The sequence below is a fragment of the Ferrimonas balearica DSM 9799 genome (genome assembly GCF_000148645.1).
GTDB classification, from domain to species: domain Bacteria; phylum Pseudomonadota; class Gammaproteobacteria; order Enterobacterales; family Shewanellaceae; genus Ferrimonas; species Ferrimonas balearica.
Genome location: NC_014541.1, coordinates 1,428,594 through 1,486,264 on the forward strand (window position 1 = coordinate 1,428,594; position 57,671 = coordinate 1,486,264).

General features: G+C 60.9%; 44 protein-coding genes and 3 pseudogenes (2 of these 47 cut by a window edge). 26 read left to right on the forward strand and 21 right to left on the reverse strand.

Translation table 11 applies throughout. The annotated features are described in order from the left end of the window. On the forward strand, positions 1-50 hold the final stretch of the coding sequence (locus tag FBAL_RS06535; RefSeq protein WP_041251211.1) for a hypothetical protein. Its footprint begins 583 nt before the window's first position; 50 of the gene's 633 nt are visible here — the last part of the coding sequence; its start codon lies beyond the left edge, outside the window; its stop codon occupies positions 48-50. Positions 51-191: 141 nt separating this feature from the next. After that, positions 192-1,394 carry a hypothetical protein gene (locus tag FBAL_RS20195; RefSeq protein WP_013344793.1) on the forward strand — a complete coding sequence of 401 codons (1,203 nt, stop codon included), beginning with the start codon at positions 192-194 and terminating at the stop codon, positions 1,392-1,394. An 81-nt stretch (positions 1,395-1,475) separates the two neighbouring features. On the opposite strand, the pseudogene FBAL_RS20200 reads toward FBAL_RS20195, so the two are convergent. Together FBAL_RS20200 and FBAL_RS20205 are read right to left on the reverse strand one after the other, a co-directional pair. Continuing rightward, positions 1,476-1,580 (reverse strand): annotated as a pseudogene (locus FBAL_RS20200) (IS200/IS605 family transposase); the annotation flags it as partial. A 57-nt stretch (positions 1,581-1,637) separates the two neighbouring features. Beyond that, positions 1,638-1,772, reverse strand: a pseudogene (locus FBAL_RS20205) (IS5/IS1182 family transposase); the annotation flags it as partial. On the opposite strand from FBAL_RS20205, the pseudogene FBAL_RS06545 reads away from it, so the two are divergent. Continuing rightward, positions 1,767-2,192: pseudogene (locus FBAL_RS06545) on the forward strand (integrase core domain-containing protein); the annotation flags it as partial. The pseudogenes FBAL_RS20205 and FBAL_RS06545 overlap by 6 nt on opposite strands. Positions 2,193-2,437: 245 nt before the next feature. Here FBAL_RS06545 and FBAL_RS20210 read toward each other — a convergent pair. The 8 genes from FBAL_RS20210 to FBAL_RS06580 form a co-directional block, all read right to left on the reverse strand. Beyond that, positions 2,438-2,602, reverse strand: a complete 165-nt coding sequence (locus tag FBAL_RS20210) for a hypothetical protein (RefSeq protein WP_216086808.1) — start codon at positions 2,600-2,602, stop codon at positions 2,438-2,440. Between the two features lie 105 nt (positions 2,603-2,707). Further along, a complete protein-coding gene (locus tag FBAL_RS06550) occupies positions 2,708-3,217 on the reverse strand; it encodes a DUF3299 domain-containing protein (protein WP_013344794.1) in 510 nt (169 codons plus the stop codon). A gap of 7 nt (positions 3,218-3,224) precedes the next feature. Then, positions 3,225-4,475 (reverse strand): ABC transporter permease, encoded by a 1,251-nt coding sequence (locus tag FBAL_RS06555; RefSeq protein WP_013344795.1) that lies wholly within the window; start codon positions 4,473-4,475, stop codon positions 3,225-3,227. Further along, the gene (locus tag FBAL_RS06560; protein WP_013344796.1) at positions 4,469-5,158 is read right to left on the reverse strand and encodes an ABC transporter ATP-binding protein; all 690 of its coding nucleotides are present in this window, start codon (positions 5,156-5,158) and stop codon (positions 4,469-4,471) included. The genes FBAL_RS06555 and FBAL_RS06560 overlap by 7 nt, the downstream gene beginning before the upstream one ends. Before the next feature lie 3 nt (positions 5,159-5,161). After that, entirely contained in the window at positions 5,162-5,809 is a 648-nt protein-coding gene (locus FBAL_RS19530; RefSeq protein WP_013344797.1) for a ZrgA family zinc uptake protein, read from the reverse strand. A 34-nt stretch (positions 5,810-5,843) separates the two neighbouring features. Further along, entirely contained in the window at positions 5,844-6,149 is a 306-nt protein-coding gene (locus FBAL_RS06570) for a hypothetical protein (RefSeq protein ID WP_013344798.1), read from the reverse strand. Continuing rightward, positions 6,142-6,603 (reverse strand): thioredoxin-dependent thiol peroxidase, encoded by a 462-nt coding sequence (gene bcp, locus FBAL_RS06575; protein ID WP_013344799.1) that lies wholly within the window; start codon positions 6,601-6,603, stop codon positions 6,142-6,144. The genes FBAL_RS06570 and bcp overlap by 8 nt, the downstream gene beginning before the upstream one ends. A 21-nt stretch (positions 6,604-6,624) precedes the next feature. Further along, the gene (locus FBAL_RS06580) at positions 6,625-7,164 is read right to left on the reverse strand and encodes a glycine cleavage system transcriptional repressor (RefSeq protein WP_013344800.1); all 540 of its coding nucleotides are present in this window, start codon (positions 7,162-7,164) and stop codon (positions 6,625-6,627) included. Positions 7,165-7,332: 168 nt separating this feature from the next. Between FBAL_RS06580 and dapA the strand changes: the two genes are divergently transcribed. From dapA to FBAL_RS06610, 6 genes are all read left to right on the forward strand, one after another. Next, positions 7,333-8,211 carry a 4-hydroxy-tetrahydrodipicolinate synthase gene (dapA, locus tag FBAL_RS06585; RefSeq protein ID WP_013344801.1) on the forward strand — a complete coding sequence of 293 codons (879 nt, stop codon included), beginning with the start codon at positions 7,333-7,335 and terminating at the stop codon, positions 8,209-8,211. Between the two features lie 9 nt (positions 8,212-8,220). Then, positions 8,221-9,318: an outer membrane protein assembly factor BamC gene (gene bamC, locus FBAL_RS06590; protein ID WP_013344802.1), complete on the forward strand. Its 1,098-nt coding sequence runs from the start codon at positions 8,221-8,223 to the stop codon at positions 9,316-9,318. 201 nt (positions 9,319-9,519) lie between these two features. Then, positions 9,520-10,602: an efflux RND transporter periplasmic adaptor subunit gene (locus tag FBAL_RS06595; protein ID WP_013344803.1), complete on the forward strand. Its 1,083-nt coding sequence runs from the start codon at positions 9,520-9,522 to the stop codon at positions 10,600-10,602. Further along, on the forward strand, positions 10,602-13,703 hold the full coding sequence (locus FBAL_RS06600) for an efflux RND transporter permease subunit (protein ID WP_013344804.1): 3,102 nt from the start codon (positions 10,602-10,604) through the stop codon (positions 13,701-13,703). The genes FBAL_RS06595 and FBAL_RS06600 overlap by 1 nt, the downstream gene beginning before the upstream one ends. A 135-nt stretch (positions 13,704-13,838) precedes the next feature. Beyond that, a complete protein-coding gene (locus FBAL_RS06605; RefSeq protein ID WP_013344805.1) occupies positions 13,839-15,020 on the forward strand; it encodes a sugar transporter in 1,182 nt (393 codons plus the stop codon). Positions 15,021-15,113: 93 nt separating this feature from the next. Then, entirely contained in the window at positions 15,114-16,004 is an 891-nt protein-coding gene (locus FBAL_RS06610) for a hypothetical protein (protein WP_013344806.1), read from the forward strand. A 75-nt stretch (positions 16,005-16,079) separates the two neighbouring features. Here the strand turns inward: FBAL_RS06610 and FBAL_RS06615 are convergent, their stop codons facing one another. Together FBAL_RS06615 and bshA are read right to left on the reverse strand one after the other, a co-directional pair. Further along, the gene (locus FBAL_RS06615) at positions 16,080-18,278 is read right to left on the reverse strand and encodes a cation:dicarboxylate symporter family transporter (protein ID WP_013344807.1); all 2,199 of its coding nucleotides are present in this window, start codon (positions 18,276-18,278) and stop codon (positions 16,080-16,082) included. An 8-nt stretch (positions 18,279-18,286) separates the two neighbouring features. Continuing rightward, positions 18,287-19,426, reverse strand: coding sequence for an N-acetyl-alpha-D-glucosaminyl L-malate synthase BshA (bshA, locus tag FBAL_RS06620; protein ID WP_013344808.1), 1,140 nt, complete (start codon positions 19,424-19,426; stop codon positions 18,287-18,289). A gap of 291 nt (positions 19,427-19,717) precedes the next feature. Between bshA and FBAL_RS06625 the strand changes: the two genes are divergently transcribed. The 4 genes from FBAL_RS06625 to FBAL_RS06640 all read left to right on the forward strand — a co-directional run bounded on the left by FBAL_RS06625 (position 19,718) and on the right by FBAL_RS06640 (position 24,681). Continuing rightward, positions 19,718-20,794, forward strand: a complete 1,077-nt coding sequence (locus FBAL_RS06625; RefSeq protein WP_041251557.1) for an efflux RND transporter periplasmic adaptor subunit — start codon at positions 19,718-19,720, stop codon at positions 20,792-20,794. Continuing rightward, a complete protein-coding gene (locus FBAL_RS06630; protein WP_013344810.1) occupies positions 20,794-23,937 on the forward strand; it encodes an efflux RND transporter permease subunit in 3,144 nt (1,047 codons plus the stop codon). Before FBAL_RS06625 ends, FBAL_RS06630 begins: the two co-directional genes overlap by 1 nt. A gap of 130 nt (positions 23,938-24,067) precedes the next feature. Continuing rightward, positions 24,068-24,382 carry a Bor family protein gene (locus tag FBAL_RS06635; RefSeq protein WP_013344811.1) on the forward strand — a complete coding sequence of 105 codons (315 nt, stop codon included), beginning with the start codon at positions 24,068-24,070 and terminating at the stop codon, positions 24,380-24,382. Continuing rightward, on the forward strand, positions 24,379-24,681 hold the full coding sequence (locus FBAL_RS06640; protein ID WP_013344812.1) for a Bor family protein: 303 nt from the start codon (positions 24,379-24,381) through the stop codon (positions 24,679-24,681). Before FBAL_RS06635 ends, FBAL_RS06640 begins: the two co-directional genes overlap by 4 nt. A 66-nt stretch (positions 24,682-24,747) precedes the next feature. Here FBAL_RS06640 and FBAL_RS20215 read toward each other — a convergent pair whose 3' ends face one another. The 4 genes from FBAL_RS20215 to FBAL_RS06655 form a co-directional block, all read right to left on the reverse strand. Further along, positions 24,748-24,948 (reverse strand): hypothetical protein, encoded by a 201-nt coding sequence (locus tag FBAL_RS20215; protein ID WP_013344813.1) that lies wholly within the window; start codon positions 24,946-24,948, stop codon positions 24,748-24,750. A gap of 218 nt (positions 24,949-25,166) precedes the next feature. Continuing rightward, entirely contained in the window at positions 25,167-25,706 is a 540-nt protein-coding gene (locus FBAL_RS06645) for an outer membrane beta-barrel protein (RefSeq protein WP_013344814.1), read from the reverse strand. Positions 25,707-25,957: 251 nt separating this feature from the next. After that, positions 25,958-26,200 (reverse strand): DUF2897 family protein, encoded by a 243-nt coding sequence (locus FBAL_RS06650; RefSeq protein WP_013344815.1) that lies wholly within the window; start codon positions 26,198-26,200, stop codon positions 25,958-25,960. 23 nt (positions 26,201-26,223) lie between these two features. Beyond that, entirely contained in the window at positions 26,224-26,778 is a 555-nt protein-coding gene (locus FBAL_RS06655) for a cysteine hydrolase family protein (RefSeq protein WP_013344816.1), read from the reverse strand. Between the two features lie 362 nt (positions 26,779-27,140). Here FBAL_RS06655 and recC point away from each other — a divergent pair, with 362 nt between their 5' ends. The 4 genes from recC (at position 27,141) to FBAL_RS20220 (ending at position 36,774) form a co-directional block, all read left to right on the forward strand. Then, the gene (recC, locus tag FBAL_RS06660; RefSeq protein WP_013344817.1) at positions 27,141-30,620 is read left to right on the forward strand and encodes an exodeoxyribonuclease V subunit gamma; all 3,480 of its coding nucleotides are present in this window, start codon (positions 27,141-27,143) and stop codon (positions 30,618-30,620) included. Next, positions 30,610-34,266 (forward strand): exodeoxyribonuclease V subunit beta, encoded by a 3,657-nt coding sequence (recB, locus tag FBAL_RS06665; RefSeq protein ID WP_013344818.1) that lies wholly within the window; start codon positions 30,610-30,612, stop codon positions 34,264-34,266. The genes recC and recB overlap by 11 nt, the downstream gene beginning before the upstream one ends. Then, positions 34,259-36,289: an exodeoxyribonuclease V subunit alpha gene (gene recD / locus FBAL_RS06670; protein ID WP_013344819.1), complete on the forward strand. Its 2,031-nt coding sequence runs from the start codon at positions 34,259-34,261 to the stop codon at positions 36,287-36,289. The genes recB and recD overlap by 8 nt, the downstream gene beginning before the upstream one ends. Positions 36,290-36,591: 302 nt before the next feature. Then, the gene (locus tag FBAL_RS20220) at positions 36,592-36,774 is read left to right on the forward strand and encodes a hypothetical protein (RefSeq protein ID WP_148226710.1); all 183 of its coding nucleotides are present in this window, start codon (positions 36,592-36,594) and stop codon (positions 36,772-36,774) included. A gap of 83 nt (positions 36,775-36,857) precedes the next feature. Here FBAL_RS20220 and yjjG read toward each other — a convergent pair whose 3' ends face one another. Continuing rightward, positions 36,858-37,529 carry a pyrimidine 5'-nucleotidase gene (yjjG, locus tag FBAL_RS06675; RefSeq protein WP_013344820.1) on the reverse strand — a complete coding sequence of 224 codons (672 nt, stop codon included), beginning with the start codon at positions 37,527-37,529 and terminating at the stop codon, positions 36,858-36,860. Positions 37,530-37,821: 292 nt separating this feature from the next. Here yjjG and FBAL_RS06680 point away from each other — a divergent pair, with 292 nt between their 5' ends. Next, the gene (locus FBAL_RS06680; protein WP_013344821.1) at positions 37,822-42,234 is read left to right on the forward strand and encodes an SslE/AcfD family lipoprotein zinc metalloprotease; all 4,413 of its coding nucleotides are present in this window, start codon (positions 37,822-37,824) and stop codon (positions 42,232-42,234) included. 41 nt (positions 42,235-42,275) lie between these two features. Here the strand turns inward: FBAL_RS06680 and FBAL_RS06685 are convergent, their stop codons facing one another. After that, positions 42,276-42,629, reverse strand: a complete 354-nt coding sequence (locus FBAL_RS06685; protein ID WP_013344822.1) for a VOC family protein — start codon at positions 42,627-42,629, stop codon at positions 42,276-42,278. Between the two features lie 157 nt (positions 42,630-42,786). On the opposite strand from FBAL_RS06685, the gene FBAL_RS06690 reads away from it, so the two are divergent. The 7 genes from FBAL_RS06690 (at position 42,787) to FBAL_RS06720 (ending at position 52,367) form a co-directional block, all read left to right on the forward strand. Next, complete coding sequence (locus tag FBAL_RS06690; RefSeq protein WP_013344823.1) at positions 42,787-44,163, forward strand: efflux RND transporter periplasmic adaptor subunit; 1,377 nt, start codon at positions 42,787-42,789, stop codon at positions 44,161-44,163. Next, a complete protein-coding gene (locus FBAL_RS06695; protein WP_013344824.1) occupies positions 44,160-44,852 on the forward strand; it encodes an ABC transporter ATP-binding protein in 693 nt (230 codons plus the stop codon). Before FBAL_RS06690 ends, FBAL_RS06695 begins: the two co-directional genes overlap by 4 nt. Further along, a complete protein-coding gene (locus tag FBAL_RS06700; RefSeq protein WP_013344825.1) occupies positions 44,849-46,075 on the forward strand; it encodes an ABC transporter permease in 1,227 nt (408 codons plus the stop codon). Before FBAL_RS06695 ends, FBAL_RS06700 begins: the two co-directional genes overlap by 4 nt. A 604-nt stretch (positions 46,076-46,679) precedes the next feature. Continuing rightward, positions 46,680-48,707 carry a M3 family metallopeptidase gene (locus FBAL_RS06705; RefSeq protein WP_041251215.1) on the forward strand — a complete coding sequence of 676 codons (2,028 nt, stop codon included), beginning with the start codon at positions 46,680-46,682 and terminating at the stop codon, positions 48,705-48,707. Between the two features lie 228 nt (positions 48,708-48,935). Further along, positions 48,936-49,853 (forward strand): RHS repeat-associated core domain-containing protein, encoded by a 918-nt coding sequence (locus tag FBAL_RS19895; protein WP_013344827.1) that lies wholly within the window; start codon positions 48,936-48,938, stop codon positions 49,851-49,853. Positions 49,854-50,587: 734 nt separating this feature from the next. After that, the gene (locus FBAL_RS06715; protein WP_013344828.1) at positions 50,588-51,574 is read left to right on the forward strand and encodes a hypothetical protein; all 987 of its coding nucleotides are present in this window, start codon (positions 50,588-50,590) and stop codon (positions 51,572-51,574) included. 319 nt (positions 51,575-51,893) lie between these two features. After that, complete coding sequence (locus tag FBAL_RS06720) at positions 51,894-52,367, forward strand: hypothetical protein (RefSeq protein WP_013344829.1); 474 nt, start codon at positions 51,894-51,896, stop codon at positions 52,365-52,367. A gap of 10 nt (positions 52,368-52,377) precedes the next feature. Here the strand turns inward: FBAL_RS06720 and FBAL_RS06725 are convergent, their stop codons facing one another. After that, entirely contained in the window at positions 52,378-52,812 is a 435-nt protein-coding gene (locus FBAL_RS06725) for an MAPEG family protein (protein WP_216086809.1), read from the reverse strand. A gap of 100 nt (positions 52,813-52,912) precedes the next feature. Next, a complete protein-coding gene (gene guaD / locus FBAL_RS06730; protein WP_245544380.1) occupies positions 52,913-54,376 on the reverse strand; it encodes a guanine deaminase in 1,464 nt (487 codons plus the stop codon). Between the two features lie 241 nt (positions 54,377-54,617). Here guaD and FBAL_RS06735 point away from each other — a divergent pair, with 241 nt between their 5' ends. Beyond that, entirely contained in the window at positions 54,618-56,531 is a 1,914-nt protein-coding gene (locus FBAL_RS06735; RefSeq protein WP_013344832.1) for a BCCT family transporter, read from the forward strand. A gap of 60 nt (positions 56,532-56,591) precedes the next feature. Here FBAL_RS06735 and uvrB read toward each other — a convergent pair whose 3' ends face one another. Next, positions 56,592-57,671, reverse strand: partial view of an excinuclease ABC subunit UvrB gene (gene uvrB, locus FBAL_RS06740; protein WP_013344833.1) — the 3' portion only. Its footprint extends 909 nt past the window's final position; the window shows 1,080 of its 1,989 coding nt (coding positions 910-1,989); its start codon lies beyond the right edge, outside the window — the gene reads right to left on this strand; the stop codon is at positions 56,592-56,594.

Sequence of the window (57,671 nt, forward strand, 5' to 3'; positions counted from 1 at the left end):
CGGAAAATTACGGATTTAGAGATGATAACGGGACGGAAATTTCTTACTGATTGATAAATCAGGAATAGAAAGCGCTTATCTTTCCAGTTTGTCTCGGAGACGATGTATTTTCACTAACGAGGTATGACTGGTTATGATCGTTATCATGTTGTTGTCACAATACCTGAGTTATTGTTTTGGGAGCCACGTTTATGTACAAACTTAATCTGCAACGAGCATCAATAATAACACTTTACATTGCAACGCTGTTTTTTATAGTCGGTACAGGATCCGCTAATGCGGTCTATCGTGGCTCCACTCATACTGAAACGCACAACATCACTGTCGATGCATCTAAAACAACAGATAACTATAGAGAGTGGTTTTGGTTAGACTTACCTGCAGTAAGCTGTCTGCCTAATGATACGTTTAGGGACTGTGTCAAAGAGGAGTATTCGATGCTCCGTAATGATCTTCTGCTTTGGGCGAATGCGGCTTACATGCTTCCAGCAGCGAGCAACTGGAACCCAACTTGGTATATTAAAGGTGTCGGAATTCTGCCGCTTGCCGTATATAGTAACGATACGGATGAAATGTACCTGGCGGAATTTGGATGCAGTTTTCAGCATGAAGATAATCATCTTCATCGATGCATGTCTGGAAGAGGTGGAATAGTAGCGGATGTGCCCGACCACTTCCAGCACCTAAATCGACGAAGGGTCGGCTTAAGGCTTAGATTCTCAGACTTTGCTAAGCTTCCTAATGGTCAGTATACGGCTACGTTCAATGCACCATTTATGGACTGGCATGAGCGATTTCTTATTTTAAATGTTTCGGTTCGGATAAATGTTACGGTGATGCGTTCTGATGGGGATGATGCTGAGGAAGCGCCTGTCAAACTGCATGCTTTAGAGGGACAAGTTCTTCCCATTAACTTTGTTTCACTGGATACGGAGAACCAGTACGGAACGGGCAGCCTGGACTTTTGTCTGGAAGCTCCGGATTATTCAAATCTAACCATAAAAGTTGTCGGTCAGGACGTTTCGTATCCAGATTCTCTTGATTCAGAAAGTGCATATGGAGTCCGGACGCCAGGTGTTTTTGTATTGGCTAATCGCTCTGATTCGGTTCTGGATGCGGCAAACGCCATTATTCGATACAGAATTATCTCCAGAACGCTGGGATTGACCAATTCAGGGAACGAAAAGCAATACTGTGGCGAGTTGAATTATGGTTTTTGCTCTAACATACCGAAGCTCTATGACTTTTCACCACTCCCTGACTCGCCAGCCCCTGGAGGAGGAACGTGCAAGCGATTCGACATCTCTGTCGTCACCATGCCCTATAACATCTACCGGATACAAGCGGGAGACTACTCGTCATCGTTTTATTTGAATGTGGATGAAAGACCCTAGGCGTCGCAGGTGCAGAGATAGTAAAAAACCACCTGCATAGCAGGTGGCTTTCGATTAGCCCCCTAGAAGGGGGCTTTCCACTTAGGTGGGGAGATTCAGGCCTTGCTGCCTCTCCTCCTCCTGCCTTGAAGCTCTATTTTGGTGTCTCACATAGCGCCGAATGATTTCTTCGTTAGCACCCACTGAAGGCGTTGTTGATCAATTCGTTCTCGGGGAAGCCCGGCCCCAAGGGCTTTTCCGGGTTTAGTTGACCATCTGGCGGACAGGCATACCCAGTCCTATGACTTTGTTCATCGCCTTCACACCAGCCAACGCCTCACCGACCTGAGCATCATAATCACGAAGGCTCAGCTTCGGACTGATAAGCTGCTTGTAGCGACCGGCCGTAATTACCGCCTATTTAACGTGAACGACGATTACAAACGCGAAGGACTGGCGATTGAGGCGGGCTTGTCATTGCCGTCGCTTCGGGTGATCAGAGCACTGGAACAGCTATTTGAGTATCGCCCTAAACCGTTAATCTTACGCTGCGACAATGGTCCTGAGTTCATCAGTGCTGAATTTACCAACTGGGCCAAATCAAAAGGGATCCGGATTGAATATATCCAACCTGGCAATCCACAGCAGAACGCTTACATCGAACGCCACAACCAGACCATTCGTTACAGTTGGGTTAGCAAGCACCTGTTTGAATCCATCGAAGAGGTACAAGAACATGCCACCCGATGGCTCTGGTTTTATAATCATGAGCGGCCCCACAAGGCCAACAACGGCAGGCCACCATTGATGGCAGCCTAATCTCTACTTTTAACTGCGGTTAAAAATGGGAGGACTACCAGTTCTGTTCACCACCGCCATAGGCGGTGGTTTAGGGATGACAACAAAAAGCCCCGCTTATCGGAGGGCCTTTTTCGTGAATCGTTTATCTTTGATGACACAGCCTGTCGTGCTGACCGCCGTTATCGAATTACCCTTTTAGAGCCGTCGAGGCGGTGAACAAAAGCCTGATTCGGCTACAAATTTTGATGGTGGTCGCTTTTGTTTTACAGCCGATGCGTCAGCCCGTCGGCCAGGATGTGGTGATAGGCGCGCCATGCCAGAATGAATCCCGCGGCTGAGCGGGCCAATTGAACTGCCAGCATCATCCACAGGATGGTACCGAAGGGCAGATCCAGACTCAGCACCAAACCATACTGGGCCAGCGCCAACTTGTCGCCTTGATTCTTTGGGCTTAGCTAGAGTGCAAACCATCGCAATTCACCAGGATCGTCTTGTTGCGGATATGTCCTTAGTCTCGGCATTGTGTCTTCGCTTTATCCTTCATCGTAAGGCGTAGCGAGTGTGGCTTCCAGCGTATATCCGGCAGAGAACTCCTCCACCGAGAAACTGTTGGTATTCAGTTTGCCGGTAACCCAAATGGCGTCCCAGATGATGTCGAGGGGGATCCCCTCTTTATACTTCACGTAGACCAACTGGTTTGTCGGCGGCGGGGGGACATGAACGCAGGCGCCAAAATAGGGCACCAGAAGAAACTCGGTAACCTTGGTTTCATCGCCCTCTAGCGGCACGATAAAGCCGGGCAGACGTATGGTTTCGCCGTTCAGCTCCGGTACCACCGGGCCGGTGGACTGTACCCAGGGATCGCCACCGCCCATCAGCTCTTCCTCTGGGCCAAACGGCATACCAGCATGGGGGTTGGCGGGCATCAGCGGTTGGTTGCGCTCACTCTCCGGGCGCAGATCATCCCACTCCAATACCCGAACGTCTGCCATAACCTGGGTGGAAAACAGTAGGCTCAAGGCCAGGATAACGATGTTCTTCATGTGGTCCTCACAATCGTTGTGTCAGCCCGTCGGCCAGGGTGTGGCGATAGGCGCGCCAGGCCGGAATCAATCCCGCTGCCGAACCGGCCAGCTGCACGCCCAGCATCATCCATAGAATGGTGCCGGAGGGCAGATCCAGACTCAGCACCAAACCGTAATGGGCCAGGGCCAGTGGTGCAAGTGCTAAGATGACGGCCTGCGCCAGCAGGTAGCCCAGCAGGGTACCGACCAAAGCCAGTAGGGCCGCCTCGGCCCACAGTAGCAGGAAGATATGGCGTGGGCCGGCGCCCATGGCCCGTAGAATCGCCATCTCCCTCCGACGTTCATTCAGGCTGGCCAACAGGGTGGTCAACATGCCGGTTAACCCCACAGCCACGACGAAAGCTGCGACAATGGCGAGGGCCTTCTCAGCCTGGCTTAGCAGGGTCCAAAGCTCTGCCAGGGCCATTCCCGGCAGCACTGCAGAAAGTGGTTCACCCCGGTAGGTGTTGATCGCCCGCTGCACACCCAGCAACTGGAACTTGCTCTCCAGCCCCACCAGAAAAGCGGTGATGGTGTTTGGGGTAAGATCCATCTGCTTGACCTGGTCCACCTTAACGCCGTGGGTGCGGACACCCCCCTGCCAGCCCACATGGATCGCCTCAATGGCTTCCAGCGAGACGTGCAGGGTGCGGTCAACCGGCGTGCCCGTGGGGGCTAGAATGCCGACCACGGTAAAGGGCATATCGTCATGCAGCGAGAAGCTGGTGGAGCCGCCAGCACCGTGGGCCAACGCCAACTTGTCGCCCAGCTGGTAACCCAGTTTCTGCGCCACTTCGGCGCCCAGCACCACCTCGAACAGGTGGTCGAAGCGTTCGCCTTGGGCCAGAGTCAGGGCCTGCTTCTTGCCAAAACGGTAGTGGTCAAAGTAGGCCTGGTTGGTGCCGAGAACCCGATAGCCGCGATGGGAGTCACCCAGCGACAGCGGGATGGTCCAGGCGATACCCCGGGTATTGGACAGGCGCTCGTAGGTGTCCCAGCCGATGTTGTTGGTGGCGTTGCCCAGCCGGAATACCGAATAGAGCAGCAGGTTGATATTGCCGCTGCGGGCGCCCACCACCAGATCGGTGCCTGAGATGGTGTTGGCAAAGCTCTGTTTGGCTTGGCTGCGGACCAGCTCGACCCCGATAAACAGCGCCACTGCCACGGCGATCACGGTCAGTGTCAGCAGGACGCTGGTCAGGCGGTTGCGCAGACTTTGCAGCATCAGTTTTAGCATCGCGTGACCTCCGTGCCCTGTTCATCCACCTGCAGCTGGTATTGGGTATCCACACATTCGGCCAGGGCCGGGTCATGGCTGACCAGCAACAGGCTGGAACCCGCCGCCTGACACTGAGCGGTCAGCAACGCCATAAAGCGGTCACGGCTATCCGGGTCCAGTGCTGAGGTTGGCTCGTCGGCCAGAATCAACGCCGGCGACCCGATCAAGGCGCGGGCGACCGCCACACGCTGCTGCTGTCCGACGGACAGCTCGGTTACCGGGCGGCTGAGCACGGATTGTGGCAACTCCATGGCGTCCATCAGCCGACTCACCTCAGCTTCCGGGTCAGATACCCGCTGTCGGCGTTGCGGTGCAAACTTCAGCGGCAGCACGATATTGTCGTGGACGCTGAGGTAGGGCAGCAGGTTGAACTGCTGGAATACGATGCCCATGGATTCGGCCCGAAGTCGGTCGCGCTTGCCGGCGCTTAGCTGGGTCAGTTCGACGCCGGTCAATTGCAGGGTACCGTCGTCCGGCCTCAGTACCCCGGCGATCAGGTTGAGCAGAGTGGACTTGCCGCTGCCTGACACTCCCTTAAGCATGGCGCGCTCGCCCGCCTCCAGAGTCAGTTTGGGTAACCGCAACTGGCGACCGGACCCGGGCCAGCGATAATGCAGGTTGTGGATTTCAAGTTGGTGCATGGGTTACCACTGGACAGAGGGAGAGTTGGGAGTCAGCTCGGCGCCGCCACTGCCCTGTTCGGTCAGGCGCTGCAGCGTGAGACGGTGGATATCGGGGTAGTGCTTAAACAGGGGGACCTCGAGCGCCTTGATGGGGCCTTGGCAGGTCCAGAACCATTGCGCTTCCAGCTCCATATGGCCGCTGGCATCGGGATTGTCCAATCCTGCCGGTGGGGTGATTTCGACCCGGCTCGGCTCGCAGTCGGCGCCGCTGGAGAGAACAAAAAAGCGGTGGCCAGCGGTCAGTTGGCCCAGAACCTGCTGGACCAGAGCCCGCTCGTCGTCGTTTTGCGGTGCTCGTTCAAAGCCCCACAGGCTGTCGGTCGGCAGCGACAGCTCCACCATCACCTCGTTGCCTTCCTGGATCAGGGTCAGTTCTCCTTCACCATGCACGTGGGCGCCGTGTCCCGCACCGTGGTGCTGATGGTCATGGTCATGGTCATGGTCATGGTCCATGGCGCCCTTCAGATGGCTGTCGTGGGCGTGGCTATCGACGGCGGACTGGTCTGTGGCTGCGTGGTCATGGCCGTGGTCGTGATCGTCATGGGGGTGGCAGGCGGACAGGCTCAGCGTCGCGGTGATGGCGACGGCAGTCAGGGTCAGGGTTTTCATTGCGGGTTCTCCCGGGTCGGTTTGCGAAAAAGGGTTAACGGAGCAAAGCGAACGGGAGTGCAGGGGGGTCGCGGTTGCCGGTGAGGACCGGCGGAGGCGTGGGGCAAAGAGGGCTGGTGGCGGCCAGCGTCAGCACGGGGCTGGCGTTGGCCAGGGGCGTGGGCACCGCGCCGGGCAGTACATGCAGCCAGTGGTCAATCAGCTGGCCCTGGGCGCATAAGGCGCTGCCATCATGGTGATGCAGCGCCTCCGCCAATGCGTGGCTGGCAATCAGGGACAGACATAGGGTCCAGCCCAGTAGCAGCGTCGCGATCAGGCGCCGCACGCGACAATCAACCAAGCAGGTCCAGCACCACCTGGTGGTGGTCCTTGGTTTTGAACTTGTTGATGAACTGCTCAACGGTGCCATCCGGGCCAATCAGGAAGCTGAGGCGGTGGATGCCGTCGTATTCGCGGCCCATAAACTTCTTCAAGCCCCATACGCCAAAAGCGTCGGCGACGGCATGGTCTTCGTCGGACAACAGGGTGAAGTTGAGCTCATCACGCTCGGCAAACTTGGCCAGGCGCTTTACCGGGTCCGGGCTGATGCCCAGTACCACAACATTGTGGTCATCCAGCTGGGCTTTTACGTCGCGCAGGTTTTGGGCCTGCACGGTGCATCCCGGGGTCATCGCCTTGGGGTAGAAATAGACCAGCACTTTCTTGCCGGCGAAATCGGCCAGAGAGACGTCGTTATTGTTTTGGTCCTTCAGGGTGAACTGGGGGGCTTTGTCACCCGCTTGCAATGGTTGCATGGGCTCTCCTTATTGGGTCAGTCAGTCGGTTTGGGCGCCTTCCATACGGCGGAACCGGCAGGTCAGGTTCAGCTCTTCAGCCAAATCACTCAGATTGGCTTCCAGCGCATCCAGGTCCACTCGGGCGGTGGCATTGATGCGCACTTCCACCTGCTGCAGGCCAGAACCGTCCTCGCTTTGGCGGGCGTTGGAGCTGAAGCCCGCCAGATCCAGTTCGCGGTCGGCAAGGAACTGGGTGATCTGCTTCATGGTGCCGCGGCGGTCCTGACCCTCAAACTCCACCACCAGGCGCGAGGTAAAGTCGACGGCGGTGTGCTCGGAGGTGCGCTTGCAGATGGTCAGCAGTTCCCACTGCGCGGCGTGCATCGGCAGTTCGTTTTCCAATCGGGCAATGGCACTGTAGCTGCCGCCCACCAGCATAATCAGGGAAAACTCGTTGCCAAAGATGGCAACGCGGCTGTCGATGATGTCGCAGTCACAACTGGCAGTGAGGGTAGCCAGCTTATTGACGATGCCGGGACGGTCGGTGCCCATGGCGGTAACGGCCAGATACTGGGTCATGTTCGGTCCTATCTTGGTCGGGGCGACCGCAATGGCGGAAAAGTGAAGTGCCCCGGGTTCCACGTAAACGCGGCCATGCTAGCACAAAGGGTTTCGCCGGTCGCTCCCTTGTCTTCAACCAGGTGCAACAGTACCATAGCTTGCTCTGTAACGTAGGGAATAGACGGGATGTTTCGAGGCAGTATCGTCGCTCTGGTGACGCCGATGAACCAGGACGGCTCGGTGGATTTTTCCGCTTTGAGCACACTTGTGAACTTTCACATCGATAACGGTACCGACGCCATTGTGGCCGTGGGTACCACCGGCGAGTCTGCGACGCTTAACGTGTCTGAGCACGTCGCCGTGGTTAAAGCCGTAGTGGAACAGGCCGCAGGCCGGGTGCCGGTGATCGCCGGTGCCGGTGCCAACAGCACCGCTGAGGCCATCGCCCTGACCAAAGCCTGCGACGAGGTGGGCGCGGACGGCATGCTGAGCGTGACCCCGTACTACAACAAGCCGACCCAGGCGGGTCTGGTGGCACACTTCTCTGCCATTGCCGCGGCCACTGACAAGCCCATCATTCTGTACAACGTGCCGGGCCGAACCTGCTGCGACCTCAAACCGGAGGCTGTTGCGGAACTAAGCCGGGTAAAAAACATCGTAGGCATTAAGGAAGCCACCGGCGATCTGTCGCGGGTGACCCCGTTGCGTCAGTTGTGTGGTGACGACTTCCTGCTGCTGACCGGCGATGATCCGACCGCCATGGCCTTTATGCTGGCCGGTGGTGATGGCGTTATCTCGGTCACCAACAACGTACGTCCGGCCGAGTTTAAAGCCTTGTGCGATGCTGCACTCAGTGGCGATATCGTTAAGGCACGGGCCCTGGATGCCCAGCTGTATCCGCTCTATGGCGCCCTCTTTATTGAGGCCAACCCGATTCCGGTGAAGTGGGCAATGGAAGCCATTGGGGTAACAGAACGTACCGTGATGCGTTTGCCCCTGACCGAGCTGAGCGAGCAAGGAAAAGAAAAAGTGCGCGAGGCGCTGGCCGCCTCCGAGCCTGTTTGAGGGAAAGGAATGAAACACAATCGCTTAGCCATCGCCGCTTTGGCGCCGGTGCTTATCCTGGTGGGGTGCAGTACGCCACTGGAACGCCGTCAGGCCAGTGGTGGCTTTGACTATCTGGAGCAGCCCGCCCCGACGCCGCTGGTGGTGCCAGCGGGATTGGACGCGCCGCGCCTGAGCCGCGAATTTGATATCCCCAAACTGGGTGACAACGCTGAACGCGACGTGGTGGGGCCGCGCCTGGATGTGCGTCCACCGCTGCAGGTACTGCCGCTGGCACCGGGCACCCGTATTCAGGATGGCGTCGACAGCATCACGGTGTTGGTGGAAAGCAATCAGGACGATATCGACTTGGCCCAGGAGATCCACGACACCCTGCTGAAGTTCCTCGATGACAAGTCCATCAACGTGGCTCGTGATGACAGTGGCGTGATCGTCACCGACTGGATTGAGAACGAAGAGGTGATTGGCAAGTCCTGGTTCCGCGACAAGGTGTACCAGATCCGTCAACGTTACGAGTTCGATACCGTGGTGAAGGATCATGGTCGCAGTGGCTCCATCACCATCGAGTTGGTGGATCACGAAGAGGGGCTGGATGGTGTCGATGACAGCATTGTGCTGACCGATGCCGACCGTCGTCGCTACGCCATCGACATGCTCAACAACGCCATCGCCTACATGAACTTCGAGCGCCAGCAGCGCCAGGCCACTCAGGAACTGCTGAACGGCCGCGGCATCAAGACTGAGCTGGGCTTCGACAGCGACGAAAACACCGCCTTTGTGGCGGAAGCCAGCTTCGACCAGGTGTGGCGTCGTATGGACAAAGTGTTGCCGCTGCTCGGCTTCCAGGTGCGTGACCTGGACCAGCAACTGGCCACCTACTTTGTCGATTACGAGCCGGACGGTGGTTTCTGGGCGTCGCTCTGGGGTGACAACGATGAGCTGCCGCTGGAGGAGGGTCCGTATCAGATCCGTCTCGAGCCGATGGGCGAGCGCACCGCCATTACCCTGATGGACAACGAAGCCAATCCGCTGCCGACCGAAACGGTGACCCAGATGTATAACCGCTTCGCGGAACTGCTGCAGAAAGAGAGTCGCGACCTGCAGTAAATCCGCACAACCGGTCCAGCCAAAAAGCAGCCTCAGGGCTGCTTTTTTTGTGGCTGAACAGCGCCCTGGGTAGCGCAAATGTTGCGCCTTGGTGCGGCAAATGATCGTAGTTGTATTTGGAAATGGCTGGCTGGCACTTCTTTACATTCATTGACGAGGGCTTGGGGTACCATGCCGCCACTGAATTGGAGATCCGCCCCGATGATTAAGAAGTTCCTCGTCCCTGTTGTTGTGCTTGCGGCCGCTGGTGCCGCCTACCTGAACCTGGCCTCGGCTGGCGCTGATGCCGGTAAAAAGCCCGGCGCTCGCCCGGTTGAGGTGGAGACCGGCACGGTGGCAGCTTTGGAGCTGCCACAGCACCTGGCGCTGGTGGCCAACCTGGAAGCCTGGCAGGCGGTGACCATCGCCCCGGAAGTCTCCGGTCGACTGGTGGCCCTGATGGTGGACAGTGGTGACAAGGTCAAACAGGGCCAGGTACTGGCCCGTCTTGATGACCTGCAGCAGACCGCCCAGCGTGATGAGGCCCGGGCTTACCTGGCGGAGGCAAAACGTTTGCTGGCGGAACGTCGCCGCCTGGCGGATAAGGGCGCCATCTCGGCATCCGAGCTGGCGGCTCAGGAAGCGGAAGTGGCGATGGCAGACGCCCGCCTGGCCAGTGCTGAGGCGGAGTTGGCCAAGCGGACGCTGCGTGCCCCGTTCGATGGCGTGGTTGGTCTGGTCAGCCATGCCCCCGGTGCCCAGGTGGTCAGTGGTGAGGCCCTGATGACCCTGGATGAGCTGAATCGCCTGCGCCTGGATCTGGCGGTACCCCAGCGTTACCTCGCGGCCCTGCAGCCCGGCCAGCAGGTGAGTGCCCGCATCGACGCCTATCCGGAGCTGGGTTTTGACGGCACCCTGGTGGCGCTGGACAGCCGGGTGAACGCCAACGACATGACCGTGGCGGCCCGTTTTGCCTTCGACAACCGCGACGGCTACCTCAAACCGGGCATGCTCAGCCGCATCGATTTTGCCCTGCCGACCGAAGTGCGTCCGGTGATCCCGGTGCAGGCGATGGAGTACTCCGGCTCTGACCGTTTTGTCTACATCGTGGATGACAACAACGTGGCCCATCGCACCCTGATTGAGCCGGGTGTGCGCCAGGGCAATACCGTCGCGGTCGAGTCTGGCCTGGAAGTGGGCGCTCGCATCGTGGTGAAGGGGCTGGTCAGCATCAAGGATGGCAGCACCGTCCACGAAGTGGCGGCGGCGCCCGAGCGGGGTAACACGCAAGAGGTGGCTCGCTGATGCTGTTGTCTGACATCTCCATCAAGCGTCCGGTGATGGCCATCGTGCTGTCACTGCTGTTGACCCTGTTTGGCCTGGTGGCGTTTTCTCAACTCTCGGTGCGTGAGCTGCCGGACGTCGACGTCCCGGTGGTGTCGGTGACGGTCAACTATGAAGGGGCCTCGGCGGCGGTGATGGAAGACCAGATCACCAAGCCCATCGAAGACCAGCTGTCCGGGATCTCCGGCATCGATACCATCGAGTCCACCAGCCGAAACGGCTCCTCCCAGATCACCGTTAACTTTGATCTCGACTGGGACATCATGGAAGGCCTGTCCGACGTTCGCGATGCGGTCGCCCGCGCCCAGCGAAGCCTGCCGGATGATGCCGATGACCCGATGGTGCTCAAGTCCAACGTCAGTGGCGATGCGGTGTTGCGTTTGTCCCTGCGCAGTGCCGAGATGGACCGGATTGAACTGACGGACTTCGCCGAGCGTGTGCTGGTGGACCGTCTGTCGCTGGTGAGTGGTGTCAGTCAGGTCAGCCTGTATGGTGATCTGGAGCGGGTGGTGTACCTGGAACTGGACCCCAGTGCCATGGCCGGTCGGGGCATCTCGGTCAGCGCGGTGGAGACGGCACTGAACAACCAGAATCTCGAGCTGCCGGCGGGGCAGCTGCGTAACCGTGATCAGGTGATGTCGGTACGGCTGGAACGGGTGCTGAAGAATGTCGAGGACTTCAGCCGCGTGGTGGTGCGCTACGACGACGACGGCAGTCCGATCTACCTGTCGGACATCGCCCGCATCTACGACGGCGCCAAAACCGAAAACAGCATCTTTAAGAGCAATGGCCTCAACGCCCTTGGCTTTGCCATTGCCGCTCAGTCCGATGCTAACCCCATTAACGTGGCCAAAGGCGTACGGGCATTGATCGACCAGATCCAGCCGCAACTGCCACAAGGGATGGAGTTGGAGGTGGCCTATGACGCCACCATCTTTATCGAACGCTCCATCAATGAGGTGTACCAGACCCTGTTTGTTACCGCCGCGCTGGTGGTGGCCGTGCTTTACCTCTTCCTGGGGCAGGCCCGGGCCACCCTGATCCCGGCGGTGACGGTACCGGTCTCGCTGATTGCTGCCTTTATGGTGGCCCAGTTTGCCGGCTTCTCCCTCAACATCCTCACCCTGATGGCCCTGATCCTGGCCATCGGTTTGGTGGTGGATGATGCCATCGTGGTGGTGGAGAACATCTTTAAGCACCTGGAGCGGGGCAGTTCGCCTTTGGTGGCGGCCTACAACGGCACCCGTGAAGTGGGCTTTGCGGTTATCGCCACCACCGCTGTGCTGGTGATGATCTTCCTGCCCATCGCCTTTGCCGGTGGCATGGTGGGCAAATTCTTTACCGAGTTTTCGGTGACCCTGGCGGTGGCGGTGATCTTCTCCTCGCTGATCGCCCTGACGCTCACCCCGGTGATGGGGGCCAGCCTGCTGAAGGCCAATGTGAAGCCCAACCGTTTTAACGCCTGGGTGAATCGTCAGTTTGCCGCGCTGGAGAACGGCTACCGCCGCAGCCTCGAGCGCTCGCTGAGTTACAAGTGGGCCGGCCCGTCCATCATTGTGCTGGCGCTGGTGGCCGTGGCATTGCTGTTCCCCCGCATCAACACCGAGTTCGTCCCCACTGAAGACCGGGGCGTGCTGTTCGTGTTTGTGAAGGGCGCTGAGGGCACCGCGTTCGACCGCATGGTGAAAAACATGGAGGCTGTGGAGGCCCGTCTGCTGCCCCTGATGGAGGAAGATGGCCCGCTGCAGGCGATGAACCTGTCCACCCCGGCCTTTGGTAACCGCGGCGATCAGACCGGCTTCTTTGTGCTGCTGCTGAAGGACTGGGCGGTGCGGGAGCAGCACAGCAGCGAAATCCTGGCGCAGTTGCGCAAAGATCTCAGCGGCATCCCCGATGTGCGGGTGTTCCCGATGGGGCCGGGCTTTGGTGGCGGCAGCTCCGAGCCGGTGCAGTTTGTGCTGGGTGGGGCCGACTACGATGAACTGGACCGTTGGGCCCACGCCATCATTGACGCCACCGCCGCACGCCCGGAAGTGCGGGATCTGGACTCCGACTTCTCCCAGACCACGCCGGAGCTCTTGGCCCGGGTTGACCTGGAAGCCGCCGCGCGCGTCGGCATCAGTCCGCGGGACATCGCCCGCACTCTGGAAGCGGTATTGGGCGGCATCAGCCGCACCACCTTTGTGGACCGGGGTGAAGAGTATGACGTTTACCTGCGCGGTAATATCGACCGCTTCGATGACGCCTCCAAACTGTCCGGCATCTACATGACCACCCCGTCGGGTGAGCGGATCACCATGGCCAGCCTGGTGCAGTTCGAGGAGATTGGCTCCGCCAGTCGCCTGAAGCGATACCAGCGCACCAAGTCGGTGACCATTCAGGGCTATGTCGGTGAAGGCCACACCCTGGGTGAAGCGCTGAACCTGCTGGAGCAAACGGCCAAGGAGATGCTGCCAGCGGACATCACCATCGACTACAAAGGGGAGTCCAAGGACTACAAGGAGAACCAGGCTGACACCTTCCTGGTGTTCGCCCTGGCCCTGATGGTGGCCTATCTGGTGCTGGCGGCGCAGTTTGAGAGCTTTATCAACCCGATGGTGATCATGCTGACGGTGCCGATGGGTATCGTGGGCGCCCTGTTGGGGCTGCTGCTGACCGGCGAGAGCCTGAACCTGTACAGCCAGGTGGGGATGATCATGCTGATCGGGATGGTGACCAAAAACGGCATCCTGATTGTGGAGTTCGCCAACCAGCTGCGGGACAAGGGCGTCGCCTTCGAACAAGCGGTGGTGCAGGGGGCCAGTGCCCGTCTGCGCCCCATCCTGATGACCGCCTTCACCACCCTGTTTGGTGCCGTGCCGCTGTTGCTGGCCACCGGAGCGGGTGCGGAGAGCCGTTACGCCATCGGCGTAGTGATCTTCTTCGGTATGGCGCTGGCCACCGTCATCACTCTGTATCTGGTGCCGATGATGTACCGCCTGATGGCCAAGCGTACCCACTCTCCTGAGCATCGCACCCACGAACTGGAGACAGCGCTGGAAGCGGAAGGGCAACGGCTCTGAACGGCCCTGAACGCTGAGTAAAAACCCGACAAACTGGCCGCTGTGATCGCGGCCAGTTTTTGTTCATCTGCCCCCTCGCCAAGTGGCCCGTTTGGGCGTAGACTTGCCGCCCTTTTTCCCCTTGTGAGTTGTTCCATGCTGCAGCGCCTGACAGCGTGGGGGCCGGTGATCCTGCTGGCCCTCAGCGCCTTTGTGTTTAATACCTCTGAGTTTGTCCCGGTGGGCCTGCTTGCGGCGCTGGGTGAGAGCTTCAATATGACCGCGGTGGCCATCGGCCCAATGCTGACGGTCTATGCTGCGGTGGTGGCGTTGGCCTCACTGCCGGCGGTGCTGCTGTTTGCCCGTTTTGAGCGGCGCGACCTGTTGTTGGGCCTGATGGGCCTGTTTGTCGTCAGTCATGTGGTGACGGCCTGGGCACCGAGTTACCCCATTTTGCTTTCCGGTCGCATCGGCATCGCGCTGTCCCATGCGCTGTTCTGGGCCATCACCCCGGCCATGGTGGTGCGGCTGGCCCCGCAGGGGCAGGGCGCCAAGGCGCTGGGCCTGTTGGCCACCGGTACGGTACTGGCACTGGTGCTGGGCATCCCGTTGGGGCGGATTGTGGGCCAGTTGCTGGGCTGGCGCATCACCTTTGCCCTGATCGGCGGCGTCACCCTGTTGTTGATGCTGGGCCTCTGGCGGGGTTTGCCACGTCTGCCGGCGGAGCGCGGTGGCAGCTGGCGCAGCTTGCCCGGTCTGCTGCGTAACCGTGCACTGATGTGGCTGTACGGCCTGACCACCGTGCTGGTCACCGCCCACTACGCCGTTTACACCTACCTGGAGCCGCTGTTGCAACAGCACTTTGGCTACGCCCCTGGCGTCACCACCCTGATGCTGCTGGTGTTTGGCGGCTCCGGCCTGGCCGGCAGCGTCCTGTTCGGCCGCTATCAGGCCCGTTATGCCCGCCCGTTGCTGGCGTTGGCCGTCGCGGTGGTGGGGCTGTGCATGGGTCTGCTGCCGCTGGCGGGCGGTCAGCTCTGGCTGCTGGCCGGGCTGTGTGTGGTCTGGGGTGCGGCGATGATGCTGATGGGCCTGTCCCTGCAAGCTAAGGGGCTGAAGCTGGCGCCGGACGCCACCGATGTGGCGATGGCCATCTATTCCGGCCTGTTTAATGTGGGCATCGGCAGTGGTGCCCTGTTCGGCAGCATCCTGGCGGCGCGCTACGGCGTGATCCACAACGGCCCGGTGGCGGCGGGGCTTATCCTGTTTGCCATGGTGCCGTTGCTGGGGCTGTTCCGGGCCCGTCGCCAGCTGCCGATGGACGGTGCTGCTGCCTGATTCAGGTTCGTTTTATATGTCGCTATCTGCTTGTTCATTAAGCGTCTTTCTGGCAGTGTGAGGGCGACTTTTAGCGGAGTATAAGGAAGTGCTATGAAGCCAGGATGGCTATTGGGTATCAGCATGTTGGCGCTGGCAGGTTGCAGCAGCGACAGCGATGACAACAACGAATTGGACGCCATTGAGTTGGCTTCACCGGCGCTGCAGACCTGTTTCGACACCATTCGAAAGGCCTATGGCTGGACCCGGATCAATCAGGTTGAGGTGATCGCCTGCGACGAACCAGATGTGGCGACTCTGGATGGCATTGAGCAGTTTCCCAACCTGGTTCAGCTCAACATCACCAGCGAACAGCTGACTCAGGTGCAGCTGGCCAACTCCCTGATCTATGCGCAGCTGGAGAGCCCGGTACTGAGCGAGGTGGACCTGACCAGTGCCAGCAGCCTGCGCTACCTGTTGCTCGGCAGTCCGAAACTGGGTGATGTTGACCTGGCGGCGGTACCGGGGCTGAGTGGGTTGCTGCTGGACCAGCTTCCGTTGACCCAGCTCGACCTGAGCCTGGTGCCGGAGTTGGATGAGCTGGTGCTCAAGCGTTTGCCGCTGACCACTCTGGACCTGCGGCCTGTGCCGCTGCTGGATCTGCTTCAGCTCGATGGTAACGAGGCGTTGTCCCAGGTTCGCTTTGGCGACCAGGTTTATCTGAACGAGATGGCGCTGCGCGACAGCCCGCTGCTGAGCAGCCTGGACCTGTCCGCGCTCACCGGACTGCAGCTGTTCTATGCCACCGGCACCGGCCTCACTGGCCTGGACCTGACTTACAACACCGAACTGTCGGTGTTCGAGGCGCCGGGTAACCAGTTCACCATGCAACGCTTCGACTACAACACCGAACTGCGTTACCTCGACCTGAGCGACAACCCGCTCAGCGAGGACGCCCGCCAGTACCTGATGACCCTGGATTGGGTGGATACGGTGAAGTACTGAGGGTACAGCTTAACGCCCAAAAAAACGCCCTTCGGGGCGTTTTTTTGTGGCGAAGTTGCAGTGGGGAAGGGGCCGTCAGGGCTTCTCCTTGACCCACCCCAGTACATCTTTGATTACCGACCAGCGTGGCTTTTTCGGTTGCGCGTTCTGGCCCAGAATCCAGTAGTTGTATAGCGAATCCACATAGCCTGACGACTGTTGCAGCTCGAGCCAGGAGTTGAGGAACAGCCGCAGTTCGATGTTCTCCTTGGCCACCACGTAGGCCACCGGGAACGACTTAATCTCTTTTCGGTTATAGAGGGTGGTGTACTCGGGGTAGAGCATGGTCCAGGCTTTGCCCGCTTCCAGGCTGATCAACAGCGCATCCCAACGCTCGCCGTCATCTTCGAAGAACTGGCGGTCGGATTCGATGCGCTCAAAGCGGATGTTGGAGAACCGTTTTTCGATGAGCGGGATGATGCTGTAGTCGCCAACCGAGGCCACGGTCAGCGGGCCGGCACGGCGGACCATCTCATCGGTGGCAAATTCGTCGGCGCGGTGGTCTTTCACCACAAAGGCGTAATGCAGGGTCAGCACCGGATTGGTAAAGCCCACATATTGGATCCGGCGGGTGGTCATCTGCAATCCGGAGATCACCACATCGAAGCGGCCCCGGTTAAGGGCATCCAGTACCGTATCGGAGGCGTAGGGGATGAAAGCGAGGTCAACGCCAATCTCCCCCGCCAGTTTGTTCATCATCTCCACGTCCAGCCCCACCAGCCGATTGTCCGCATTGTAGAAGGAGAACGGCACCTGCAGGGGGTTGTAGCCCACCCTCAGTACCCCACTTTCGCGAATGGCATCCAAACCGCGGGGCGCCGACGTTGGCGGCAGTACCCGGGGCACAAAGTTGCGGACATCCTCCGGCAGGGATTCGGCCGAGGTCATATTGGCCACCACGTCGTCCATCACGTAGTCGGTATCAACCACCTTCTCCAGCAACAGGGCCGTGCCCAACAAGATGCCACCCAGCACCACCGGAGTGGCACCGGCGTAGAGCAGCAGGCGGCGGGGATTGAGTTTGGCGTGGCCAGCCAGCATGGCGGTGCCGCCGACCGCCAGGATAAACAGGTTCATGGCGGCCAGCAGCGAGGTAAACCGACTGGTAAACAGGCTGGACACCATATAGAGCTGGAACAGGTCAGAGGGCAGCTGCAGGCTGTCCAGCAACATGGGGACCGTCAGGTAGACGCTGCCAAACAGACTGATCAGGCCGTTGATCGCCATCGGCAGGTAGGTGGCGAAATCCAGCTCCGCGCCGGCAAACCAGGCGGCAAACAGCACAAAGACGATGGTCAGCAGCTTGCCCAGGTTGGGGAAACTGAACACCACCGGGATGATCACATTGGCGTAGTCGTCGGTATCGTCACTGCCGATGTTGTATTTGTGGAACAGCGCCTTGGTGTGCTCAATCAGCAGGGGCAGCACGATAAAGATGTTGCCGGCGGCAAAAGCGGTGATCAGGGCGTCCCGGGCGATCAGGGTCAGGTCGCGGTAGGAGAACGGGGTCATCACCGCCACCAGCGCGGGCAGCAGCCAGTAGGTGAGGATCACGGTCATCACCACGTGGGCGGCAAAGTAGACCTGCAGGCGCTGGAACTCCTCAATCTCCATGGTGCCTGCGGTGGCGGCTGTCATGGCGAAGATCCCCAGCGGCATCAGCTTGACGATGTAGCCCGTGACCCGGTTAAAGGCTTCCCCCAACAGCTGCATCGGTTTGATCAGGGCGCTTTTGTCCTCGATGCCGATCAGGGCAATGCCGGTGGCCACACAGAACAGCACGATGGCGGGGATGTAGCTGTTCGACATGGAGAAGAACGGGTTGGCGGGGATATAGAGGTCCAGCAGGTTAACCGGGGCGGGGTCCTGCAACACCGACAGGCTGAAGAAGTCGCCAGCCTGCCAACTGGGGAAGGTGAATTTGATCAGGTACATCAGTCCCAGGCCAAACACCCAGATCACCAGCATCAGCTTGCCCACATTGAGCGCCAGGCTGCGGGCCTGCTGGTAGGAAAGGTGGCCCAAACTGGAGATCAGCGACACCATGATGTAGGGGATGATGGTCATCTGCAGCAGTTTGACGAAGGCGTCGCCGATGATGGACATCCAGGCGAGCATCTCGCCGAAGAACAGGCCCGCGGCGATGCCGGCAGCAAACGAGAGCAACACCAGCGTGGACATGCTCATCGGTTTCTTTTTCGGTGCCTCAGCTTGGGCGGTAGCGGTCTGGCTCATGGTGGGGGTTAAGCTCCGTTATCGGCGAGCGTGGCGATGGCCCGCCGGTAGCAGGCCAGGTATTGCTCAATGGTGTGGCGGGTCGCAAAGCGGGTTTTGGCCCGCTGGCGTCCGGCGGCGCCGAGACGTTGCTGCAGCGCGGGGTCGCTCAGCACGCGAAGCATGGCGTCAGCCTGGGCTTTGTCATCATCCGGCTCGGCCATAAAGCCGGTTTCGCCTTCCGCCACCACTTCAGGGATGCCGTCCACATTGCTGCTGACGGTGGGCACACCACAGGCCATCGCTTCCAGCAGCACCATGCAGAACGATTCCCGGTAGCTGGGCTGCAACACGCAATCGGCCAGTGGCAGGTACTGTTCGACATACTGAACCTGGCCGACAAACACCACCCGGTCGGCGATGCCGAGCTGGTGGCAACGACCCTGTGCCGCCTCCATCTCCGGGCCGCTGCCCAGCAAAACAAGTTTGGCGTCGAGCTTTTCGCTCAGGCGGGCGAAGCTGCGCAGCACCGTATCGGTGTTTTTGACCGGCCGGAAGTTGGACGCGTGCATGACGATGGGTTGGTCGTCCCGGGCCAGGCTGCGGCGCAGCAGCGGGTCAGCCTGGTCGGGCCGGAAGTGGTCGCAATCGATAAAGTTGTGAATCACCTCGATGGCGGTTTTGAGGCCGAAATGGCGTTGGATATGGCCGCGCTGGTAGGCCGAGACCGTGGTGACGACGGTGCTGCGGTCGATGCTGAAACGGTTGAGCGGATAGAGTGGCCGGTCCTGCCCCACCACGGTGACGTCAGTACCGTGGATGGTGGTGACGATGGGGAAGGGGCGGCGGGTGATTTCGGTGGCAAGGTAGGCGCACAGAGAGTGGGGGATGGAGTAGTGGGCGTGCACCACATCGAGCTGGTATTGGTCGACCACTTCGACAATTTTGGCGGTCAGGGCGAAGGTATAGAGTGGGTCCTTAAACAGGGGGTAGTGGATCCCTTCCACCAGGTGGAAGTGGATGTGCCGTTGGTGTTGGCGCAACTTGAAGGGCTGCGCACTGGAGATAACGTGCACGTCGTGGCCCGCCTGCGCCAGTCCGTGGGCAAGCTCCGTCGCCACCAACCCAGAACCTCCCACGCTGGGGTGGCAGAGTATGCCGATTCTCATCTCGATTCGCTCCCTGAAGAGGCGCCCAGTGACCACTACAGCAAAGCGTAGATAACATTCCGATACATTGAGGAATTTTTAATAAATACAAACGACTAAGCCTATGATTTCCAGCCCCGGAAGACTTCATTTTGCATAGGCTGAACCGCTTTGCTCGGTGCCACGTATACTTGCCTAATCAAGCCGGGATAACGCAATGTTTTCTTTTTGTAAGGTCTTGTAAATCGTATTGTTCTGACTTGTTGTCCCGGTAAACTTGGAGCACACACTGTGATGCAGAGCAAGGGAATCATGAGAACAACAATCACCGCAGGAGTGGTGCTGGTCGCGGTGCTGGTTGCCGGCATCTGGTACAAGGAAGAGGGCAAGAGCGCCAAGCTGGCCCAATCCCGCCCCAATAATCCCCCTACCGTTATTGCCACTACCGTCGTTAGTGAACCGGTGCGCTGGGAAGTGGAAGCGCTGGGCACCGTCCGTGCCCGCGAGTCCGTTATCCTCACCGCCAAAGTGACGGAAAGTGTGCAGAAGGTGCACTTCGAGGATGGCCAACTGGTGGAGCAATCCCAGCTGTTGGTGACGCTGCGCGACGCCGAACAGCAGGCCAAACTGCGTGCGGCCCAGGCCAACCTCACTGAGCATCAGCGCGAATTCAACCGCATCGAGGGTTTGGTTCGCAGCAAAACCATCGCCAGCAACGAGCTGGATAAGATTGTCACCGACATCGACATCGCCCGGGCCCAGCTGGCTCAGTATCAGGCCGAGCTGGATGCCCGCTACGTGCGGGCGCCGTTCTCCGGCGTGCTGGGTTTCCGCCAGATCAGCCCGGGTGCTCTGGTGACGCCGGGCACCGCCATCGCCACCCTGGATGATCTGGCGGTGGTGAAGCTCGATTTCACCGTACCGGAACGCTTCCTGTCGCAACTGACCCCGGGCAAGCCTGTTGAGGGGCTGGCTGCCGCGTTCCCGGACGAGCGCTTTAAGGGCACCGTGGTCAGCGTCGACAGCCGCATCAATCCGCAAACCCGCGCTGTTGTCGTGCGTGCTGAGGTGGACAATCGCGACCTCAGGCTGCGTCCTGGCATGCTGATGACCCTCAAGTTGATTGCCGAGGAACGCCAGGGACTGGTGGTGCCGGAGGAGTCGATCATCCCGCTGCAGCGCGAGCAGTTTATCTACGTGGTCAATGTCGACAACGTGGTGGAGCAGCGCAAAGTGGTGCTTGGCCTGCGCAGCCGTGGCCAGGTTGAGATCATCGACGGCGTGATGGATGGTGAGCGGGTAATCACCCGTGGCATTCAGAAGGTTCGCCCGGGCCAGACCGTTGAGGTTCGTGCTGACGAGCGCTTTACCCACCTGGAGGCCAGCTGATGGTGTTAACCGACCTATCGGTAAAACGCCCGGTTCTGGCCTCGGTGATCAGCCTGCTGCTGATCGCCTTTGGCCTGGTGGCGTTCGACAAATTGCCGCTGCGGGAGTACCCCAACATCGACCCGCCGGTGGTGGACATCAGCACCAGCTATCGTGGCGCCTCGGCTGCGGTGGTGGAAACCAAGATCACCCGGGTGATTGAGGACCGCGTTGCCGGTGTGGAAGGGATCCGAAACATCTCCTCCACCAGCCGGGATGGCCGCTCCTCCGTGACCCTGGAGTTCAACGTTGGCCGCGACATTGATGCCGCCGCCAACGACGTCCGCGACCGCATCTCGCGGGTGCTGGACAACCTGCCGGAAGAAGCGGATCCGCCGGAGGTGCAGAAGGCGTCCGGCAGCTCCGAAGTGATCATGTGGCTGAACCTGGTGTCCGACCGCATGGACACCCTGCAACTGACCGATTACGCCCGCCGCTACCTGGTTGATCGCTTCAGCGTCATCGACGGGGTGGCCAACGTACGGGTCGGCGGCGGCAAGGTGTACGCCGTGCGGGTCTGGGTCGACCGCCAGAAACTGGCGTCCCGCGGCCTCACCGTCACCGACATTGAAGATGCCCTGCGTGCCGATAACGTAGAACTGCCCGCCGGTTCCATCGAATCGCAAAGCCGCCTGTTCTCGGTGCGGGTGCAGCGCAGCTTTATCCACCCGGATGACTTCGCCAAGCTGGTGATTGGCAGCGGCCCCGATGGCTACCTGATCCGTCTTGCCGATGTGGCCCAGGTGGAGCTGGATACCGAAGAGGAGCGCATCGCGTTTCGGGGCAACCTGCAGGACATGATCGGCCTCGGTGTGACCCGCCAGTCCACCGCCAACACCCTGGAGGTGGCGGAGCAGGTTCACCAACTGGTGGATGAACTGAACAAGAGCCTGCCGGCGGGGATGGAGATCAAGCGCTCCTACGACTCCTCGGTGTTTATTCAGGCCTCCATCGACGAGGTATACCGCACTCTGTTTATCGCCATGGCCCTGGTGGTGGTGGTGATCTACCTGTTCTTGGGCAGCGTGCGGGCGATGCTGATCCCGGCGGTGACGGTGCCGGTCTCACTGATTGGCACCTTTATTGTGCTTTACGCGCTGGGCTTCTCCATCAACCTGCTGACCCTGCTGGCAATGATCCTGGCCATCGGCATGGTGGTGGATGACGCCATCGTGATGCTGGAGAACATCCACAGTCGCATCGAACAGGGCGAGCCGCCGCTTAAAGCCGCTTTCCTCGGCGCGCGCCAGGTGGGCTTTGCCATCGTCGCCACCACCGCCGTACTGGTGGCGGTGTTCCTGCCGATCGGTTTCCTCGAAGGGGATCTGGGCAAGCTGTTCCGGGAGTTCTCCATCGCCATGAGTGCGGCGGTGATCCTCTCCTCCGTCGTGGCGCTGAGCCTCAGCCCGATGATGGGCTCCAAGTTGCTTAAGCCGGTGGAGAATGAGCCCTGGCTGGTTCGCAAGATTGATGCGGGCGTGGAGTGGCTCAAGGGGATCTATCGCCGGGCCCTTGAGGCCTGGATTCAGCGCCCGGTTCTGGTGGTGGTGATTCTGATCGGTGCCCTGGGCGGCAGCGGTTGGCTGTTCTCCAAGCTGCCATCGGAGTTTGCACCGAAAGAGGATCGCGGCTCCATGTTCCTGATCGTCAATGGTCCGCAGGGCGCCACGTACGAGTTTATGAAGCCCTATATGGACGAGATCGAGCACCGCCTGATGCCGCTGGTGGAGGCGGGTGAGATCAAGCGTCTGCTGATTCGGGCTCCGCGCGGCTTCGGCCGTACCGAGGACTTCTCCGGCGGCATGGCCATCATCGTGCTGGAGGACTGGGCCGAGCGGCGCAGCGCCTTTGAGATCATCGGTGATATCCGTGGCCGCCTGTCGGACCTGGCCGGGGTGCGGGCTTTCCCGGTGATGCGTCAGGCCTTTGGGCGCGGCGTTGGCAAGCCGGTGCAGTTCGTGATTGGTGGCGGCAGCTATGAAGAGCTGGCGCAGTGGCGTGACCTGTTGATGGCCGAGGCGGCCAACAACCCGGCCCTGGTTGGGTTGGATCACGACTACAAAGAGACCAAGCCCCAGCTGCGGGTGGTGATTGACCGCGAGCGTGCCGGTGACCTGGGCGTCTCCATCCGCGCCATCGGCCGCACGCTGGAGTCGATGTTGGGTTCCCGCTTGGTGACCACCTTTGAGCAGCGCGGTGAAGAGTACGACGTGATCATCGAAGGGCAGCGTGACCGCCAGAATACCGCGGCAGACCTTGCCAGCCTCTATGTCCGATCCAGCCGCAGCGGTGAGCTGATCCCGCTCTCCAGCCTGGTCAGCGTTGAGGAGTACGCCGATGCGCCGCGCCTCAACCGCTACAACCGGGTTCGGGCCATCACGCTGGAGGCCAACCTGGCCGACGGCTATACCCTGGGGGAAGCGCTGAACTACCTCAATGGGCTGGTGGCCGAACTGCTGCCCGCCGACGTGGTGGTGAGCTACAAAGGCGCGTCTCAGGATCATCAGGAGTCCGGTGGCTCGGTGGCGTTCGTCTTTGCCCTGGCGCTGGTGGTGGTGTTCCTGGTGCTGGCGGCCCAGTTTGAAAGCTATATCCACCCACTGGTGATCATGCTGACGGTGCCGCTGGCCACCTTTGGTGCCTTGCTGGGTCTCTACTTCACCGATCAGAGCCTCAATATCTACTCGCAGATCGGCATCATCATGCTGATCGGCCTGGCGGCCAAAAACGGCATCCTGATTGTTGAGTTTGCCAACCAGCTGCGGGACCGGGGCGTGCCGTTTGAGCAGGCGATCATCGATGCGGCAGCGGCCCGTCTGCGCCCGATCCTGATGACGGGCATCACCACCGCCGCCGGCGCGGTACCGCTGGTACTGGCATCCGGCGCCGGGGCAGAAACCCGCTTCGTCATCGGTGTGGTGGTGCTCAGTGGCATCCTGTTGGCCACCTTCTTCACCCTTTTGGTGATCCCGGTGGTGTATGGCCTGCTGGCCCGCCACACCAACAGCCCGGAGTTCGTAACCCGACAGCTCGAGCAGCAGCTGGCTGACGACAATACCGTGCTGATGAAGCGGCGATCATCGCAGCGTCCCACCGGAACCTGAAAACCTTACTGACGCAATACACACAACGCCTCGCTCCATCGAGGCGTTTTTTTATTGTCGTTGACGGCGGCTTGGAATAATTTAGTGAAGGCTTAATTTGGATAAGCCATGATTTAAAAGGGAATTTTCAATGAAGAAAACCATGATTATGGGGGCGGTGCTGATTGGCCTGACCGGCTGCTCTACGGTCACCATCAAGCCCGATCCGACGGTGGTGGTGAACAAAACCCCCAGCTACGAGGACTCACGCCACTTCTTTTTTTGGGGCCTGGCTGGTGAAGAGCGGGTCAATGTCAGTGAGGTCTGTGAAGGCCAGCCGGCACAGATGCAGAGCCAGCAAACCTTTCTCGATGGCCTGTTTGGCGGCCTGACCCTGGGGATCTACGCCCCGCATTCCGTGAAAGTCTGGTGTCAGGACACGGTGATCAACAAGGAGGGCGTATGAAGCGCATCACTCTGGCGATGATCGCCACCCTGGCGCTGACCGGCTGCCACACCATCCATTTCGATTATCAGGAACCGGTGGTCAGCAATGCGGCAAAGAGCACCGATGAGTGGCACCACAATGTGGCGTTGGCGTTGGTGGAGGTCAGCAAACCGGTGGACTTGGCGCAAAACTGTGGCGCCAATGGCTGGGCGTCGGTGAAGACCGAAACCACCTTCCTCAATGGCTTGCCTGTTGCGGTGATCCCCTACCTGGGGCTGATCTGGACGCCCAAAACGGCAACGGTGCAGTGCCAATAACGGACTCAGCGCCAAACGAGAACGCCCCGCGATTGCGGGGCGTTTTTTCTGCTGCGTTGCCTGATTTTACTTGTTGGGGTGGATCAGGCTCTGTTTGTCGTAACGGACGTTCAGCAGTTTGCACAGTCGATGGGTGCGGCCTTGCTCCACCATACAGTGGGTATCGTGCATCGGATCAAGCTCCGGTGCGCAGTTGGGGTCAAAATTGGACCGGGTAGACGCTTTGGTCACTTTGGTCATCATTTTTACGCGGTGCATTGTGGTCATGGTGGCCTCCCAAAAACTGGCGTTTAATCGATAATTTGCTTCTCATTTTGGTGATCTGCCATACGACTGTAACAAAGGGCTGTTAGAGCCACCAAATAAATCCCTCACAATTCATCGAACTGTAATATTACAGTGCTAAAGGCTGTGTCAGGGTTCACATTTCTCCGGCCACAAAAAAGCGGGCCATTCAGCCCGCTCGTTGTCTGGTCGATCTCTGCTCAGAATCGGTAGTCGATCGCCAAGCCAACCCGCTGGCTGTCTTCCACGGTCAGGCCCATCTTGTCGTAATCCATGTCCAGATACTGATAACGCAGCTCTGCACTCCAGTTGCTGGTCAGGTTGTATTGCAGACCCGCCTGGCCACCCCAGGTGAAATCGTTGCTGTTCTTACCCTGAAGTTTGTTGCCTACGCCCCCCATGGAGATACCGGCAAAGGCGTTGAGACGGCCATCATTGGTCAACGGCATCAGGTAATCGTAAGAGGCCAGGAACAGGTGCTGCTCGTGCTTGTAGCGGGTGTCGTCCCGGTTGAAGCTGTCCTCTTTGTAGCTGTAGGTGCCCATCACCCGGTGGTGGTCAGACAGGATGGCGCCAACCCGGCCCTCGTAGTAGAGATCATCGCTGTCCTTTCGAACGTCACCTTTGATGGTGTCCTGCTGGTAGCCCATACCGAAACCAACAAAGTAGTCGACGTCATTGGCCATGGCAGGCAGGCTGAAAAGACCGGTCATCATTACCGCAGCAGTAAGCTTTTTCATCAGGAGTTCCTCTCGTTATCTGTTTTGACGAGTTCATCCTAGAGCTTTGACTCTGAACGTTTTCTGTACTGGGGGCAGGGTGCTGACCGGGTCAGGAGAGGGGTTCAGCTGACGTTGAGATTGGGTCTGGTTTGAGTTCAGTTTGTACTGTTATCGAGGTTTGAATTCGGTTTGGCCGGGGTAAAAACTCATTCGGGGAGAGCCAAGGCTCCCCCCGAGGGTTGAGGGGGCAAAGGGAGTGTCAGCACGGCTTACTTCCAGTCGTCCTTATCCCACTCATCTTTTTTCCAGTCCTGTTTGCCCCAGTCGTCCTTGTCATAATCGGACGGCGCGTTGTCGGATTTCTTGCTGTCGTCCTCATCGGACTTGAGCTTGCCCTTTCGGCCAAGAAACGGCGGCAGCTTCATATTGGCGGTATGCTTCAACACCATCAGGTTGCTCAGGATCACGCCAATCACCAGGGCGATCAGCAACCACAGTTCCCATTTTTCCATGATCTCTCTCGGGCGAGGGTCGTTCAGTTAGGATCGTTCAGCGCCAGACAGTCTGCCAGTGAAAGCAGGTTAACGCCAAAATTGGCCATATCCTCAAGGTTGGCATCCGCCACAGCCTGATTCTGGGCGGAACAGCCCTCCACCAACACCGACAGCGGCAGGTCACGATTAACCGCATCGTGGACGGTGGCCCGCAGGCAGTTGGGCAACTGGGTGCCACACAGAATGATTTCAGGCCAGTTCAGGCTGTTCAGCACCTCATCCATGGCGGTTTGATAAAACGCGCTAAAGCGGGTTTTAACCACTACCAACTCCCCCTCAATCGGCGTCAGTTCCGGCACGATCTCCGCCCCCCAGGTGCCTGAAACACAAACCGGGCGGCCTTTACGGAAGGGTTCGGTGTTGAGGCCGGCCGGGTCGTGTTCACGGACGACGTGTATCACCGGCCAGCCCTGTTGGCGGGCATGGGCCAGGGCGGCGGCAATGGCCGGTACGCTGGGCAGAGCCTGCGCCACGCAAGCGGCGCCGTCCGGAGAAACGAAATCTTGTTGCATGTCGACAATCATCAATGCGGGCATGGTCATGTCCTTGTTGAACCATCGCTACCACATTGCCCCAACCCACTCGTCAGAACAAGGGAAAAGCCCAAAAGCACGGTGCGGTTATTTTTCTGTCATCTGGTGCCGTTATGGTACGGCCCACTCTTCAGAGGTCGCGCGCGCTCCCTGCCTCACCTCAGTGCTTTGGTCATGGATGATGACCCTCTGTTTCCGGCCTCATTACGAGGCCGGCTTTTTCTCATCCTGAGCGAAGCGCACTCAGGCTGACCCCATATTGTCCTCGATTTGCGCAACCCCATGGCGACGAACGGTTTTACCGTAGCGTCATCTTGGTTGCTCTGGGTATCATGGCCCTTTCCCTGATTTGATCGAGTGATTCGATGTCCGCCTGTTTGCCCCCGTCCGAGCCGCTGAACAACGGCCTGATGATGATCCATGGCAACCGCATGGAAACCCTGCGTGACCTGGTTGTAGAGTGGATCAAATCACACCCGCTGGCGCCACTGGAAAACGAGGTGTTTCTGGTGCAGTCCAACGGTATGGCCCAGTGGCTGAAGCTGGCACTGGCCGCTGACAGCGGCATCGGCATCGCCGCCGCGCTACAGATGCAGCTGCCCTCCCGGTTTATCTGGCAACTCTATCGTCAGGTGCTGGGCGCGGACGCGGTACCCAAAGACTCACCGTTCGATAAGCCACTGCTGCGCTGGCGCCTGCTGCGCTTATTGCCGGGCCTGCTGGATCGTCCCGCGTTTGCGCCGTTACAGCGTTTCCTTGAAGACGACCCGGACCTGCGCAAGCGTGACCAGCTGGCGGAGCAACTCGCCGACCTGTTTGACCAGTACCAGGTGTACCGGGCTGACTGGCTCGCGGCCTGGGCCCGGGGCGAAGATGAGCTGATCAACGCCACCGGTTTCCGCAACCCGCTGCCGTCGGAGCAGCTGTGGCAGCCGGAACTGTGGCGGGCCATCCTGGCGGATATGAATGACGCGGAGCGTGATACCAGCCGGGCCATGCTGCACCAGCAGGTGGTGGACCGATTGCGCCAGGGGCCGCCGCCGGTGGGTTTGCCCCGCCGCATCGTGGTGTTTGGCATCTCTACGCTGCCCTCCCAGATGATTGAAGCGCTGGCCGCGCTGGCCCAGCACTGCCAGATCCTGCTGTGTGTGCAGAACCCCTGTCAGCACTTCTGGGGCGACATCATTGAGCAGAAAGACCTGCTTCGGGCCCAGCTCAGCCGCGCCCGTCACCAGCGTAAGCCGGGACTGGCGGCGGAGCTGGACCCCGCCGCCCAGCACGCGGAGGTGAATCCTCTGCTGGCGGCCTGGGGTAAGCAGGGCCGGGACTACATCGGCATGCTGTACGGCTACGACCAGCCGGAGGCGTACCAGGGCCAGTTCAACAGCATCGATCTGTTTGAAGACCCGCTGTCCGACAGCGATGGTCGCCTGCTGCACCGGATCCAGGCGGGCATCTTCGAGCTGGAGCCCACCCCGGCGCCGCCGATGAGGGTGGACCCGGACGACGACTCGGTGCGCTTTACCCTGGCCCACAGTCGCCAGCGCGAAGTGGAGATCCTGCAGGACCACCTGCTCAAACGCTTTGCCGAGGACCCCAGCCTGACCCCCACCGACGTCATCGTGATGATGCCGGACGTGAGCCAGTACGCGCCCCATATCGAAGCGGTCTTTGGTCAGGTGGAGCGGGATGACCCGCGCCATCTGCCCTTTACCATTGCCGACCGGCCCCAGCGCGGCCAGCAGGTGCTGGTGCTGGCACTGGAGCGCCTGCTGAGCCTGTCCCAGGCCCGCTTTACCGTGTCCGAGTTGCTGGACCTGCTGGCGGTGCCCGCCCTGCGTGCCCGCTTTGGCATTGACGAAAGCCAGCTGCCGCTGCTGCAACGCTGGGTGGAGGACGCCGGGGTGCGCTGGGGGCTGGATGCCGCTCAACGCGCCACCCTCGACCTGCCCGATAACCTCGACCAGAACACCTGGGCCTTTGGCCTTAAGCGGATGCTGCTGGGTTACGCAGTGGGGCAGGGCGACGCCTGGGCCGGGATTGAGCCGTTCGAAGAGATTGGCGGCCTGGATGCCGCGCTGGTGGGTGGCCTGGCCCGTCTGCTGGATAAGTTGGAGGGGTTCTGGACCCAGCTGGGACAAAGCCACACCCCCGCCGCCTGGGCACAACATCTGCGCCGCCTCTGTGCCGAACTGTTCCGTCCCCAGGACGAAGAGGAAACGGTGATTCTCGCCCGCCTCGATGAGGCGCTGGCGCAGTGGCTGGAAGCCTGTGAACAGGGGGGCAGCACCGATCCCCTGCCGATCACCGTGGTGCGCGAAGTCTGCCTGTCGCCGTTCGGTGAAGAGGGCGTGTCCCAACGCTTCCTGGCCGGCAAGATCAACTTCGGCACCCTGATGCCGATGCGGGCTATTCCCTTTAAGCAGGTGTGCCTGCTGGGCCTGAACGACGAAGACTATCCGCGCAGCCGTCCGGCCATGGACTTTGACCTGCTGGCGGCCGCAGGCTGGCCCGATGGCCGTGGCCAGCCCATTGCCAACCAGTACCGACCCGGAGATCGCTCCCGTCGTGAGGATGACCGCTACCTGTTCCTGGAAGCACTGATGGCGGCCCGGGATCAGATCTACTTCAGCTACGTGGGCCGCAACGCGCGGGATAACGCGGAGCGCACCCCATCGGTATTGCTGGGCCAGTTGATGGACCACCTGCGGGCGGGCTACTGCCTTGAAGACGGTGAAGATCTGGTCGAGCACCTCACCACCGTGCACCCGCTGCAGCCCTTCAGCCGTGCCTATTTCAGTGGCACCGAAGGGAGCCTGCACACCTTCGCCCGGGAGTGGTTTGACGCCCATCAGGGCCACGTTGAGACCGAAAGTCCGGCTTTGCCGGTCTGGCAGCCTCAGGCCCCCATCACCCTGACCGACCTCGCATCGCTGCTGCGTGACCCGGTGCGGCTGCTGATGACCCGGCGCCTCGGCATCTGGTTTGGTGATGACACCGAAGCGGCGGAAGACCTTGAACCCTTTGCCCTGGATGGCCTCACCAGCTTCCAGATCCGCGATGAGCTGATGACCGTGCTGCGCCAGCACCCGGAGCAAACCGGGCCGCAGCGGGCCCAGTTGCTGGCCCAGCGCATCGGCCGTTTGGGTGGCCGCGGACAACTGCCCTTTGGCGCCTTCGCCGAACTGGCCACCGACCACCTGGCCGAACCCACCCTGGCCGCCTTTGAGCGTGCCCAGCAACTGGCCGGACAGTGGCAGCTGGCGGACGATCTGGAGTGCTACCACAAGCATGGTGCGCTGGTGCTGGAGGACTGGCTCAGCGACCTGTACCAGACCGGTGGCAGCCACTTCCGACTGCGGGTTCTGCCCCAGTCCATCGGCCAGCGTGGTCAGCTGAAAAACCCGATGCACGGGCTCGACCTCTACCTGGGCCATCTGGTGGGCTGTGCCGCCGGATTGAGCCTGACCAGTTATTTGGTGGGGGCGGACACCGCGTTCTGCCTGCCGCCGTTGCCGCGTAACGCGGCACAGCAACAGTTGAGCGCCCTGATGGATCACTACCTGAACGCCATGACCGCGCCCCAGCCGGTGGCCCCCCGTGCGGCCCTGGCCTACCTGGCCGAGCTGGAGAAATCCGGTGACGAGGACGACCGCGCCGCGCTGGATAAGGCCGAACTGGCCTACGAGGGCGGCTTTGCCCTTACCGGTGACCGCGACCGCAGCCCCTACCTGCGTCGTCAGTATCCGGCGTTTGCCGACCTGCGCGACACCGAATTCCCCGCGCTGGCTCAGGCGTTGTACCAGCCGCTGCGTGAGATGGAGGAGGTGACCCATGGCGCATAAACTGGATGCCCTGACCTTCCCCCTGACCGGCACCCGGCTGATTGAAGCCAGTGCCGGTACCGGCAAAACCTACACCATCGCCGCGCTCTACCTGCGACTGGTGCTGGGTCACGGTGGCAGTGCTGCGCATCCGCACCCACTGACGCCGGAGCAGATCCTGGTGGTGACCTTTACCAAAGCCGCCACCGAAGAGCTGAAAGACCGCATCCGCGCCCGCCTGGTGGAGGGCGCCGCCTGCTTCCGGGGACTGGCCGAGCCGGACCCCTATCTGGCGTCGTTGATGGCGGATTTCCCCGCTGAACAGCACCCCCACTGTGCGCTGGTGCTGGACCAGGCCGCACAACTGATGGACCTGGCCGCTGTGCACACCATCCACGGCTGGTGTCAGCGCATGCTGCGGGAGCACGCGTTCGATTCCGGCAGCCTGTTCAGTCAGGAGATGGAAGCGGACACCACCCCGCTGCGGGAAGAGGCGGTGCGCGACTACTGGCGCCGATTCCTTTATCCCCAGCCGCGCGCCGTGCTGGCGGCCATCACCGGCCTCTACGCCTGCCCCTCAGCACTGGAGCAGGCGATTGTGCCGCTGATGGGCCCGCTGGCGGAGGAGAGCGCACCAGCGGATCCCTTTGCCCTGCTCAACGAGCGGGCTGAGGCGGTGGCGGAAACCAAGTCCCGCTGCCGTGTCGAGTGGCCCACCTTTGTGGAACAGTTCAACGAGGCGGTGGCCAATAAGTGGGTCAAGGGCAACATGATCAAGCCGGCCCAGCTCGACAACCTGACCGCCTGGCTGGAGGGCAGCGACGAACTGCCGCTGGATAACGCCGGTAAGGTGATGGCGCGCTACACCACCGGCACCTTCGCCGATGCGCTGTCCGCCGGGGGCAAGAAGCAAGCCACTACGGTAGCGGACTCCCCGGTACTGGCGGCGCTGGAGAACCTGGCCCGACAGCTGGACGCCAACCCCGTCAAGGCGGCGCTGTTGCGCCACTGTGCCCACTGGGTGGCGCACCGGGTGGCGGCGGAGAAGCGGCGCCGGGCCCAGCTCGATTTTGATGACCTGATCAAAGACCTTGGCAAAGCGCTGGAGCAGGAGCACCGCGCCGGCGGCGATAAGCTGGCCAGCGCCATCCGCCACCAGTTTCCGGTGGCACTGATCGACGAATTCCAGGACACCGACCCGGTGCAGTACCGGCTGTTCCAGCGCCTCTATCTGGCGCAGGAGGACACCGCACTGCTGATGATCGGTGACCCCAAACAGGCGATCTACGGCTTCCGTGGTGCCGACATCCACACCTACCTTAAGGCGCGCCGCGACACCGAGGGGCGTCACTACACCCTCGACACCAACTACCGCTCCACCCAACAGATGGTGGATGCCGCCAACGCGGTGTTTGCACTGGGCGAGCGTCACCCGGACGGCCCCTTCCTCCATGGCGAATCGATCCCCTTCCTGCCGGTGGCCGCCAATGGCCGCAAAGAGGTGCTGATGGACGGCGACAGCCCGGTGCCGGCCATGACCTTCTGGTGGGATGAGGGCGATGAGGGCGAGGTACTGAGCAAGGGCGAGTACGTCTCCCGCCAGGCCCAGGCCTGCGCCGAGGAGATCACCCGGCTGCTCAATGGCGCGGCAAAAGGAGACGTGGGGTTTGACCGCGACGGCGAGCGCAGCCCGCTGGCGGCGGCGGACATCGCCATCCTGGTGCGGGACTTCCGCGAAGCCAGCGCGGTGCGCGATGCCTTGTCAGAGCGCGGTGTGCGTTCGGTGTACCTGTCTGACAAAGATTCGGTGTTCAGCTCCGAGGAAGCGGAAGCGCTGCAGCGGATTTTGCAGGCGGTGGCCCTGCCCAGCGAGCGTGCCATCAAGGCCGCGTTGGCGACGGCGGTGCTGGGCTTCAGCTGGGCGGCGCTGGATGCCTTCAACCACGATGAGCTGGCCTGGGAGCGGGAGCTGGCTCAGTTCCGCGAACTGAAACTGTGCTGGCAGCGCCAGGGGGTGTTGCCGATGATTCGCCGCCTGCTGGCCCACTACGGCGTGGCGCAGCGCGCGCTGGCAGACCCGCGCTATGGCGAGCGACGACTCACCAACCTGCTGCATCTGGCGGAACTGTTGCAGGGCGCTTCGGCCCAACTGGACGGCGAACTGGCGCTGATCCGTTTCCTCGCTGAACAGCGGGAGGACAGCACCCTCGGCGATGAGCAGGTGCTGCGACTGGAATCCGATGCCGAGCTGGTCAAGGTGATCACCATCCACAAATCCAAGGGGCTGGAGTACCCGTTGGTGTTCCTGCCCTTTATCGCCGGGTACCGGGAGGCCTCAGACCGGGGTGGGGTGCTGTTCTACCGCGATGCGGACGGCAACAAATCCCTCACCTTTGAAGCGGACGACGATGCCCGTGCCGCGGCGGACCGGGAGCGACTGGAGGAGGACCTGCGCCTGCTCTACGTGGCGCTGACCCGGCCCCGCCACGGCTGCTTCCTCGGTCTGGCGCCGGTCAAGCTCAGTCGTCGCGGCAAGCGCGGCGAGCCCGACATCCACCGGAGCGCGCTGGGTTGTCTGCTGGGGGCGGGCGAAGCGCTGGAACCCGCCACCATCCGGGCCGCACTGGAGGCGCTGGCGCAACATCCGGGCGTGGTATTGGCCACGCCGCCGGAGCCTACCGGCACCCTGTTGCTGGCCACAGAAACGGAACAGGCGCTGGTGCCACCCAAGCCTTACCAGCGCCAGTTGCAGCGCCCCTGGTGGATCGCCTCCTACTCGGCGCTGCTGACCGGCATGAGCGCCGACCACAGCCTCTCCGGCCTGCCGGAGCGATTGATGGAGGTGCAGGACGAAACGGCGCCGGTGCAGGCCCAGCCACAAGAGCTGGAGCCCGCCGAGGGCAGCATCCACGCTTTCCCCAAAGGGGCGATGCCCGGCACCTTCCTGCACGACCTGTTTGAATGGGCCGCACTGCAGGGCCAGGCCCGTTATGGCGCGGGCTTTGCGAAGATCGACCGGGCGCAGCTGGCCGCCGAGCTGAGCAGCCGCTGTGAACGTCATGGCTACCAGGACCACACCGAGGTGCTTCTGGCATGGTTTGAACAGGCGCTGGCGCTGCCGCTGGAACTGCCCACCGGCACCGTCAGCTTAAGTGGGCTGGACCAAGTGCAGGCGGAGATGGAGTTCTGGCTGGCGGTGGACCAGCTCGATGTGGTGGAGCTTGACCAATGGGTGCGGGCGTCCGTCTGGCCCGGCGAGCCCCGGCCCCAGCTGCGGCCCAACCAGGTCAACGGCATGCTTAAGGGGTTTATCGATTTGACCTTCCTGCATGAAGGCCGCTATTACGTGGCGGATTACAAGTCCAACTACCTGGGCGCGGATGAGCGGGCCTACACCGTTGACGCGATGCGCGAGGCGATGCTGGAGCACCGTTACGACCTGCAGGCAGTGCTCTACACCCTGGCGCTGCACCGACTGCTGAGCGCGCGACTGCCGGACTACGATTTTGACCGCCATATCGGCGGCGGCCTGTACCTGTTTTTGCGCGGCATGAGTCACGAGCACCCCGGCCACGGGGTGGTTACCGTGCCGGTATCGCGACAACTGATTGAACAACTCGACGCCCGTTTTCGTGGCGTGGCGGCGGAGCCCCTGACCCATGAATAATGCCCCGATCACCAACCCGGACCACGGCCTCTGGGCCGAGCTGGAACACTACGTTGAGCAGGGCTGGCTGCGGGCGCTCGATCTGGCGTTGGCCCGCTGGCTGGCCCAGCAGGTGCCGTCAACGCCGGAATCGGTGTTGCTGGCGGCGGTGCTGACCAGCCACCAGCTGGGGCGGGGCCATATCTGCCTCGACCTGGCCGCGCTGCTGGAAGACCCGGACACCCTGCTGTCCCTGCCTCCGGCCGGGCGTAAAGCGGACTCCCGTCCCGCCGACTGGCTGGCCGGGCTGACTCTGGCCCAATGGCAGGCCACGCTGGCAGAGGCCGAGGTGGTGGACACCGAGGAAGCGGGTACGGCACCGCTGGTGCTGGATGGGCAGCGCCTCTATCTGCGTCGCTTCCATCGGTTTGAGTCTCAGGTGGCCCGCTCGCTGCTGGCGCGGCAGGCGCTGCGCTTTGAGCTGCCGGACGATGTGCAGGCCCGGCTCGCAGCCCTGTTTGATCCCCTTAAGGACGAATCCGAGCGCGCCGGCCAGACCCCGCACTGGCAGAGCATCGCCGCGGCGTTGGCCGCCCGCAGTGCCCTGGCGGTGATCTCCGGCGGCCCCGGTACCGGCAAAACCACCACCGTGGTGCGACTGCTGGCGCTGTTGCAGGCCCTGAAACAGGATGAGCAGCGGGCACAAGGGCTGGAACCCACCGGCCTGCGTATTCGTCTGGCGGCCCCCACCGGCAAGGCCGCTGCGCGCCTGTCAGAATCTCTGGCGGCCACCCTCGGCGACATTGGTGAGGGTAAGGTGGCCGGGGTGGAGGCGGGCGTGGCCAAGGTGATCCCCACCGACGTGTCCACCCTGCACCGCTTGCTGGGGGCGCGCCCGGATTCCCGTTTCTTCCGCCATAACGCCGACAACCCGCTCCACCTGGACCTGCTGGTGGTGGACGAAGCCTCCATGGTGGACCTGGAGATGATGGCGGCGTTGCTGGCAGCACTGCCGCCCCGGGCCCGTCTTATCCTGCTGGGGGACAAAGACCAGCTGGCTTCGGTGGAGGCGGGGGCGGTACTGGGTGACCTGTGCCGTTACGCCGGAGAACCCCGCTATCAGGCGGACACCCGCGGTTTTCTGTTCCGCGCCACCGGCTACGATCTGGACGCCTTCCAGGGCCCCGGCAGCGACATTGAGCAGCAGATCGTGATGCTGCGAAAAAGCCACCGTTTTGGTGCCGATTCCGGCATCGGTACGTTGGCCCGGGCGGTCAATGCCGGCTCCGCCTCGGAGGCCAAATCGGTGTGGCCGCGTTTTGGCGACATCACCCAGCTGCAACCGGCCAGCGTCAGTGATGCGGCGCTGCGACTGCTGGTGCTGGAGGGGCAGGCTGAAGGGCTGGAAGGAACGCCCAAGGGGTACCGTCACTATCTGGAGGTGCTGTCTCAGGGGCTGGACGACAACGGCTGTGGCCCCGAACAGGACGCCTGGGCCCGTGCTGTGCTTAACGCCTTTGGCGAGTTCCAGCTGCTGTGTGCGGTGCGTGAAGGGGAGTGGGGCGTCTCCGGCATGAACGAGCGGGTCAGCACCATCCTGGCCAAGGCGGGGCTGATCCAGTCCGACGCCCCCTGGTACGCCGGGCGACCGGTGATGATGATGCGTAACGATTATGGCCTGGGGCTGATGAACGGTGACATCGGCCTCTGCCTGCCGTTTGCCGACGACATGGGCCAGCCGGTGCTGCGGGTGGTGTTTCCCATGCCCGATGGCAGCCTCAAGCGGGTATTGCCCTCCCGGTTGACCGAGGTGGAAACCGTGTTTGCCATGACGGTGCACAAATCCCAGGGCAGTGAGTTTGCCCATACTGCCATGGTGCTGCCCGCCGACCCCAACCCGGTGCTGACCCGTGAGCTGGTGTACACCGGCATCACCCGGGCCCGGCGCTGGTTTACTCTGGTGGCCCCCCGTCCGGCCCTGCTGGACAGCGCCATCCGGCAGCGCACCCAGCGTGCCAGCGGGCTGGGTGAACGCCTGAAGTAACAAAAAGGGGCCATTTGGCCCCTTTCTTTTTCGTCATGTTCTTTTTCGTAGCGTGGGCTTACAGCCCACGGCTCGCGCAGAGTTCGGCGCCCTCTAACCGTGGGCTCAAAGCCTACGCTACGAATGCCCCATCCTCTTTCTGAACCACCCTGTAGCGTGGGCTTATAGCCCACGGCTCGCGCAGAGTTCGGCGCCCTCTAACCGTGGGCTCAAAGCCCACGCTACGATTGTCCCATCCTCTTTCCGATTTCCGAACCGCCCCCGTAGCGTGGGCTTACAGCCCACGGGCTGCGCAGAGTTGGGTGCCCCCTGCCATGGTGCTGCCCGCCGACCCCAACCCGGTGCTGACCCGTGAGCTGGTGTACACCGGCATCACCCGGGCCCGGCGCTGGTTTACTCTGGTGGCCCCCCGTCCGGCCCTGCTGGACAGCGCCATCCGGCAGCGCACCCAGCGTGCCAGCGGGCTGGGTGAACGCCTGAAGTAACAAAAAGGGGCCATTTGGCCCCTTTCTTTTTCGTCACGTTCTTTGTCGCAGCGTGCACTTACCGCCCACGGGCACTCTTCTCTTTACGCGAAGCGCTGGCGCAGCTGGTCGTGGTGCTGAATCTCGAAGTGGGGGGTAATCTCCGCGCTGCCCGTCTGTTGGTGCGGGTTGTACCAACAGGTGTTCAGGCCCGCGTTGAGGCCACCGAGGATATCGGTATGGAGGTTATCCCCCACCATCAGTACCTGAGATTTGTCCGGCTGACCCATCTTTTCGAGGGCGTGGTCAAAGATGCCGGTATGGGGCTTGGTGATGCCCACTTCCTCGGAGATCACCACCAGTTCAAAAGCATCGCTCAGGCCAGTGCGCTCCAGCCGGATGCTTTGCAGCTCGGTAAAACCGTTGGTGATGATGCCCATCCGGGCTTTGCCCGCCAGGGTGTCCACCAACTCTCGAACACCCGGCAGGGGGGCGCAGAGCTCTGCCATCGCCATCAAGAAGTCGGAATTCAGCTGGCCACCACTGACGCCCAGTTTGTCGCCCCAACCGGTAAAGCGGGTGGTTTGCAGGGTTTTTGCGTCAATCTCACCGGCGTTATAGGCCTGCCACAGAGGCTGGTTCAGGGTTTGGTATTCGCGGTAATCGTGGTCGCTGAAGTCCACACCATGGCGGGAGAACATCAGCTTCAGGCCGGCCAGCGCGTCGAAGTTAAACAGCGTCTCGTCGGCGTCAAACAGGATCCATTGGTAGGGCATAGGGTCGTTATTGTGCGTTATGTGGATGGCGGCATTGTACGGCGCAGAATTGGCAGAGCCAAAGTGAGAATGCCGCCGGGGCCGGTCAGAGTTGGCCAATGATAGCGCTGTGAGCAATTGTCCTCGTGATATCAATCACGTAACCGGAGAAATTTGATAACGCTGACGATTGAGTATCGCCAGAATAGCGCCGCTTTTACCTTGTAAGCCCTTGTCTGGACTCGCATCGAGAGTCCGGGGCGACTCACTGCTGTGGCAGTGAACAGCACAGGAATCCAGGCGCTAGCCCACCATGAAAAAATCACTACTCTCTTTGACGCTGCTGTCCCTGTTAGCGGGCTGCGGCGGTTCCTCAAGTGGCGGTACCACTCCCGAGATCCCGGAGCCGGAGCTGCCAACCACCCTGCGTGCCACGTTGACTCTAGACGGCACACTGCGTTTTGCCGAGCCGGTGCGTTGTAACGGCAAACCCGCCATCGATTTCGAGATTACGGTGGGGGACAGCGTCAGTTGCCACTACAAGGGCACCATTCTGGCCAGCTTCACCGATGTGCAGCCGGACCCGGCGGCCCGCACCGGCACCACCACCGTTAAAAAGACCCTGATGCTGGGCCACAGTAACGGCTTCGCTGAGCGTCCCCATGCCGCCACCAACGCCACTGCGCTGGTGCGCAGTTACGGCGTGACCCACGGCGATACCATTACCCTGTCGCTGACCGCCCTGCAGGACCTGAAGTTCAAGGACACCTTCCTGAACCAGCTCGATCTGACGCCGGAAGCGTTCGCTGAACTGTTGGCTCAGCAGGCTAACGACAGCCAGACCGACAAGCTGCCCAGCACCCATGTGCCGGACATCGAAGCGGCGGTGAACCCTAACGCCTCACCGGATCTGAACGCCGGCTTCGTTGCCGCCGATGCGGAATCCGGCTACCAGTACCAGCCGGAGCAGACCATCCTGGCCAGCGGCCGCCTGACCGACCGCGACGGCAAGCCGGTGGCGGGGGTGACGTACTTCAGCCGCGCCAGCCGGGGCGTCACCGATGCGGAGGGCAAATTTGAGTTTGTCTGGGGCGACACCGTGCGCTTTGGTCTCGACACCTTCGAGCTGGGCCAGGTGCGTGGTAACCAGCAGCAGGTCAGCCTGACTGAGCTGGGCGAGGGGGATGTGGGCCTCAATATCGACGCCCTGGTGCGCCGTTATGCCGATGACCAGCTCGACCACTGGCAGCTGCCGGAGCGGGTTACCGAGGTGTTCGCGGCTTACCCCAACGTGATCAACGAGATCATCTCGCTGTCGCTGAGCAGCCAGCCCCGTGAACTGGCGCTGGGTGACGGCCAGGTACAGTGGTTGCCGGCTGAGTTTGCCGCCCAGTTTGATTCCGGCCTGGCCGCCGATATCGATCAGCAGCTGTGTCAGCGCGATTGCGAGGGTGACGCGGTGATGGCGCGCGGTGCCGTGGATGACAGTGGCCAGATCCTGGCGGACATCCAGAAGCTGTGGGGCAGCAGTGCCGATGCCCAGCAGCAGGGCTGGAAACCGGTCAGCCGCTTCCACGTGTTCCACGACAGCACCAACTTCTACGGCAGTACCGGCCATGCCCGTGGCCAGGCGGCGGTGAACATTGCCAACAGCGCCTTCCCGGTGATGATGGCCCGCAATGACAACAACTATTGGATCCCCTTTGGTGCCCCCAAAGCCTGGGACCAGCACGGGCTGGCTTACATCACCGAAGCCCCTTCCACCGTGGTGCCCGAGCGGGTAGGGGGCGAGACCGCCACCTTTAACCTGCCCTTTGTCAGTATTGGTGAGATTGGTCAGGGCAAGGTGATGGTGATGGGCAATGCCCGCTACCACTCGATTCTGGTGTGCCCCAATGGTTACAGCTGGCAGGGCGGTGTGGACGCCGATGGGCAGTGCCGCCAGTCCGGTGATTCCGACGACATGAAGCACTTCTTCCACAATGCCCTGCGTTACCTTACCGGGCAGAGTGGCGGCTTCACCGTGGGCACCAATGTCGCCTACGCCTATTTCAAACGGGGCGGTCAGGTGGCCGGTGAAAAGGTGCCCTTTGCCCTCGCCCCGGCATTTGGGGTGACCACCGAGCAGCTGCAGCGATTTGATGACCTTGACCCGAATCAGTACCCCCTGCTGATCCTCAACGGCTTCGAATACCTCATTGACCCCAACGGCAACCATTATGACCTGCCGCTGCGGGCCGATCTGGAGCGCCCTAAGCTGAGTCAGGACGACGCCACGGCCCTGATTGATTACGTCAGCCGGGGCGGCAGCATCCTGGTGATGGAAACCGTGCTGGAGGGCGAGAAAGCCGGTGCGCTGGCCCGTCTGCTCGACAGTGCCGGCATCGCCTTCGGCATGAACGGTTCGGTGGTGGCGGATGGCAACGGCCCCAGTGCCGGCTACCCGGACCGGGTGCGAAACCAGCGCGGTCATGGCATCTGGGTGCTGGAGCGTTACGCCGCCGTCGAGGGCGACAACGGCCCAACCCTGCCGTACCGCATCGAGAACGGTCAGGTGGTGTGGCTGTATCAGGAACAGAACAAGCCCGACGACAAACCGAAACTCGAGGTGGCCAAGTGGACGGAAACCGGAGCCGATGGCCAGCTGGTCACCCACGTGGCCTTTATCGACGAGCGGGAGAGTCAGGATGTGGCGGCGGACAAGGCGCGCATTCTGGCCGCGTTTACCCGGGAGGATGGTAGCCCGGCCTATCAGGAGTGTCGTGACCCCAACTACCACTACGAAGTGAACTGCCTGGAGTACCGTCCCGGTAACGAGATTGACGTGACCGGCGGCATGTTTGTGCCGCGCTACACCGAGCTGGATCTGGGCGACGCCCAGGCCCGGGCCATGGTGAAAGCGGCGGACCTGGGCACCAGCATTGAGCGTCTCTACCAGCATGAGCGCTACTTCCGCAGCGAAGGCAAACAGGGCCAGCGCCTCTCCAGTGTCGACCTGAACCGGCTCTACCAGAACCTGTCAGTATGGCTGTGGAACGACCTCGACTACCGCTACGACGACACTCTGGACGATGAGCTGGGCTTTGAGCGCTTCACCCAGTTCCTGAACTGCTACAGCGACGATCGCGCCGGGGGCGGCACCCGCTGTCCGGCCGAACTGCGCGCCGAACTGGTGGCTCAGGGCATGGTGTGGGGCGATGACGCGGGCGAGTACGCCGGTCAGCTCAACCCCGACTACCCGCTGAACTACATGGAGAAGCCGCTGACCCGCCTGATGCTGGGCCGCAGTTTCTGGGACCTGGACATCGTGGTGGACGTGCGCCGCTTCCCGGGTGAAGCCCAGGGCAGTGAGGGCGGCACCGTGGTAGCGCTGGAACCCAATGCCACCACCACCGCGTGGTATGCGGGCAATCGCCAGCCCACCGGCCAGTGGGCGGTGGCCCATCAGCCCTTCACCGTGGCCGTCAGTGGCACCGACGCGCCGGTGACCGTCACCATCGCGCTGGCGGATGACCTGACCGGCCGGGAGAAACACGAACTGGGCCTGCGCCGCCCGCCGCGGATGCAGCAATCCTTTACCCTGAACGCCGGTGAACTGGGCAGCAGCCACACGCTGACTGTGCCCTACGGCGGCCTGATCTATGTTCAGGGCCGCGCCGGCGAGTCCGGACAGGTCAGCCTGAGTGGCACCGTGGATGCACCGTTGTACCAGCTGGGCAAAGGCTGGGTGAACCCGCAGAACGCCCCGGCGCCCATTGGTGAGGTGGTGTCCCACAGCTTCGTCTACACCGCGCCTAAAGCCAATCTGGCGGCCAGCAACTACGGGGGCAGTCCGCAGACGTTTGCTGAGCAGCTCGACCAGTTCGCTGCGGATCTCAACGACTTCTACGCCCGCGATGAAGGCGCTGAGGGGCAAGCCAACCGGATGGCCACCGATCCGGCCCGTCCGGCCAACCGCCACCACTTTGTCAACGACGTGGCCATCAGCATTGGTGCGGCGCATTCCGGTTACCCGGTAATGAACAGCAGCTTCAATGTCGACAGCAATGAGATCGGCCTGGCGCCGCTCAACTCCTGGCTGCTCTGGCACGAGGTGGGCCATAACGCCGCCGAAGCGCCGTTCAACGTGGCCGGGGCCACCGAGGTGGTGAACAACCTGCTGGCGCTGTACATGCAGGACAAGCACCTGGGCAAGATGGCACGGGTGGAACAGGACATCCGCATTGCGCCGGACTTTGTCAATGCGGAACACCGCCGGGCCTGGGCCGTCGGCGGGGCAGGGGAGCGTCTGGTGATGTTTGCCCAGCTGAAGGAGTGGGCGGAAACCGAGTTTGATGTTCGCCACTGGTATGGTGATGGCGAGTTGCCAGCGTTTTATCGCACCGAGCCGGGGCTGGCAGGCTGGAACCTGTTTAAGCTGATGCACCGACTCAGCCGTAACGCCGTTGACCCGGCGATGCTGCTGCCCGGCGAGAACCTCTGCTACGGACAGGATCTGGGCCAGAGCGACCAGCTGATGCTGTGCGCCTCCTATGCCGCGCAAACCGACTTGAGTGCCTTCTTTGATGCCTGGAACCCGGGCAGCCAGGCGATGATCTACCCCGGCGACAGCACGCCGCAGATCGAGGGCGGCATCAGCCCGGTGGGATTGAACCGGGTGGCGCAGCTGAACCTGGCCAAACCCGAGCGGGACCCGCTGCGGATTGACCGGATCAGCGTCCACTGAGTGAACCCAAAGGGGAGCCATCGGCTCCCCTTTTTTATGGTTCAGGCTGGCTCACTCCAGACCGCCCACTCATTGCCCACCGGGTCAAGAAAGTGAAAACGGCGACCGCCGGGGAAGTCGAATATCGCCTTGTGCAGGGTACCGCCGGCGGCCTCGACTGCGGCTTGCGTCTGTTCCAGCTCGCGGCTGTACAGCACCGGCAGCGCCGCGCCCTGTTCACTGCGTGAGCTCAACGGAGCACGGAAAAAGCCACCGGCGAGGCCAGCCTGGCTGAACGCGGTGTAGTCCGGGCCGTAGTCGGTAAAGTGCCAGCCGAAGACCTGTTGAAAGAAGGTTTTGACGGCAGCCAGATCGCGGGCGGGCACTTCGAGATAGTGGATATGGTGATGGCTCATGGGGTCCCTCCTCAGTGGATTGCAGTGTGGCCCAACGTCGGTGTCCGTTCAATCGGTCACCCAGTGTCAGACAGGGTAAAACTGTGTAAAAGGCATCGGATTGCGATTCGGGCGGTTGTTAGCATGTTGCCATTACCGGGTAATACGGAAGACAACCATGAAGATTCGGACTTGGCTGCTGCTTGCTGTGGTGGCCCTCCTGCTGGGTGCAGGCTGGCTTTTTGGCCGCGGCGGCGACACCACGGCCCCGGCGGTGGAATACCGCACCGAAACCCTCTCTCGCGGCGACATCAACAACACGGTCAGCGCCACCGGCACCCTGGCGGCGGTGGATGATGTGATTGTGGGGGCCCAGCTGTCTGGCCAGATCACCGAGGTGTACGTCGACTTCAATGACACCGTCAGCGCCGGTCAGCTGTTGGCCCAGATCGACCCCCGTACCTTTGCCGCCCGGGTGGCTCAGTCCAAAGCGCTGGTGGCGAAAACCGAAGGGGATATCGCCCTGCAAACCATCGTGGTGGAGCGCGCCCGGGTCAACTTTGATAAAGCCCAGCGTGACATGGAGCGAGCCGAAGGGCTGGTGGCCGCCAACTACATCTCCGCCGATGAGGTGGATGCGGTGGAGACCGCGCTGGTGCAGGCAGAGCTCGACCTGAAACAGAGCGAAGCGCAATTGGCGGTGCTGAAAGCGACTCTGGAGGCCAACCGGGCCAGCCTGGCTCAGGACCAGATTGAACTGGACCGCACCGAGATCCGTGCCCCCATTGACGGCTTTGTGATTGACCGAACCATAGAGCGAGGCCAGACCGTGGCCTCCAGTCTGAACACGCCGGAACTGTTCACCCTGGCCAAGGACCTGTCCCAGATGGAGATCGAGGCCTACATCGACGAGTCCGACATTGGCCAGTTGCGTGAAGGGCAGCGGGTCGACTTCACCGTGGACGCGTTTCCCGACCAGAGCTACGTCGGCCGGGTGGCGCAGATCCGCCGTGCGCCGCAGGACACCTCCGGGGTGATCAGTTACACCGTCATCATCTCCGCCCCCAACCGCAGCGGCACGCTGTTGCCGGGCATGACCGCCAATCTGGAGATCGCCATCGATGCGGTGCGCGACGTCAGTCGGGTCAGCAATGGCGCACTGCGGGTGGCCAGCCAGCTGGATAAGAGCCAAGCCAGTGCGGAGCGGGGGCCTCTGGCCCGACTGGCGCCACTGGGGCTGACCGAACAACAGCAAGCCCGGCTTCAGGCGGAGCTGCCGCAAAGCCGTGATGCCATGTCGTCCCGCAGCGGTCAGCAGATGCGCCAGCGCATGGAGAAGGTGCTGGATGAGGTGCTGACCGATGAGCAGAAGGCGCTGCGGGCGGCGCTGAAGAGCGGCAAGGTGAAGCTGGGCACCCTCTATCTGCTTAAAGAGGGCAAACCGGAACCGGTGTCCGTGCAGCTTGGGATCAGTGATGGCCAGTACACCGAAGTGATCAAGCCCAACCTCGACGGCGAAGCCGTGGTGGTGCAACTGCGGGCGCAACGGGGATGAGTGCCGCCATCGAATGCCGGGGGCTGGGTCACAGCTTCCCGATGGCCGGCGAGCGCTTTGTGGTGCTGGACGGCATCAACCTGACCATTGAGCGGGGCGAGATGGTGGCCATTATGGGCCCTTCCGGCTCGGGCAAATCCACCCTGATGAACCTGATTGGCTGCCTGATGACGCCGGAGCTGGGGGAGGTGCGCCTGCTCGGCCAGTCTACAGCCGGTCAGAACAAAAGCCAGCTGGCCCAGTTGCGCCGGGACCACGTGGGGTTTGTGTTCCAGCAGTTCAACCTGCTCTCCCGAACCTCGGCGCTGGATAACGTCAAAATGCCGCTGATGTACAACGACGCGCCGGTGGTTGATGGCGATGCCCGCGCCCGTTCAGTGCTGGAAGCGGTGGGGTTGGGCAACCGGATGGACCACCATCCCAGCCAGCTGTCCGGCGGACAGCAGCAGCGGGTCGCCATCGCCCGTGCGCTGGTCAATCAGCCCAGTATCCTGCTGGCGGATGAACCCACCGGCGCCCTGGACTCGGTCACCAGTGAGGAGATCATGGCGCAGTTTCGGCGCCTGAATCAGCAGGGCCAGACTGTGGTGCTGGTCACCCACGAACAGGAGGTGGCCGATCAGGCCGACCGCATCATCCTGGTTCGTGATGGCCGAATTCAAAGCGACAGCCGACGAGGTGCACTATGACCCTGGTTTCCACTGCGCTGCTGTCGTTGCGGCGCAACCTGATGCGCTCCATCCTCACCACCCTGGGCATCATTATTGGCATCAGCGCGGTGATCGTGATGTTTGCCCTGGGCGAAGGCGCCCAACGCCAGGTGGAGTCGCAGATTGAAAGTCTTGGCACCAACCTGCTGATTGTCCGTGCCAACTCGGTCAGCAGTGGCGGTGCGAGGCAGGCTGCAGGCAACATCAACCGACTGGATATGAAGGACGTGGACGCGATCAAGCGGGAGATCCCGGAAGTGGTCGCCGTGGGCGCGTCGGTCAACGGGCAGGCCCAGGTGGTGTCCGGCAACCAGAACTGGAACACCGGCATCCAGGGGGGCAATACCGACTATCTGGTGGCCACCAACTGGGAGGTGGCATCGGGTCGGGCCTTCAACGACAGCGAAGTGCGCAGCGGCGCCAAGGTGGCACTGATGGGCCAGACCGTCGCCAAGGAGCTGTTCGGCGATGCCGAACTGGCGCTGGGGGAGGTGGTACGGGTCAATAAGGTGCCATTGACGGTGATTGGCCTGCTCAAAGGCAAGGGCCAGGATATGCGGGGGATGGACCAGGATGACACCCTGATCCTGCCCCTGAGTACCGCCAACCGCAGGGTGATTGGTGCCAGCGGCAGTAACGTCAACCGGGTCAGCCGGCTGACCGTGGCGGTGGATCAGGAGCCCAACATGGAATACGTCACCGAACAGATGACGCAGCTGCTGAACCAACGCCACCGGGTGGCGGCGGGGCAGGTGTCGCCGTTCCGCATCATGAACCTGACCGCCATGCTCTCCACCCGCGCTGAAGCCAACAAGGTGTTTTCCATGTTGCTGGCGGGCGTGGCAGGCGTATCCCTGCTGGTGGGCGGCATCGGGGTGATGAACATTATGCTGGTGAGCGTTACCGAGCGGACCCGCGAGATCGGACTGCGCATGGCGGTGGGCGCACAGCCTCGTCATATCCTGCTGCAGTTCCTGATTGAGAGCGTCACGCTGTGCCTGATCGGCGCCTTACTGGGGGTGACTCTGTCGCTGACCGCGGTGGCGGTGATGCAGTATGGCGTGGGGTGGGAGATGGCGTTGTCGCCGGGGATCATCCTGATCAGCGTGTTGGGTACGGGTTTGATTGGGGTAGGGTTTGGCTTCTATCCGGCCTATAAAGCCGCCAACCTGGATCCCATCGAAGCGCTGCGTTTCGAATAGAGCTGGCAAACGCCAGGCAAAATAAAAGCCGCCGGGGCAGAGCCCTGGCGGCGCAGTTCGGTTTCGCCGTTATTCATTCTTTTACCGACCCCTTCCCCTAAAGTGCCGGTTGGGTGGCGAATGAGCACAGTGTACGGAAAGTGGTCTGGCCTGTCTTTAGCAAACCTGAACCGAGTATGAATTGTGCGACCCTTCTCACAACCGGAACTTTTCAGCGTGATCGCCGTCACGGAAAAGATGTCTAAATGTCGTTCAATGCGCGCCTCTGGAGCGGATTGACGGATTTTTAGCCCCATTTCGGAGGCGCCATCAGGGGGGCGGAGGTTAAGCGCACCCGGGCAATGAACGGTTGAAATGGTACTCTTGGTGCACTAACCCTCCACGTCGATTTCTTCGGGATACCAACGCCCACCACACAGCGCTGTGCCCCCTGTTTTGCATGACTGCCCCTCGCTGACCGCAGGGGCGCTGTCTGTGGGGCGTCGGGCGGCATCGGGTGGGCCAGCCTATTGGCGTCAGCCAGGTTGAGGGGTAAAGTCAGCAAGCGAATAACAAAATGAGTGGCCAAGACGGACCACCGATAATCTAAGAATGGAGTTTGGAGTTGAGCAGTACCAATCCCTTGCTGGGCGCTTTTGACGCGCCCTTTGGCCTGCCGCCGTTTGCGGCGTTGCAGGATGAACACTTTGCCCCCGCCTTTGAAGCCGGGATGGTCGCGCAACTGGAAGAGGTGGCGGCCATCGTCGCCAATCCCGAACCCGCCAGTGTGGCCAACACCATCGAAGCGCTGGAACGTTCCGGCAGCTTGCTCAGTCGCACCCAGATGCTGTTTGAAAACCTCAGTGGCACCGACACCAACCCAACCCGTCAGGCCATCGAACAGGAGTTTGGCCCGCGTCTGGCGGCGCACCGTGATGCCATTGCCCTGAACGCGGAGCTGTTCGCCCGAATTGAGGCGGTGTGGCAGCAGCGGGACCAGATCGATGGTGAAGCGCGGGTGTTGACCGAGAAAACCCATCAGCGCTTTGTGCTGGGTGGCGCCCAGTTGCAGGGCCAGGCTCGTGAACGCCTGGCGGAGATCAACCGTGAACTGGCGGGATTGCAGATCCAGTTTGCCCAAAACCTGCTGGCCCAGAACAACGACTTTGTTCACCTGGTGGAGAACGCCGACGAGCTGGCGGGCCTGCCCCAGGCGATGATTGACGCCGCCGCCGAGAAAGCCGCGGCGCTTGGGCAGCCGGGTCACTGGGCCTTTGGTTGCGATCGCACCGTGTTGTACCCCTTCCTGACCTACTGTCAGCACCGGGGCCACCGTCAGGCCCTGTATCAGGGCTACCTCAACCGTGCTGACAACGACGACGAGCAGGACAACAAAGCCAACCTGCGCCGTCAGGCCGCCCTGCGGCTGGAGAAGGCGCGCCTGTTGGGGTTTGCCAGCCATGCCCATTACGAACTCTCAGACCGCATGGTGGAGGGGCCGGAGGCCGCACAAGACCTGATGGAAGATGTGTGGCAGGCCACGGTGGTGAAAGCCAATGAAGAGGCTGAGGCACTGCAACGGCTGATCGCCGCTGAAGGCCATGACTTCACCTTGGCGGGCTGGGACTGGTGGTACTACGCCGAACAGCGACGCCAGCAGGAGTACGCGCTGGATGACGCGGAGCTGATGCCCTATTTCAGTCTCGATAACGTCATCGAGGGGGCGTTCCACACCGCCCGTCGCCTGTTCGGTATCGACTTTAAGCCGCTGGACAACCTGGCGCTCTACCACGACGAAGCCCGGGCCTGGGAAGTGGTGGACAGCGATGGCCGCCATCTGGGCGTCTTTATCGGCGATTACTTCACCCGCGACAGCAAGCGCGGGGGCGCCTGGATGACGGTGTTCCGCGAACAATCCCGGTTGGATGGTGAAATGCGGCCGCTGGTGCAGAACGTCTGTAACTTCCCGAAACCGCAGCCGGGCCAACCGGCACTGCTGGATTTTGACCACGTTCGCACCCTGTTCCACGAGTTTGGCCACGCCCTGCACGGCTTGCTCACCGACTGTCGCTACGCCAGCCTGTCCGGCACCAACGTGGCCCGCGACTTTGTCGAGTTCCCGTCCCAGGTGCTGGAGCACTGGGCGCTGCAGCCCGAAGTGCTGGCCCACTATGCCCGCCATGTGGAGACCGGGGCGGTGATCCCGGAAGACCTGGTGCGCCGGGTGCAGAAGATGGGGCGCTTTAATCAGGGCTTTCAGACCGGTGAGTTCCTGGCTGCCGCCATCCTCGATATGGCCTGGCACACCATTGAAGGTGAGGTGCCGGAGGTGGCTGAGATGGAAGCAAACGTGGCGGCGCGTATCGGCCTGCCCGAGGCCATCGCCTATCGCTATCGCTCTCCTGCGTTTGCCCACATCTTTGCTGGCGGGTACTCGGCGGGATACTACAGCTACCTCTACTCTGCGGTGCTGGACGGTGACGGTTTTGCCGCCTTTACCGAGGCCGGCAACCTGTTCGACCCGGCACTCGCTGGGCGCCTGCGCACCCTGCTGCAATCCGGCGGTACCGTGAAACCGGATCGCCTGTACCGCAACTTCCGGGGCCGCGACCCGCGCATCGATGCGCTGCTGGAAAACCGTGGCCTGAACTGAGCCTCTGGAACACAATCACACTAAGCCGATCCCTGGATCGGCTTTTTTATTCTTTCGGGGGTATCTCAGTAGGGTCGGGGAAAGTTGGAGCGATTCGGTATCTTAGATAAGGCTTTTTACGAAAGATAGAAGTGCCGAAGCGAGGCCTTTAAAAGTGGGTGTCAGATAACCGCCGTCTAAAAGTGGGTGTCCAGATAACAGTGTATCTGGTGGGGGGGAGATGCCCTTATGAAACAGTTTATTAAGTATGCATTCGCATTTGTTATAACGGTATTTGGAGGCCCCGCTCACTCTGCAGTTACCTTTGTTCATACTGATGCGCTGGGCTCTCCAGCTGCCGTGACAAATACCAGCCGCCAGATAGTCGGGTTATCCCACTATCAGGCTTACGGAAAAGACATGAGAGGCTCTAGCGATGACGTCGGATACACAGGTCATAAGTTTGATAAGGATCTGGCGCTTAGCTATATGCAGGCGCGATACTATGATCCCGTCATAGGTCGGTTCTACTCCAATGATCCGGTTGATGCCCTTGGCCATATCCGGCGTGGCAATCCTACGCACGGCTTTAATCGTTACACCTACGTAAATAATAGCCCTTTCAAATATGTCGATCCTGATGGGGAGTTTGGACTCCTTGGTGCGGCGATAGGTATGGGAGTTGAGATTGGCGCTCAACTTTTAAGTAATGGCGGCGATATTAGCCAGATAGACGTTTCCGATGTTATCGTTGCAGGCGCAGTTGGCGCTGTGACTGGTGGGTTAGGAGGTCGTCTTGCAAGTAGCGCTGTAAAAGGCACGATGACTGTAGGGGACGCAGTTGTAACAACAGCATCAATCGGTGGCACAGCAAGTGGCGTAGGTGCGATTGTTGCTGGTGAACTCAACGGAACTCCAGCAACTGCTGGACAAGTTGGTGCTGCAGTTGTCGGAGGAACGTTAGGAGCTGGAGCCGGTGCTAAATTAGCATCTAGTTTTGCTAACACATTGAACAAGGGTTTTGGAGCATTGAATAACTCTGTGTCTTCTACGACTCGAAGTGGAATGGTAGGAGATACAGTTGAATCAGGTGCTTCCGCAATCCAAAGAAGTGGTGAAATAGCGGCAGAAGCTGCATCAAACTTAGGTCAAAAAGAATTGCAATGAAATCTATAGCCACCATTAAATACGCTATATTGGTAGAGATATTCTTTAGTCTGATTTGCGCGTTTTTAGCTGCGGTTGAATATTATATGGGCGAAGGCAACCTGACAGTTAAAGGTGTTATAGCTTGCTGGTTAGTATTTCAGGTGCTCGTGGCTATTGTTGTGTATAGGTTCTGGTCAAGATTGAGGGATGATACTTACTCAGATATCTAGACATATCATCTTATTAGTAGAATAGGCCAATAACTTACTGGCCAGCTTTCCCGAAAAGTTGGCCAGTTTCTTGGGGGGCAGGTCAGAACGGAGAAGTGGTCGAGTTGGGAAGGAATATCCATAGGCTTACACAAATGGAGGCGCTGAACACTGGCGGGTCTGGTGAGCCGAGATTTTTGTTGGCCCCGTCCTAACCAGCGGCCTTTTATGAGGTAAGAGTCAGAATCTCTGCTTGCAGAGCTTGCCCCTTTTTCACTCATCTACACCAGAGAATATAGGGAAGGTTAGAAGGTCACTTTCTAGCCTTTGTAGTTACTTTCCAGAGCGTTGGAACATGTGGGGTTGGCTTTTCGACACTATCACTTGAAGGTATCAAACTATATTGTCAGCGGACATTGGTCGTTAAATCAGAGGATAATAGGACATCCACTTTTAATCTGATTTAACTCGAAGTTATGCCAATTCAGGTCAGGACGCGGGTAGGTTGTTGTTTAGTGACCAACCCTGAGCCTGGAGTGTCCGATGCCCCAGCCCCGTCGAAACCAAGTCAGCTTGCAGGACACCTGCTATTACCACTGCGTCAGCCGCTGTGTGCGCCGAAGCTTTCTGTGTGGCCAGGACCCTTATACCGGCAAGAGCTATGAACACCGCCGGGGATGGGTAGAGAAGCGACTGCTTAGGCTGACGGATATCTTCGCCATCAGCGTGTGTGCCTTTGCCGTGATGAGCAACCACACCCACGTGGTGTTATGCGTGGAGAGTCAGAAAGCGGATGATTGGGATACTCACACCATACTGGAACGCTGGCACACGCTCTATAACGGTACACCGCTTACGCAAAGGTATTGTCAGCCTGAAGAGTACGACCTTATGCCAAAGGCAGAGCGACTTAGGGTTGAACTGCTGGCAGAAACCTACCGGCAGCGCCTGATGGACATCAGTTGGTTTATGCGGGCGCTGAACGAACCCATCGCCCGGATGGCGAATCGAGAAGATGGTTGCACAGGTCGTTTCTGGGAGGGGCGATTTAAATCTCAGGCTCTGCTGGATGAACAAGCCTTGCTCTCTTGTATGGCGTATGTCGACCTCAACCCCATTCGGGCTAATATCGCCCGCACACCAGAAACCTCAGACCACACCAGTATTCAGTTGCGTATCAAAGCGGCGCTTAACGGCCAGCAGCCACAACCACTAAAGCGCTTTCGCACCAACAAAGATGAAGACAACGGCGATACGCTGCCCTGCCATCTGAATGACTACCTGGAGGTGGTGGAGTTTACCGGACGTGCTCAACGGCTCGATAAACCCGGGCACATAGTCGAAACCACACTCGACTTAACCACCCGTCTGAGTATTTCTCTTAGTAACTGGCTCACCCTGACTCAGGGCTTTGAGTACCAGTTCGGCTGTCGTGTTGGCACCTTAACCAGCTTGCGGCGATACCGGGACCAGCACGAATCCATTCGAATACGCGGCTCGGGCAACGCCCGCCGCCTATTTGCCGCATAGAGATATCGATTCACTCCAGCCTTTATCACAATGCACTCTGGTGTAGGTGGAGGCCTGTCCATTGAGCGAGAGATATGAGGCGTCAGGGGCTGGGCGGCACCTGAAGTCGGCGTTTTGGCTGAGCTTTTGGTTATAAGGGCACTCCCGGATAAGGCTTTTTGAAAGATAGGAGTGCCGAAGCGGGGCCTTTAAAAGTGGGTGTCCAGATAACCTACTAAGCCGACCTCCGGGTCGGCTTTTTTATCCCAGTGTGGGGTTATCTCAGTGGGGCGGGGGAACTACACTGATTTTGTGGATAAATGAGAAGCGGGAGAGACCGATGAAACGAGGGATTGTGGGATTGCTGGGAATGATGCTGCTGTTGGGCGCACCGGGTGTCTGGGCGGATCCGCCGGAGCACGCCAAAGCCAAGCAGGCTGAGAACGCCGAACGCCAGGCCGAGCGTGCCGCACAGCGGGATGCCCGAAAAGCCGAGGAGGAGTGGCAGCGTGAACGTCGCAAGGCCCGCGAAGAGGCGGAGCGTGAGCGGCGCAAAGCGCAAAAAGAGCGTGAGCGGGAGGTTGAAGCCCGGGACCGTGAAGCCAAACAGGAAGCCGAGGAACGCCGTCGTGACGCGGAGCATCGCCGGGAGGAAGCGGTGAAGGAAGCGGAAGCGCGGGATCGGGAAGCCGAACGGGAAGCCGCAGAGGCACGACGTGATGCTGAGGAGCGTCGCCGCGAAGCGCAGAAAGAGGCAGAAGCGCGCGCCGAGCAGGCGCGCAAACAGGCCAAAGAGGTGGAACCGCCGCGATAGCGGTGAGCGGTCAGGCCAGCAGGGCCAGGCTGAGCGCGTAACCGGTCAGGCCAAACAGCGGCAGGGTGCCGAGGGCAAACACTGCAAATCGCCACTCGATGCGGTTAACCAGCGCCTGTATCAGGCTGTGGAGGATCCGCAGCCCCACATAGCTCCAGGCCATCGCCAGGGCGAAGGGGGGGCTGGCATCCAGTTGCACCAGCGCCAGTATCAACGCATAGAACAGCACCGGCTGCTCCATCAGGTGGTTGTAGTTGTCGGCTTTCCAGCGCACCCGGGGGGGCAGGGTGGCCATCTGCTCCCCGGAGGGAGCGTTGGGGTCGAGCTTCATCCCCGACTGGATGATGGCGGGCAGACGGGTGGCGTACATCCACAGCCACATCACCAGAGACCACGCCACCAGCGTGAGCAGGGGCAGCAGCAAGGCAGAGTGTTGGGTCATCATCGGACTCCTTTCCGGACAGTGAACCCAACATAACGGTTTATCCCGCCGCTGAACACCACTCAAATTGCATTAAAAAAGCCGGCAACTGCCGGCTTTTCCATTATTTGTTGATCACCTGTCGGCCCTGCACCCAGACGGTGCGGATATTGGCGCGACGGGTGAGGCAGATCAGCTTCTCCAGCAAATCTCTCGGGCTGTCCATGCCTTCCGGCAGGTACAGATCGCTGTCCGGGGCGTTGGCGTCCACCACCAGCGCATCAAAGGCGTACCCCGGTGCGAACAGGCCGACCCTGGCATCAATCGCCAGACCGCCGCCAACGGTGGCCATCCAGTAGGCTTCGAGGAAGCTGACCCGGCTGCCCGCTTCGCCACGCTCACCGGCGGGGCGGTGAGTGTCGGTGCCATCTTCCCGTACCCGGGAGTGGTTTACCGCGTCCAGGCAGGTGTGAAAAACGGACGGAATCGGCGCGCCGGCCAGGTCGGTGCCCAGGCCAACCTGCAGGTCGCGGTCCAGCACTTCGCGGGTCTTCATCGCCGCATTGGCGAAGTACATGTTGGACAGCGGGCAGTGGGCAATCGCCGCGTTGGCGTCACGGATGGCGGCCATATCCTCATCGGTCAGGAAGATGGAGTGGGCCAGGATGGTGCGGGAGGTGAGCAGGCCCATATCGCGGTAGATGGCGACGTCGGTCTGGCCATAGTGCTCCTGACTGTAGTCCCGGGCCCAGTCGCTTTCACTGCAGTGGGTCTGAACGTGGCAGTGATAACGCTGGGCCAGTTTACCCAGCCCTTTTAGCATGTCGGCGGTGCAGCTGGGCACAAAACGCGGGGTGATCACCGGGTTGACCAGCCCCTGCTCGTTGCCCGGCAGGGCGCGCACCTGCTGAATAAAGGCTTCGGTGTCGGCCAGGCCCTGTTCGGTGGTCTCGATGTAGTAGGGCGGACACTGGCTCGGGTCGTCCATGTTCACCTTGCCGACATAACCGCGCTGGCCCTGCTCAAGGCAGATCTCCGCCAGCGCCACGGACGCCGGGTTGTGGACGGTGGCGAAGTAGACGGCACTGGTGGTGCCGTTGGCCAGCAACGCGTTGACCAGGTGCGGGTAGACGCTGCGGGCGAAGCTTTCGTCTTCGAAGCGGGCTTCCAGCGGGAAGGTGTAATCCTGCAGCCAGTCGTACAGCGGCAGATCCAGCCCTTTGCCGGCCTGGGGCCACTGCGGGGCGTGGACATGGAGGTCAACCATACCCGGCATCAGGTATTGGCCGGGAGCCAGCTGAGTCAGTTTGCCCGCGGCCGCCAGGGTGTCGCTCAGGGCGGCAAACTCCGGGTCAGCCTGAGTCAGTACCGATTCAATTTGGCCATCGGCACCCACCAGCACGAGGGCATCTTCGTGGTGTTCAAAGTCGCCCTTAACCGGGCAGTGAAACAGGGCGCCGCGAACGGCGAGAGTGAGGGAGTCGATCTGTTGCATCTTGTTGTTGGTGTCCTGCAGCAATCGCGCGCCAGTGGCGCGGTAGGGTCGGGCGCGAGGATACCAGCGCTGCTTCTCTGTCGGTCTGTGCAAAACCGGATTTGTGAGCCGGGTGGCATCACCGTGAATCAACATCGTGACCCAGCACGCTTTGTCTCTCCTGTCATCCCCGTCCTGATCGTTATACAAGCAGTTGAAACGCAGAAATTTTCTGACCTACTGCAAATTTTTCTTGGTTTGTGGCCTTGGGTCACAGGGCGATAATGCCTTTGAAGTATCAAGCCGTTAACGATCGGGCCGCAGGGGCCAGGCGATCGAATTTGGAACGAAAAATATGAACAGGGAATCTTTTGCGCTAATCGATAAACCGACGTTTTTTGGCGCGTTGGGCTTGCTGCTGATGGTAGTAATCCCGCTGGCCATTTGGCCGGATGCCGGGGCCGAACTGGTGGCCCGGGCCAAGGAGTTGATGACCACCAACCTGGGTGCCATCTACCTGATTATGGGGTTGGGTTCGCTGTTCTTTATGATCTACATCATCTTCAGCGAGATGGGGCAGATCAAACTGGGTGAAGCCGACGAGGAGCCGGAGTTCGGCACCGCATCCTGGGCGGCGATGCTGTTCTGTGGCGGTATCGGGGCGTCCATCCTCTACTGGGGGTGCATCGAGTGGGCCTACTACTACCAGAGCCCGCCGTTCCAGCTGGAGCCGGGCAGTGAGGAGGCGATCCGCTGGGCCGCCACTTACGGCATCTTCCATTGGGGCTTTATCGCCTGGGCCATCTACCTGGTGCCGGCGCTGCCCATCGCTTACTTCTTCTACGTGCGTAAACAGCCGGTGCTGAAAGTCTCTGCCGCTTTGATGCCGGTGATCGGTGAAAAGCGCAGCCAGGGCTGGCTGGGCAAGCTGGTGGACGTACTGTTTATCTTCGGTTTGTTGGGCGGTGGTGCCACTACCCTGGGTCTGGCTTCGCCGCTGATCAGCGAAGGTCTGAACCAGCTGGTGGGCCTGCCGCAGAACATCATGACTCAGATTGGTGTGCTGCTGGTGTGTACCCTGATCTTCGGTTACAGCGCTTACGCCGGACTGGAGAAGGGCATCAAGATGCTCTCCAACTTCAACTTCTGGGGTGCCATCGGCCTGCTGGCTTTTGTGTTTGTGGCTGGCCCCACCGTGTTTATGCTGGAAACCGGCCTGGACGCGTTTGGCCGCATGCTGTCTAACTTCTTCGTGATGGCCACCTGGGCGGAACCGTTTGGCGGTACCGGCTCGTTCCGTGACACCCACTTCCCGCAGGACTGGACCGTGTTCTACTGGGCCTGGTGGCTGGTGTTTGCCCCCAGCATGGGCCTGTTTGTGGCGCGCATCTCCCGTGGCCGTACCATCAAGCAGATGGTGGCCGGGGCGATGTTCTTCGGCTCCATGGGCTGCTTCCTGTTCTTTATGATCCTCGGCAACTACGGCCTGTCGCTGCAGCTGAGCGGGGAGCTGGATGTGGTGGCCAAACTCAATGCCGATGGAGCAACCGCTGCCATCTTCGCCATCCTGAACACCCTGCCGATGCCTACTCTGGTGGTGGCACTGTTCACCTTGCTGGCGTTGGTGTTTACCGCCACCACCTTCGACTCCATCTCCTACATCCTGGCGTCCGTGGTGCAGAACAACGTGACCGACGAACCGATGCGTTGGAACCGTTTGTTCTGGGCGTTTGCGCTCTCCTTTATGCCGACCGTGCTGATGGTGCTGGGGGGACTGGCCACGCTGCAAACCGCCGCCATTGTGGCGGGCGCACCGCTGCTGATCATTGCCTTTATGCTGGGCCTGTCCGGGCTGCGTGCTGCTCAACTGGACCTCAAGCACCAGGAGGATTACGAAGATCCGGTGATCACCATTGGTGACCTGCCGGAGGTGGATCCGTGGTCCGAAGAAGGCAAAGCGATGACCCGTTTTGAGGGGCTGAAGCAAAGTGCCATTGAAGCGGCTCAGCAGGAGCGTGAAGCTCGTGATGCCATCCTGACCCTGAAGGCCGAGATGCGCATGGCCAGCGAGCGTGACCCCCGCTGTAAGCGCACCCTGAAAGCGGAACTGGCGCGCCTGCAATCCAGCCTGGCCCTGGCCACCGCCAACAAGCTGGAAGCGACCGAAGCCGCGCAGGCGGCCCGGGGCGAATTTAACGCCATCGTCTCCGCTAAGCGTGAAGCGGAGGAGATCGCCCTGGCGGAAGCCCCACCAGCGCCGGCGCAGTAAGTGTATTGAACCGCAAAAAAGGCGACCTTCGGGTCGCCTTTTTTTGGTGGATTCACCAGCTCAAAGGTGGATCATGGTGCGATAATGCTCAATGAGCTGCGCGCGCCGGAGTGCGGCTTCCCTTTCATCGCCCTGGGCTATCGCCTCCAGCATCCGGGTTTCCACTTGCCTGATTTGGTCGCAGAGCTGATGCAGGTTCTGACACTGTGCCGGAGCCATCAGTGGCTGCTCGTGTGGATTGGGGGCCAGCATCTCGTCATCATCAAGGATTTTTCGGCTCGGGGTTTGCGGCGTAATGCCGTTGGTCTGATTGTAACGCTGTTGGCGGGTGCGACGCTCCCGGGTCTGATCGATCGCCTGCTGCATCGCATCGGTCGTCTTGTCACCATAGAGAATCGCCATTCCGTCGGCATTACGTGCGGCGCGGCCGATGGTTTGCAGCAGCGCCGCTTCGCTGCGCAGGAAACCGGCTTTATCCGCATCAAAGATCGCCACCAAGGAAACCTCGGGCAGATCCAGCCCCTCCCGAAGCAGGTTGATGCCGATCAGCACATCGTAAACGCCCCGCCGCAGATCCTTCAGGATGGCAACCCGGTCCGCCGTCACGATGTCTGAGTGGAGATAGTGGGCTTTGATGCCAGCCTGCTTCAACTGCTCGGTCAGCGCTTCCGCACTGGCTTTGGTCAGGGTGGTGATCAGGGTGCGACGATCATGAGCGATGCGTCGCCTGATTTCGTTTTGCACGTCCGTCATTTGATCACCCTTGGGGCGCACCTCAACCACAGGGTCCAGCAAGCCGGTGGGGCGGATGATCTGTTCAACCGGCTCTGTGACGGAGCGCCGTAACTCATACTCACCCGGTGTAGCGGAAACAAACAGTGTTTGCGGTTTGATCGATTCGAACTCGGCAAAGGTCAGGGGGCGGTTGTCCAGTGAAGAGGGCAACCGGAAGCCATAGTCGATCAGCGTTTGTTTGCGCGCGGCGTCGCCCCGTTGCATGGCACCAATTTGCGGCACCATCACATGGGACTCATCGATCATCAGTACGCCGTTTTTCGGCAGATAGTCCAGCAGGGTGGTGGGCGGGCGGTTGGGGTCCCGCTCATTGAGATAGCGGGTGTAGTTTTCCATTCCGGAGCA

Excerpts from the sequence above, each read along its gene's own strand:
- FBAL_RS20195 (WP_013344793.1), top strand. The coding sequence starts at position 192 with ATGTACAAACTTAATCTGCAACGAGCATCAATAATAACACTTTACATT.
- FBAL_RS06550 (WP_013344794.1), bottom strand. The coding sequence starts at position 3,217 with ATGAAGAACATCGTTATCCTGGCCTTGAGCCTACTGTTTTCCACCCAG.
- FBAL_RS06555 (WP_013344795.1), bottom strand. The coding sequence starts at position 4,475 with ATGCTAAAACTGATGCTGCAAAGTCTGCGCAACCGCCTGACCAGCGTC.
- FBAL_RS06560 (WP_013344796.1), bottom strand. The coding sequence starts at position 5,158 with ATGCACCAACTTGAAATCCACAACCTGCATTATCGCTGGCCCGGGTCC.
- FBAL_RS19530 (WP_013344797.1), bottom strand. The coding sequence starts at position 5,809 with ATGAAAACCCTGACCCTGACTGCCGTCGCCATCACCGCGACGCTGAGC.
- bcp (WP_013344799.1), bottom strand. The coding sequence starts at position 6,603 with ATGCAACCATTGCAAGCGGGTGACAAAGCCCCCCAGTTCACCCTGAAG.
- FBAL_RS06580 (WP_013344800.1), bottom strand. The coding sequence starts at position 7,164 with ATGACCCAGTATCTGGCCGTTACCGCCATGGGCACCGACCGTCCCGGC.
- dapA (WP_013344801.1), top strand. The coding sequence starts at position 7,333 with ATGTTTCGAGGCAGTATCGTCGCTCTGGTGACGCCGATGAACCAGGAC.
- bamC (WP_013344802.1), top strand. The coding sequence starts at position 8,221 with ATGAAACACAATCGCTTAGCCATCGCCGCTTTGGCGCCGGTGCTTATC.
- FBAL_RS06595 (WP_013344803.1), top strand. The coding sequence starts at position 9,520 with ATGATTAAGAAGTTCCTCGTCCCTGTTGTTGTGCTTGCGGCCGCTGGT.
- FBAL_RS06600 (WP_013344804.1), top strand. The coding sequence starts at position 10,602 with ATGCTGTTGTCTGACATCTCCATCAAGCGTCCGGTGATGGCCATCGTG.
- FBAL_RS06605 (WP_013344805.1), top strand. The coding sequence starts at position 13,839 with ATGCTGCAGCGCCTGACAGCGTGGGGGCCGGTGATCCTGCTGGCCCTC.
- FBAL_RS06610 (WP_013344806.1), top strand. The coding sequence starts at position 15,114 with ATGAAGCCAGGATGGCTATTGGGTATCAGCATGTTGGCGCTGGCAGGT.
- FBAL_RS06615 (WP_013344807.1), bottom strand. The coding sequence starts at position 18,278 with ATGAGCCAGACCGCTACCGCCCAAGCTGAGGCACCGAAAAAGAAACCG.
- bshA (WP_013344808.1), bottom strand. The coding sequence starts at position 19,426 with ATGAGAATCGGCATACTCTGCCACCCCAGCGTGGGAGGTTCTGGGTTG.
- FBAL_RS06625 (WP_041251557.1), top strand. The coding sequence starts at position 19,718 with ATGAGAACAACAATCACCGCAGGAGTGGTGCTGGTCGCGGTGCTGGTT.
- FBAL_RS06630 (WP_013344810.1), top strand. The coding sequence starts at position 20,794 with ATGGTGTTAACCGACCTATCGGTAAAACGCCCGGTTCTGGCCTCGGTG.
- FBAL_RS06635 (WP_013344811.1), top strand. The coding sequence starts at position 24,068 with ATGAAGAAAACCATGATTATGGGGGCGGTGCTGATTGGCCTGACCGGC.
- FBAL_RS06640 (WP_013344812.1), top strand. The coding sequence starts at position 24,379 with ATGAAGCGCATCACTCTGGCGATGATCGCCACCCTGGCGCTGACCGGC.
- FBAL_RS20215 (WP_013344813.1), bottom strand. The coding sequence starts at position 24,948 with ATGACCACAATGCACCGCGTAAAAATGATGACCAAAGTGACCAAAGCG.
- FBAL_RS06645 (WP_013344814.1), bottom strand. The coding sequence starts at position 25,706 with ATGAAAAAGCTTACTGCTGCGGTAATGATGACCGGTCTTTTCAGCCTG.
- FBAL_RS06650 (WP_013344815.1), bottom strand. The coding sequence starts at position 26,200 with ATGGAAAAATGGGAACTGTGGTTGCTGATCGCCCTGGTGATTGGCGTG.
- FBAL_RS06655 (WP_013344816.1), bottom strand. The coding sequence starts at position 26,778 with ATGCCCGCATTGATGATTGTCGACATGCAACAAGATTTCGTTTCTCCG.
- recC (WP_013344817.1), top strand. The coding sequence starts at position 27,141 with ATGTCCGCCTGTTTGCCCCCGTCCGAGCCGCTGAACAACGGCCTGATG.
- recB (WP_013344818.1), top strand. The coding sequence starts at position 30,610 with ATGGCGCATAAACTGGATGCCCTGACCTTCCCCCTGACCGGCACCCGG.
- recD (WP_013344819.1), top strand. The coding sequence starts at position 34,259 with ATGAATAATGCCCCGATCACCAACCCGGACCACGGCCTCTGGGCCGAG.
- yjjG (WP_013344820.1), bottom strand. The coding sequence starts at position 37,529 with ATGCCCTACCAATGGATCCTGTTTGACGCCGACGAGACGCTGTTTAAC.
- FBAL_RS06680 (WP_013344821.1), top strand. The coding sequence starts at position 37,822 with ATGAAAAAATCACTACTCTCTTTGACGCTGCTGTCCCTGTTAGCGGGC.
- FBAL_RS06685 (WP_013344822.1), bottom strand. The coding sequence starts at position 42,629 with ATGAGCCATCACCATATCCACTATCTCGAAGTGCCCGCCCGCGATCTG.
- FBAL_RS06690 (WP_013344823.1), top strand. The coding sequence starts at position 42,787 with ATGAAGATTCGGACTTGGCTGCTGCTTGCTGTGGTGGCCCTCCTGCTG.
- FBAL_RS06695 (WP_013344824.1), top strand. The coding sequence starts at position 44,160 with ATGAGTGCCGCCATCGAATGCCGGGGGCTGGGTCACAGCTTCCCGATG.
- FBAL_RS06700 (WP_013344825.1), top strand. The coding sequence starts at position 44,849 with ATGACCCTGGTTTCCACTGCGCTGCTGTCGTTGCGGCGCAACCTGATG.
- FBAL_RS19895 (WP_013344827.1), top strand. The coding sequence starts at position 48,936 with ATGAAACAGTTTATTAAGTATGCATTCGCATTTGTTATAACGGTATTT.
- FBAL_RS06715 (WP_013344828.1), top strand. The coding sequence starts at position 50,588 with ATGCCCCAGCCCCGTCGAAACCAAGTCAGCTTGCAGGACACCTGCTAT.
- FBAL_RS06720 (WP_013344829.1), top strand. The coding sequence starts at position 51,894 with ATGAAACGAGGGATTGTGGGATTGCTGGGAATGATGCTGCTGTTGGGC.
- FBAL_RS06725 (WP_216086809.1), bottom strand. The coding sequence starts at position 52,812 with ATGATGACCCAACACTCTGCCTTGCTGCTGCCCCTGCTCACGCTGGTG.
- FBAL_RS06735 (WP_013344832.1), top strand. The coding sequence starts at position 54,618 with ATGAACAGGGAATCTTTTGCGCTAATCGATAAACCGACGTTTTTTGGC.